Genomic DNA, 54,909 nt, shown 5'->3' with positions numbered 1-54,909 from the left:
ATCGCCGCACCCTCCCGTCGTCGCGTGCCGTGCCCGACCACCCTCGCCCGCCGACGGCGGGCGCGCAGCGCGGACCGGGGTCGGCCACCGGCTACCGGACCGGGGCCGCGGCGCCGCCGGCCGGCCGCCGGAGCAGCACGGCCCGCAGCCGGTCGCCGTCCTCGACGTACCACTGGCGGGTGCGCTCGGCCCGCTGCAGCCCGCCGCCGGAGAGGTACTCGGCGAAGCCGGCGTGGCCGCCGGCGGCCGCGGTGCCGGCGATGTCGTAGCACCAGTCGTGGTTGAGCCGGACGGCGGTGACCAGCCGGTCCCGGTCGGCGTCGGTCAGGCCGTAGCGGTCCACGAAGCGCCGGAGGCGGAACAGCCCGCGCCCGCGCCGCAGGTCGTCGACGTACCGGTCCGGTCCAGCGGCGCCCACAGGCGGACGGCGCAGGCGACGTCCCAGACCCGCGAGCCGGGGCTGGCCAGGTCGAAGTCGATGAGCGCGACCGCCCGCCCGCCGCGGAACACGACGTTGTCCAGGTTGACGTCGTTGTGGCTGACCAGCTCGCCGGCGAACGGGTCGGGCGGCGACGCGGGCCACGCGTACGGCGACGGGTCGAAGCTGCCCACCGCCCGGTGGTAGTCGCGCAGCAGCGCGGCCACGCTGTCCAGCGCCTCGTCGGTGAGCGCCCACGGCGGGTACGGCGGGGTGACCGCGGTGCCGGGCACGAACGAGAGCACCTCGCGGCCCAGGTCGTCCAGGCCCAGGAACCGGGGCGCGCCGGCGAACCCGACGTCGGCGAGGTGGCGCAGCAGGGCGTGGGTGGCCGGGCTGGTCGGGCGCAGCGGACGCCGGACGGTGTCCCCGACCCGCACGACCTCGCCGCGGTTGGCCGTGCCGCCCACCAGGGCGACCTCGGTGTCCCTGTTCTCGGGCACCGGACCTCCAGGTCCTCGTGCCCGCGCCGGCCCGGGCCCCTCAGGTCTCCTCGAGCACGGCCCGCGCGAGCGCCGTGTGGGTCACGATGCCCCCGACGAGGCCGCTGCGGAGGGCGGCGCGCACGGCCGGCGCCTTTCGCACGCCGTAGGGGACGACGACGACCTCGGGGATCGCCCGCATCTCCTCGGCGCTGATCGCGATCATCCGGTCGGCCAGCTCCGTCGGGACGGGCTCGCCCTCGGCGGAGACGAAGACGCCGGAGATGTCGGCGCAGACCCCCAGCTCGCGCAACGCCCGCCGGTCGGCGTCCGAGGCCGAGTCGTGGATGGTCGACTGGCCCGGCTCCCACAGCCCTACGCCGGCGACGGCCTTGGTGACCGACGGCAGCTGGCCGAAGGCGCGGGCGACCTCGGGCTGCTGGCGCAGGGCGCGCGCGGTGGCGGCGTCGGGCACCGTGAGCGGCGCGTAGAAGCAGTGCGCCACCCCGCCCGAGGCGGCGGCCACGTCGCGGACGACGTCGACGGAGGTGTCCGGCCCGTCGGGGAGGGAGAGCGCCCCGGTGAGCTGGACGACCGGCGTGCCCGGCAGCGGGGGGAGGGCCCGCGCCATCGCGCTGACCGACCGCGCCCAGGCCAGGCCGAGCACGTCCTGCGCCGTCACCACCTCGGCGAGCAGCTGCGCGGCGGCGCGGCCGACGTGGTCGCGCAGGGTGGGCGGGTCGTCGTCCGGCGTGTCGACGACGACCGAGTGCTGCAGCCCGTACCGGTCCCGCAGCCGCGCCGACAGGTCGACGTCGATCTCGCCGTCGTGCCGGATCTCGATGCGCACCAGGCCGCTGGCCCGCGCGGCGTCGAGCAGCCGCGCGACCTTGAACCGGCTGAGCCCGAACTCGCCGGCGATCTCCACCTTCGACCGGCCGTCGAGGTAGTAGCGGCGCGCGACGGACGCGGTGAGGACCACCTGGGCGGGGCCGGTGTCCTGCGGGGGCATGCGGGGCCCTTCTGCTCAGCCGAGCGGATCGGTCGCTCCCATTGCACCGCATCTTGACGCCGACCGGCGTCCTGACGAGACTTCCGTCACACAGATGAGGGATGAGCCGCTCAGATGAGCAGCGCTGTCCCGGTGCCTGTCCGGGGAGAGACCATGTCTGCACCCGTCCACCGAGGTCGCCGGTCCCGCCGGGCCGGGCACCGACCCCGTCTGGCACTCGCCTCGGCCACCGCCCTGGCCCTGGGGGTCAGCGGGTGCGCCGGCTGGGGCGGGGGTCCCGGCGGGGGTGGGGAGGACAGCATCAACGTGCTGATGGTCAACAACCCGCAGATGGTCGACCTGCAGCAGCTCACCGCGGAGCACTTCACCGCCGAGACCGGCATCTCGGTGAACTACACGGTGCTGCCGGAGAACGACGTCCGGGACAAGATCAGCCAGGAGTTCTCCAGCCAGGCCGGCCAGTACGACGTCGCCACACTGAGCAACTTCGAGATCCCGATCTACGCGCGCAGCGGGTGGGTGGCGCCGCTGGACGACTACATCGCGGCCGATGCCGAGTTCGACCAGGCCGACGTCCTCGGCCCGATGACCCAGTCCCTCTCCGGGGACGACGGCCGGGTCTACGGCGAGCCGTTCTACGGCGAGTCCTCGTTCCTCATGTACCGCACCGACGTCCTGGAGGCGGCCGGCCTCACGATGCCGGAGAAGCCGACCTGGCAGGAGGTCGCCGACATCGCCGCGGCCGTCGACGGCACGCAGCCGGGCATGGCCGGCATCTGCCTGCGCGGGCAGCCCGGCTGGGGCCAGATCTTCGCGCCGCTGACCACGGCGGTGAACACCTTCGGCGGCACCTGGTTCACCGAGGACTGGGAGGCGCAGGTCAACAGCCCGGAGTTCGTCGAGGCCACCCAGTTCTACGTCGACCTCGTCCGCGAGCACGGGGAGGTCGGTGCACCCCAGGCCGGCTTCACCGAGTGCCTCAACAACCTGATCCAGGGCAACGTCGCCATGTGGTACGACGCCACCTCGGCCGCCGGGTCGCTCGAGGCCGAGGGCTCCCCGGTCAAGGGCAGGATCGGCTACGTCGCCGCGCCGGTGGTGGAGACCCAGAGCTCGGGGTGGCTGTACGCCTGGGCGTGGAGCATCCAGCAGGCGAGCACCAAGAAGGACAACGCGTGGGAGTTCATCTCCTGGGCGTCCAGCCGGGAGTACGAGGAGCTGGTCGGTCAGGAGCTCGGCTGGTCGCGGGTCCCGGCGGGAAAGCGGGCGTCGACCTACGAGAACCCCGACTACCTCGCGGAGGCCGGCGCCTTCGCCCAGCCGACGGTCGAGGCGATCCGGTCGGCCGACCCGTTGAACCCCGGCGTGCAGCCTCGCCCGGCGCCCGGCATCCAGTTCGTCGGCATCCCGGAGTTCCCCGACCTGGGCACGCGGGTGTCCCAGGACGTCAGCTCGGCGATCGCCGGCCGGATGACCGTGCAGGAGGCCCTCGACCGGGGGCAGCAGCTGGCCGAGGACGTCGCCGAGCGCTACCAGGAGCGGGAGTCGTCGGGATGACCACCACCACCTCGTCGTGCGGCGCGCGGCCCGCGCTGCCCGAACCCCCACCCGACCGGGAGCGGCCATGAGCACCACCCTGGAACGCAGCCGCGAGGACGTCCGGCCGCCCGGCCCCCCGTCCGGCGGAGCACTGCGCCGGTCGGCCGACTGGGCGCGGCGGGCGCCGCTGCTGCCGGCGCTGGTCTTCATGATCATCGTGACCCAGCTGCCGTTCGTGGCCACGCTGGTCATCTCGTTCATGGACTGGAACGCCTACTACCCGGACGAGCGCGGGTTCACCGGCTTCAGCAACTACGTCGACGTCGTCACCGACGTCGCCACGCGCGACGCGATCATCGTGACCATCCAGCTCACCGTGGTGGTCGTGCTGGTCAGCCTGCTGCTCGGCATGGGCATCGCGCTGCTGCTGGACCGCAAGTTCCTGGGGCGCGGCGCGGTGCGCACGATGATGATCACGCCGTTCCTCGTCGTCCCGGTCGCCGCGGCCCTGCTGTGGAAGCACGCGCTGTTCAACCCCGAGTACGGCCTGCTCAACGGCACCCTGACCTGGCTCTGGGGGCTGTTCGGCTCGGACGACGCGCCGCAGCCGGACTGGATCACGATGGCGCCGCTGGCGTCGATCGAGATCGCCCTCATCTGGCAGTGGACGCCGTTCATGATGCTGATCCTGCTGGCGGGCCTGCAGAGCCGGCCGCTGGACGTGATCGAGGCGGCCCGGATCGACGGCGCCAGCAGCTGGCAGATCTTCCGCTACATGACCTTCCCGCACCTGCGCCGCTACCTGGAGCTGGGTGCGCTGCTCGGGGCGATCTACATCGTGCAGACCTTCGACGCAGTCTTCGTCATCACCTCGGGTGGCCTGGGCACCGCGAACCTGCCCTACACGATCTACCAGACCTTCTACACCGCCCACGACTACGGCCTGGCGTCGGCGGCAGGCGTCATCACCGTGATCGGCACGATCGTCATCGCCACCCTGGCGCTGCGGACGGTGTCGACGCTGTTCCAGGAGGAGAACGTGCGATGAGCTCGGTCACCGACGTCGCCCCGGTCCCCGCCACCCGCACGCCCGAGGGGGCGCCCCGCCGGCCGCGCAAGCCGCGGGGCGGGCTGGTCCTCGGCCTGGTGGCCTGGGTGGTCGGGCTCCTCTTCGTGACCCCCGTGCTGTGGATGGTGCTCACGTCGTTCCACAGCGAGGAGGCCGCCGCCACCAACCCACCCTCGGTCTTCGCACCGCTGACCCTGGAGGGCTACCGGACGTTCTTCGGCGTCGGCACCGGGACCAACCCCTGGCCGGCACTGCTGAACTCGCTGACCGCCAGCATCGTCTCCACGATCCTGGTGCTGCTGCTGGCGATCCCGGCGGCGTACGCGCTGTCGATCCGGCCGGTGCGCAAGTGGACCGACGTCATGTTCTTCTTCCTGTCCACCCGCATGCTGCCGGTGGTGGCCGGGATCCTGCCGATCTACCTGTTCGCCCAGTGGAGCGGGCTGCTCGACAACATCTGGCTGCTCATCGTGCTCTACACCTCGATGAACCTGCCGATCGCGGTCTGGATGATGCGCTCGTTCCTCGCCGAGGTCCCGGTGGAGATCCTCGAGGCGGCCGCGATGGACGGCGCCGGGCTGCTGCGGACGCTGCGCCAGGTCGTGGCGCCCATCGTCCTGCCGGGGATCGCGGCGACCTCGCTGATCTGCTTCATCTTCAGCTGGAACGAGCTGCTGCTGGCCCGGACCCTCACCGGGACCCGGGCCCTGACCGCGCCGGTGTACCTGACCGGGTTCGTGACCAGCCAGGGCCTGTTCCTCGCCCAGATGTGCGCGGCGGCCTTCGTGGTGTCCCTGCCGGTGCTCGTCGCCGGGTTCGCCGCCCAGGACAAGCTGGTGCAGGGCCTGTCGCTCGGCGCCGTGAAGTGAGGGCAGCCGTCCGCCCGCAGGTGGCCGTCGTCCACCCCCAGACCTGACTCGAGCGAGGAGAACCCGATGGCCTCCGTCACCTACGACAAGGCGAGCCGGATCTACCCGGGCTCGGACAAGCCCGCGGTCGACTCCCTCGACCTGCAGATCGCCGACGGCGAGTTCCTCGTCCTGGTCGGGCCCTCCGGCTGCGGCAAGTCCACGAGCCTCCGGATGCTCGCCGGCCTGGAGGACGTCGACCGCGGGAGCATCCGCATCGGGGACCGGGACGTCACGAACCTGAAGTCCAAGGACCGGGACATCGCGATGGTGTTCCAGAGCTACGCCCTGTACCCGCACATGACGGTGGGCGACAACATGGGCTTCGCCCTGAAGATCGCAGGCAGGAGCCGGGAGGAGATCGCGACCCGGGTCCGGGAGGCGGCCAGGATCCTCGACCTGGAGCAGTTCCTGGACCGCAAGCCCAAGGCGCTCTCCGGTGGCCAGCGCCAGCGCGTCGCCATGGGCCGGGCCATCGTCCGCCAGCCGCAGGTGTTCTGCATGGACGAGCCGCTGTCCAACCTCGACGCCAAGCTGCGGGTGCAGACCCGCACCCAGATCGCCGCGCTGCAGCGCCGCCTGGGGACGACGACGGTCTACGTCACCCACGACCAGGTCGAGGCGATGACGATGGGCGACCGCGTGGCGGTGCTCCGGGCGGGCGTCCTGGAGCAGTGCGACACGCCCCTGCGGCTCTACCAGGAGCCGGCCAACGTCTTCGTCGCCGGGTTCATCGGCTCCCCGGGCATGAACATCGCCGAGTTCCGCATCGAGGACGGCCACGCGGTGCTCGGGCGGGCGCGCCTGCCGCTGAGCACCGCGGCCCTGAGCGCGCTGTCCGCGGAGGGGGCCGACCGCGTCGTCGTCGGCTTCCGGCCCGAGGCCCTCGACCTCGTCTCGGCGCAGGACGCCGGCGCCTTCCCCGTGGACGTCGGGGTGGTCGAGGAACTCGGCTCCGACGCGTTCCTGCACGGGACGCTGCCGGAGCTGCGCGAGGACTCGGGCCCGCTGGGCGACAGCATCGTCGCGCGGGTCGACCCGGCCCGGCCGCCGGCGAAGGGTGAGCAGGTGCACCTGCGCATCCAGCCGGGCAAGGAGCACGTGTTCTCGCCGTCGACCGGACGGCGGCTGCCCACCTGACCCCCGAGGAGACCGTCATGGCGCCGCTCGACGCCTCGTCGCTGCCGTCGCTCGCGGGCACGGTGTCGGTGCCGACCTACGACCGGTCCCGGCTGCGGGCCGGCATCGTGCACCTGGGCGTCGGCGCGTTCCACCGGTCCCACCAGGCGATGTACCTCGACCGCCTGCTGGAGCGCGGCGAGGCGGAGGAGTGGGCCATCTGCGGCGTCGGCGTGCTGCCGTCGGACCGTCGCATGGCCGAGGTGATGGCGGCCCAGGACGGGCTGTACACGCTGGTCGTCAAGCACCCCGACGGCAGCCTCGAGGCCCGGGTGGTGGGGTCGATCGTCGAGTACCTGCTGGCCCCCGACGACCCCGACGCGGTGGTCGAGAAGATGGCCGCCGAGACCACGCGGATCGTCTCCCTGACCGTCACCGAGGGCGGCTACAACGTCGACCCGGTGACGGGGGAGTTCGACGCTTCCGACCCCGGCGTCGTGCACGACCTGCGGCCCGGGGCGGCTCCGGCGACGTCCTTCGGCCTGGTGGTGGAGGCGCTGGTCCGCCGGCGCGACCGTGGGCTGCCCCCGTTCACCGTGGTCTCCTGCGACAACATCCAGCACAACGGCGACGTCGCCCGCCGCAGCTTCGCCGCCTACGCCGCGCTGCGGGACCCGGACCTCGGCACGTGGGTCGACCGCGAGGTGCCGTTCCCCAACTCGATGGTCGACCGGATCACCCCCGCGACCACCGACGACGACCGCGCCGAGGTCGCCCGGCGCTTCGGCGTCGAGGACGGCTGGCCGGTGGTCTGTGAGCCGTTCACCCAGTGGGTCGTCGAGGACCGCTTCGGCCTCGGCCGCCCGCCCCTGGAGGACGCCGGGGTGCAGGTCGTCGAGGACGTCGACCCGTACGAGCGGATGAAGCTGCGGCTGCTCAACGCCGGCCACCAGGGGCTGGCCTACCTCGGGCGTCTCGCCGGCTACCGGCTGGTGCACGACGCGGCGCAGGACCCGCTGTTCCGGCGGTTCCTGCTCGGCTACATGGAGGAGGAGGCGACGCCGACCCTCCTGCCGGTCCCCGGGATCGACCTCGACGAGTACCGGCACAGCCTGATCGAGCGCTTCTCCAACCCGCACATCCGGGACACGCTGGCGCGGCTGGCCTTCGACGGCTCCGAGCGGCTGCCGAAGTGGCTGCTGCCCGTGGTGCGCGACAACCTCGCCGCCGGCGGGGAGGTGCGCCGGTCGGCCGCGATCGTCGCCGGCTGGGCGCGGTACTCCGAGGGCGTGGACGAGGACGGGCAGCCGATCGAGATCGCCGACCGCCGGCGGGACACCCTCGCCGCCTCCGCCCGCCGCCAGCGGCAGGACCCGCTGGCCTTCGTCGCCGACCGCGAGCTGTTCGGGGACCTGGTCGACGACGAGCGGTTCGCCTCGGCCTACCTCGCGGCGCTGACCTCGCTGCACGAGCGGGGGGCCCGGGCCACCCTCGACGCTCTGGTGGCCGAGCTGGCCGGCACCTGACCCTCCGGTCAGCCGCCGGGGGTGGTGCCCGGCTCCCGGTGCAGGCCCAGGCCCGCGATCCACAGGTCCAGCAGGACGTCGAGCACCACCTGCCGGTCGGTCTGCCAGTACCCGATCACCCAGTCGGTGACGAAGTCGGTCAGCTGGATGATCAGCAGGCTCAGCCGCAGCCGCGCCTCCTCGCGGTGGTCCTCGCCCCACCGCGCCAGGTAGCCGGACATCGCGTCCGCGCACCGGCCCAGGAACTGCGGGGTGAGCGCGGCGAGCTCCGGCTCGAGCCCGACGGCCTGGCGGTTGACGACGACGTCGTCGCGGTGCCGCTCGTAGAAGCCCAGGGCGTCGTCGAGCCAGGCCCGCAGCTGCTCGCGGGTGGGGACGCCGAGGGCGTCGAGGCGCTGGTAGTACTCGATGGTCTCGGGCATCAGCCGGCGCTCGGCGAGCGCCGCGGCGGCCTGCCACTTGCCGTCGAAGTGCAGGTAGAAGGTCGCGCGGCTGGCGCCGGCCCGCGAGGCGATCTGCTCGATCGTGGTGGCGGCGTAGCCCCGCTCCACGAACAGCTCCTCGGCCGCCTGCAGGAGCACCTCGAAGGTCGAGGCCTTCTGCGCCTCGCGGATGCTCGGGCGCGCCCTCACCTGCGCTGCGGGGGCCTCCTCGGACACCGGCTGAGTGTAGGGACGGAACGACGCCGTCCGCTCCGCCGTCCGGGCCCCGGGCGCGGCGGCTCCCCGGGGCCCGCCGGCGGGGCTCACCCCAGGCTGGCCCGGACGGCGTCGATGAGGGCGGCGGTCCGCGGCTCGCCGACCAGGGAGGCGCCCAGCTGGTTCTGCGCGTAGCCGAAGCCCACCCGGTGCTCGACGTCGGCGAAGCCCAGGGCCCCGCCGGCCCCCTGGTGGCCGAAGGAGGCGGGACCCAGCAGCGGCAGCCCGGCGTGGTCGAGCATGAAGCCGGTGCCGAACCGGCTCGGGCTCATCAGGACCCGGTCGGCGCCGAAGACCTGCTCGGCGCGGGCGGCCTCGACGGTGGCCTCGGACAGCAGGCGGACGCCGTCCACCGGTGCGACGGTCGCCGCGTACATGCGGGCCAGCGAGCGGGCGTTGGTCACGCCGTTGGCGGCCGGCTGCTGCATGCGCAGGGCACGCGGGTCGTTCCACGTCTCGGCGTGCGGGGTGGGCAGCGCGCCGTTGGTCGACAGCACCCGGGCGAACAGCGACGTGGGGTCCGTCATCGCCCCCACGATCTGCAGGACCGCGGCCTTGACCTGGGGGTCCTCGATGGCGTCGAGCGCCCCGGGGTCGGGGACGCCGTCGATCAGGGGTGCGTGGTCGACGTCGGTGCCCTCGGGGACGCCGATCCAGAGGTCCAGCTCGAGCGGCGCGGCGATCCGCTCGGCGAACTCCTCGCCGAGGGACCGGCCGGTGACCCGGGCGACCAGCTCGCCGAGCAGCCACCCGAAGGTGAGGGCGTGGTAGCCGTGCGCGGTGCCCGGCTCCCACAGCGGCTCCTGCGCGGCGAGCGCGGCGGCGGCCGGGCGGCCGGCGAACAGCTCCTCCCGGGTCAGCGGCGCGGTGGGCACCGGCAGGCCCGCCTGGTGGGTGAGCAGCATGCGCACCGGGACGCCGGCCTTGCCGCCCGCGGCGAACTCCGGCCAGTAGGTGGCGCCACCGGGGCGTCGAGGTCGAGCACGCCGGCCTCGGCGAGGGCGTGCACCAGGATCGCCGTCGCCCCCTTGGTCGCGGAGTAGACCGTCGTGGTGGTGTCCGGGCCCCACGCGCGGCCGGTGACCGGGTCGGCGACCCCGCCCCACAGGTCCACGACGGGGCTGCCGTCGACGTAGACCGCCACCGAGGCGCCGACGTCCCCGCGGACCCGGAAGTTGTCCTCGAAGGCCTCCCGCACGCCATCGAACCCGGGAGCGACGTGCCCCTCGACCGACACCTCTGCGGCCATGACCTCTCCTCGGTCTGCGCTGACGACGTCCGCCGGCAGGCCCGGCCGACCCCTTCCCACGGGTGTGAGCCGCGCCACAGTAGGGCGGCTCCGACGGTCGGGTCAACGAGTCGCTGGACCGCAGTCCAGTCAGTTGACGGCGGACCGGGGGCGCTGTCACTGTGACCCACCTCACTGCCGGGCCGGGCAGTGGTCACCCCCTCTGTCCCGATCGCCAGGAGGCACGGACATGCGCTGTGGGATCACGCTCTTCATCCAGGGCTACCAGGACTGGGACCGCTTCGAGGCGGTCGAGGCCGGGGAGCCGGTGCCCCCGCTGGACCCCGCGGAGGACGCTCGACGCTACGACGAGGAGATCGAGTCGGCGCTCAAGATCGAGGACCTCGGCTTCGACTCGCTGTGGACCGTCGAGCACCACGTCAGCCCGTACACGATGATCACCAACCCGATCCAGCTGCTGACCTACTTCGCCGGCGCCACCAGCCGGATCGACGTCGGCACGATGATCGTCGTGCTGCCCTGGCACCACCCGCTGCGCGTCGCCGAGGACATGACGATGCTCCAGTACGTCCTGCGCGGGCGGACGCCGTTCATCGGGGTCGGCCGCGGCGCCGGCCGGCGCGAGTTCCGGCAGCTGGGCTTCGACATGAACGAGTCCAAGGAGCGCTTCGCCGAGAGCATCCAGGTCATCCAGAAGGCGCTCACCGAGGAGCGGTTCAGGTTCGCCGGGGAGCACTACCGGTTCGAGGACGTGTCGATGCGGCCCCGCCCGCGCGACCCGCAGCAGCTGCTGGACGCGATGCACTTCTCGTGGGGGTCGCCGGCCTCGGCGCCCATCGGGGCCCGCTTCGGCCTGAAGCCGCTGATCATCCCGCAGAAGCCGTGGGCGGACTACCACGCCGACCTCACCGAGTTCAGCCGCGCCCGCGCAGAGTGCGGGCTGCCGCCGGTGCGGCCGCGGATCCACATGAACGTCTTCTGCGCCGAGACCGAGGCCGAGGCGGAGGCGGGTGCCCGCCAGTTCGTGCCGCAGTACGCTGACAGCGCCGTCCGGAACTACGAGCTGTTCAGCAACCACTTCGCCACGACGAAGGGCTACGAGCACTACGCGCAGATGGCGAACGCCGTGCCGTCGAAGGAGGTCGCCACCGCCGGCATGGCGCAGACCTACCTCGACAACCACGTCTGGGGCACGCCCGAGCAGTGCATCGCCAAGCTGCGGGCGATCGCCGAGGAGTTCCACCCCGAGGAGTTCATGCTGGTCATGCGCTTCGGCAACATGCCCCAGGACGTCGCCGAGAGGAGCACCGCCCTCTTCGCCCGCGAGGTGCTGCCGGCCGTGCACGAGTTCCCGACGATGGAGCCGATCGGCTACGAGCTGGAGGCCGCCGCCGTCTGACCGCCGGCCGGGGCCGGCCCGGGGTGCGCGTCCAGCCGTCTCCCAGGCGCCCCCAGCCGGCCCCCGGCCGGGCGGACGACCCTCCCTCCGGGAACCGGCCGGACGACGGGGGACAGATGGCGCACCACCAGCAGGACGACCCGGCGACGCGGTACCAGGGCCGCCTCCTGCCCCGACCCCGCGAGGAGGTCGTCGACCAGGGGCTCGGCTCCGACGTCGGCACCCTGCTCACCCGCCGCCGGCTGCTGGGCTCTCGCGCACCGTGCCGTCGCGCGGCCGGGCTGGGACCGTGGAGGCGTGCCCGCCGTGACCGCCCTGCCCGAGGCCGTGCGGTCCCGGTTCCGCGCCCGCGTGTCCGGCGACCCGGCCGGGGTGCCCGACTGGGTCCGCGACATCGGCACCGTGGGCAGCGGGCCGGGATGGTTCGAGCCGGACGGCGTCGTGTGGTGGGTGCACGGCGACCTGTCCACCCTCGTCGGCGGGATCGCCGCGCTCCTCGGCCAGGCCGCCCACCCGCTCGCGCTGGCCGGCGTGCAACGGCACTCCGCCTACCTGGCCGACCCCTGGGCGCGGCTGGCCGGCACGGCACGCTGGCTGGTGGTGACGACGTTCGGGTCGGCGGAGCTCGCCGAGCGGGAGGCCGCCCGGGTGCGCCGCATGCACACCGTCGTCCGCGGCACCGACGCCGCGGGCCGGCCCTACTCCGCCGGCGACCCGGACCTGCTGCGCTGGGTGCACCTCGCGTTCACCGACGCCTTCCTCGCCGCGCAGCAGGCCGTCGGCCGCCCGGCGCCGGCGCGCTTCGGGCGCCGCTGGCCGGACACCTACGTGGCCGAGTGGGCCCGCAGCGCCCGTGCCCTCGGCGCCGACGACCTGCCGGCGACCGCGGCCGAGCTGGCCGAGGCGCTGGCCTCCTACCGGCCGGTGCTCGAGCCGGTGCCGGGCGAGCTGCGCTCCTTCCTCACCGCCCCGCCCGGCCTCGGCGCAGGGGAGCAGGTGTTCTACCAGGGCCTCGCCGGGGCCGCCGGGCTGCTCGTGTCGCCGGTGGTCGCCGCGGCGGCCGGGGTGCCCGGCCGGGGCCGCGGCGTCGTCCGGCTGCCGGTGACGCGGGCGCAGCTGCGGGCGCTGCAGGTGGTGCTGGGGCCGCGCAGCCCCTCGGAGGAGGCAGCGCGCCGGCGGCTGCGGCTCGGCCCCGAGCCGACGTGGACCGGCCGGCGGCCGTGAGGGACCATCGGGCGCGGGTGCCGGAGGAGCGGGAGGGCGGTATGGCCACGGTCAGTCTCTCGGCCGGCGACTTCGCCGAGACGGTGGGGGCCGGCGGCATCGTCCTCGTCGACTTCCGGGCGTCCTGGTACGGCCCGAGCCGCGGGTTCGCGCCGGTGTTCGAGGCGGCCGCCGAGCGCCATCCGGACCTCCTCTTCGCCACCGTCGACGCGGAGGCCGAGCGCGGCCTGGCGGCGGCCGTCGGGGTCCGGGCGGTGCCGACGCTGATGGTGTTCCGCGACGGGGTCCCGGTCTTCGCCGAGCCCGGCGCGCTGCCGGCCGACTCGGTGGAGCTGCTCATCGCCACGATCCGGGAGCTGGACATGGCCGCGGTGCGGGAGCAGTTCCCGCACCGGTGACCGCCCGGCGTCAGCGCGCCCGCGCCCGGCTGCTCGACGGCGAGGCGGTCCGGGAGGTCGTCGTCACCGTTCCCTGACGGCACCGCGGCCGGGCCCCGGTGTCGGGACCCGGCCGCTGCGGGCGGGGGATCAGTGCAGTGGTGCCGGTGCCGGCTCGTCGTCGGCGGCACGCTGGCCGTCGGCGTCCGCCGGCTCCTCCGGCCGGTCCGCGGGTACGTGCCGTCGGGCCAGCTCGGGGTCCTCCACCGCCTCGCCGCGGGCGACCATCCCGGCGACGTCGGACAGCGGGATCTCCTTGAGCAGCAGCGCCAGCACCAGCGCGATGGCGAAGGCCGGCAGCAGGTACCCGAACACCGGGGCCAGGGCGTCGGCGTAGGAGTCGACGATGGCCGTGCGCAGCGGGTCCCCGGCCGCCTGCACCGCGGCCGGCACCAGGCTCTCCGGCGAGGTGATGCCCGCCGCGACCGCCTGCTCGCCGTTGGCCTGCAGCGCGCCGGTGAGGTTCTCGGTGAGCCGGCTGGTGAAGATCGTCCCGAAGATCGCCACGCCGAGGGTGGCGCCGACCTCGCGGAAGTAGTTGTTGGTGGCGGTGGCCGCGCCGAGGTCCGCCGGCGGGACGGCGTTCTGCGCCACCAGCACGACGATCTGCATGATCAGCCCGAGGCCCAGGCCGATGACGAACAGCATCGTGCAGATCGTCACCAGCGACGTCTCCCCCGACAGCGTGGTCATCCAGGCCATCGCGGCGGCCACGACGAGCACCCCGATGATCGGGAAGGCCTTGTACCGCCCGGTCTTCGTGGTCGCGATGCCCGAGCCGATGACGGTGATGAACAGGCCGCCCATCATCGGCAGCAGCAGCAGGCCGGAGTTGGCCGCCGAGGTCCCCGAGGCCATCTGCAGGAACGTCGGCATGAACGCGATCGCCGAGAACATGCCCAGGCCCACGGCGGCGCCGAGCGCGGTGGTGACGACGAAGGTGCGGTTGCGGAACAGGCTCAGCGGGATGATCGGCTGCGCCGCCCGCTGCTCCACCAGGACGAAGGCCAGCGCCGAGACGACGAACGCGGCCATGAGGGCCAGCGTGGCGCCGTCGGTCCAGCCGCGGTCGCCGCCGAAGTCGGTGAAGAAGATCAGCGACGTGGTGGTCGCCGACAGGGTCACGACGCCGGCATAGTCCACCGGCTCGGTGTTGCGCCGGCGCGGCAGGGTGAGGGCGAACCAGCCGATGAGCAGGGCGGCGACGCCGACCGGCACGTTGATCCAGAAGCACCACTGCCAGCCCAGGCTCGCGTGGTCGGTGAAGTAGCCGCCCACCAGCGGGCCGGCGACGGCGGAGAGCCCGAAGACGGCGCCCAGCGGGCCCATGTACTTGCCGCGCTCCCGGGCGGGCACGACGTCGGCGATGATCGCCTGCGACAGGATCATCATGCCGCCGCCGCCGAGGCCCTGGACGCCGCGCCAGATGACGAACCAGGTGAAGTCCGGCGACAGGGCGGCGCCGACGCTGGCGACGGTGAACAGGCCGATCGCGACCAGGAACAGGGTGCGCCGGCCCCACAGGTCGCCGAACTTGCCGTAGATCGGCATGACGATCGTGCTGGCCAGCAGGTAGGCCGTGGTCACCCAGGCCATGTGGGAGACGCCGCCGAGGTCGCCGACGATCGTCGGCATCGCCGTCGAGATGATCGTCTGGTCCAGGCTCGACACGAGCATGCCCGCGATGAGCGCGGAGAAGATGAGGTTGATCCGGCGTCGGGTCAGGACGATCGGCGCCGGATCGGTGGTGGCGGTGGTCAACGTGCTCCCTGGACGGGTCGTGGCGCCGAGGTCGTCGGCGCCGGGCTGAGGGTGGCGAGGAACGCGGTCCGCGTCGCCTCGAGGTAGGGGGAGAGGGGTGTGCCGTCGTCGGCCTCGAACCAGGCGCGGCAGGCCGACCGCACCAGCGCCTGGGCGGTGGCGGCGAGCGCGGTGCAGCCGGTGTCGGGGCCGGGCAGGCCGAGGCGCTGTGCGAGCAGGCCGGCGATCTCCTGCTCGTGCGAAGCGGCCCGGGCCAGGTGGACGGCGAGCAGGCGGGGCTCGCGCTCGGCCAGCGCCATCGCCGTCTGCAGGCCGGTGCGGCCGACCTCGGTGAACAGCGGGGTCGGGTCGAGCAGGCCGAGCAGGTCGGCCAGGAGGTCGCCGGTGGGGCCGCCGGCGAGGAAGGCCGCCCGGGTCTCCGGGGTGCCGACGGGGGGCTCCTCGCCGATGACGGCGAGTTCCTTCGACTCGAAGTAGTTGAAGAAGGTGCGCAGGGAGACCCCCGCGCGGCTGCAGATCTGCTCGACCGTGACGCCGTCGAGCCCGGCGGCCAGGACGAGTTCCTGGGCCGCCTCGGTGAGCCGCCGCCGGGTGTCGGACTTCTTGCGCTCCCGGAGCCCGCTTTCTTGCACGCCGTGCATCGTTGCACGGTGTGCACTCATTTCCCAGGACGTGTGGCGGAGCGCCCGGGCGGGTCGCACCCGGGGGCCGGCCCGCCGCACCCGGCGGCGGGCCGGACGCCGTCAGGCCCGGGCGAGCACCTCGAGCGCGGCCTCGGCGCAGGCGGTGTCCTCCTCCGGGGTCGCGCCGCTCACGCCGACACCGCCGACGACCTCGCCGTCCCGGAGCACCGGGAGGCCGCCACCGAGGGTCGTGGGGCGGAAGCCGAGCTGGGCACCGGCCACGACCAGCACCTCCGGGCGGCGTTCCTCCACGTCGCGGAGCTCCCCGGAGGGACGGCGGAACGCCGTGGCCGTGGCCGCCTTGGTGCGCGCGATGCCCGCGGTGAACCCGGGGGCGCCGTCCGCGCGGGAGACGACGACCTCCATCCCGGCACCGTCGACCACCGCGACGCTCACCCGCACGCCCAGCCCCTCCGCGTGGGCGAGGGCGGCGTCCACCGCCGCGCGTGCCTGCTCGTTCCCGATGCCGTGGCTCATGCCCGTTCCTCCCGGTCGTCGTCGGGCCGCGGGAGCTCGCGACCCCCGGCACACCGTGCCAACGGGGAGCGGAACGGGCGAAGCCGGGTCAGGCGAGTGGGAGGGCGGGTCAGCGGGGGAGGGTGATCCGGTACTGGGCCATCTTCCGGTACAGCGTGGCCCGGCCGATGCCCAGCTCCTCGGCGGCGCGGGTGATCGTCGTCCCCGGTTCGGTGAGGCAGCGGACGATCTCGTCGCGCTCGAGGCGCTCCAGCCGGCTGAGCGGGCGGCCGCCGCCGTCGAGCACCTCCGGCGGCAGGTGGTGGACGTCGACGAGGTCGGCGCGGGCCGCCGCGTCGCGGACCGCGCGCCGCAGCTGGCGCACGTTGCCCGGCCAGGCGCAGGTGGTCAGGGCGCGCGCGGCGCGGGGGGTGAAGGCGACCGGGCGGTGCCGCTCCTGCCGGGCGAACCAGGCGGCCAGCGGCAGCACGTCGTCGGTGCGGTGCCGCAGCGCGGGCGCCTCGACGACGGTGTCGACGAGGGTGGCCAGGCGGCCGGGCACCGCGGTGAAGTCGGGTGCGGTGAGCACGAACGGCTGGGGCCGGCCGCTGCGGCGCACCGCGGCGAGGGTCTGCGCCAGCTCGTCGGCGGCCCAGGCGGGCAGGTGCGCCAGGCCGGAGACGATGACGAGGGTGTCGGGGTCGCGCAGCTCCGGTGTCCACAGCTCCAGCCAGGGCGCGACGTCCCCGCCCTCGGGCGCCCGCGCGTGCAGCACCCGCTGGCGGGGGGCGACCCGGCGGCGGGCCGCGGCGGCCAGCGTCGCCTTGCCGCTGCCCGGTTCCCCGACGACCGCGGTCACCCGGTCCGCCGCCGCGGCGGCGCCGGCCACCGCGGCGCGCCACCCGGCCGACACGCACGGGTCGCCCGCCTCCGCCGCGAGGTGCCCGCCGACGACGTGGAAGACCTCGCCCCGCGGGGCCGGTCGGACCGTGCGACCGCCGGCGCGGACCAGCATCAGCGCGCTCGTGGCGCTGGCCGCGGCCTGGGCCAGGCCGAGCAGCAGCTCCGAGGACGAGTCCGACCAGGTGGTGAGGTTGATGCTGCCCGCGAGGTCGCCGCTCACCGGGTCGACGACGGGCACCGCGGCGCAGGTGAACCCGCGCAGCTCGGCGCACCAGTGGTCGGCGGCCCGGACCAGCGACGGTGCGCGGTCGGCGAGGGACAGGCCCAGCCCGTTGGTGCCGGCGTTGCGCTCGGCGTAGGAGAAGCCCGGCGCCAGGTGGACCCGGTCGAGGGAGCGGAGGATGCCGGCGTCGCGGCACAGCCGGGCCAGCACCAGGCCCTCGGCGTCGGCGACCATGAGGCTGACCGGCTCGTTCGGGATCGCCGCCTGCAGGTCGGTGAGCACCCGGTGCGCGCACTCGTACAGCAGCGACCCGGTGTCCAGGGAGCCGGTGAAGACGGGGACGACCTCGTCGGGGGTGACGCCGTAGTCCTGGCTGCGGCGCCACGAGGCCCGCAGCCGGGGCGGCGCCGGCCGGGCGGCCAGCGCGGGGTCGGTGAGGGGGTCGGGGGTGGCCCGGGGCACGTCCACGGGACACCTCCTGGGCGGGGCGGGCCGGGTGGCTGTGGCCCGCGCCACACGAATGTAACCCCGCAGGACGCCGTCCAGGGGGCGTTCCAAAGTGAGACAACGAGCGGCTTCTGCCGCCGTCCGGCCCTGCCTAGCGTCTGCTCCACGAGCGTGACAGGCGTCACAGGAGAGCCGACGGAGGCCGCACATGTACACCAAGGACGGCGAGAAGTACTACGTGGTGGACGCCCACATCGCGCTGTGGGACGCCCGCCCGGAGAACCAGCGCAACGTCCACGGCAAGCAGTTCATCGACTGCTTCTACGACTACCACCGCAACCTCAGCCCGGAGTCGGAGGTCTGGGGGTACGAGGAGTACCTGTACCAGGGCGGCGAGCGGCTGATGCGCGACGTGTTCGTCGACGGGATCGTCGACCACGCGATCTTCCAGCCGGCCCGGCTGGCGGAGTTCTACCACCGGGGCTTCGGCCAGACCGACGAGGCGTTCGCGCTGGCCCAGGCCCACCCGGACAAGCTGACCTACAACCACTACTGGGACCCCCGCGACGGGGAGAACGGCCTGGACCGGCTGCGCGCCGACGCCGAGCGGTTCGGCCTCAAGGGCGTGAAGCTCTACACCGCCGACTGGCACGGCGAGTCCCGCGGCTGGAAGCTCACCGACCCCATGGCCTACCGGTACTTCGAGGTCTGCCGCGAGCTGGGCATCACGAACATCCACATCCACAAGGGCCCGACCATCCGCCCGCTGGACCGGGACGCCTTCGACGTCGCCGACGTCGACCACGTGGCCAGCGACTTCACCGACCTGACCTTCGTCGTCGAGCACTGCGGGCTGCCCCGGCTGGAGGACTTCTGCTGGATCGCCACCCAGGAGCCCAACGTGCACGCGGGCCTGGCCGTGGCGATGCCGTTCATCCACACCCGGCCGCGCTACTTCGCGCAGATCATCGGCGAGCTCGTCTACTGGATCGGCGAGGACCGCATCCTCTTCTCCAGCGACTACGCCCTCTGGACGCCGAAGTGGCTGGTCGAGCGGTTCGTGGACTTCCAGATCCCGGAGGACATGACCGAGTACGCGCCGCTCTCCACCACCGTGAAGAAGAAGGTGCTCGGCCTCAACGCCGCGCGGCTCTACGACCTCCCCGTTCCGGAGGAGTGCCGGCTGCCCGAGGCCGCCGAGACCGAGACCGGCCCGCGCGAGCCGGGGGCCGCCGACCTGGCGATGGCCGGGGGGAGCAGCCGGTGACCCAGGTCCTCACCGGGGAGGTCACCGAGGCCGCCGTCCGCGCCGCGCTGGACGCCGTCGTCGACCCCGAGCTGGACGAGCCGATCACCGACCTCGGCTTCGTCCGCTCGGTGGCCGTGGACGGCGCGACCGTCGAGGTGCACCTGCGCCTGCCGACGTCGTTCTGCGCGCCCAACTTCGCCTGGCTGATGGCCTCCGACGCCCGCGAGGCGGTGGCCGCCGTCCGGGGGGTCGGGCGGGTCGTGGTGGCCCTCGACGACCACTCCGACTCCGACCTGATCAACCGCGGGCTCGCCGCGGGCACGGACTACCGGGCCACCTTCGCCCACGAGGCGGAGGAGTCCCTCGACGAGCTGCGGGCCACCTTCACCCGCAAGGCGCACACCGCGGCGATGGAGCGGGCGCTGACCGCGCTGCTGCGCGCCGACCGGTCGCTGACCGAGGCCGACGTCGCCGGCCTGACCCTCGCCGACCTGCCGGCCGGTGCCCCCACCACCGTGGCGCTGCTGCGGCGGCGGGCGGCGCTGGGGCTGTCCACCGACCCCGGCGCGCCGGTGCTGGTCGGCGACGACGGGAGCCGCCCGAGCCCCGAGCAGGCCCCGCTGGTCCTGCGCCGGGCCCGGTCGGTGCGGATCTCCGTCGACGGCAACGCGCACTTCTGCCGCGGGCTGCTCGCCACCCGCTACCCGGGGGCGGAGGCCGACCAGGTGCCCCGCCCCGAGGACCGTCCCCTGATCCCGCTCACCGTCTCGAAGGGAACGCACCCGTGAAGGCCGTCCGTGTGCACGAGTACCACTCCGACCCGAGGATCGACGACATCCCCGAACCGCAGATCCAGGGTCCGCTCGACGTCATCGTCAAGATCGGCGGCGCCGGGGTGTGCCGGACCGACCTGCACATCCTCGAGGGGCAGTGGGCCGAGCTGCAGAACCCGGAGCTGCCCTACGTGATCGGGCACGAGAACGCCGGGTGGGTGCACGCGGTGGGGGAGGGTGTCACCAACGTCGCCGTCGGTGACACCGTGATCCTGCACCCCCAGCCCAGCTGCGGCCTGTGCGCGGCCTGTCGCGCCGGCCACGACATGCAGTGTGCGAACGCCTTCTTCCCCGGGCTGTCGAACGACGACGGCGGCATGGCCGAGTACCTGCGCACCACCGCCCGGGCCTGCGTGAAGCTCGACCCGTCCACCAACCCGGCCGACGTCGCCGCACTCGCCGACGCCGGCATCACCGCCTACCACGCGGTGCGCAAGGCCCTGCCGCTGCTGCACCCGGGCACGACGACGGTCGTGCAGGGCGCGGGCGGCCTCGGCCACATCGGCGTCCAGTGCCTGGCCGCGCTGTCGGGCACCCGGATCATCGTCGTCGACCGCAACCCCGACGCCCTGGAGCTCGCCCGGCAGATCGGCGCGGACGAGACCGTGCTCGCCGACGGCGACCAGGTGCAGGCGGTCCAGGACCTGACCGGCGGGGGCGCGAACGTCGTCCTCGACTTCGTCGCCGAGCAGGGCGCGGAGATGGACGGCTGGCACATGACCGGCCCGGCCGGCTCGTACTACGTCATCGGCTACGGCGGCGAGCTGCGCATCCCGACGCTGGACTTCGTCGCCGGCGAGAAGAACATCGTCGGCAACATCGTCGGCACGTACACCGACCTGGCCGAGCTGATGGTGCTCGCGCAGGCCGGGAAGGTCACCCTGCACACCCAGCAGTACCCGCTCGACCGGGCCGTGGACGCGCTGCGCGACCTCGACGCCGGGAAGGTCCGGGGGCGCGCGATCCTCGTCCCCTGACGAATGGCCGCCACGGCTCGCCGGCTCGCCCGGCCCGCTCCAGGCCCGGGCGAGCACGGCCACGGCGGCCTCAGTCGCGCCGGGCCAGGGCGGCGGACTGTTCCGCGCAGAGCTCGGACAGCGCCTGCGGCGCGGCGCGGCAGATCCGCGGGAAGCTCAGGTAGCCGTGCGGCATCGCCACGTACCCGGTCAGGCGGACCGGGACGCCGGCCCGGCGCAGCGCGGCGGCGTAGCGCAGGCCGTCGTCGCGGATCGGGTCGTGCTCGGCCACCTGGACCAGTGCCGGCGGCAGCCCGGCGAGGTCGTCGGCGAACAGCGGTGAGGCGTAGGGGTGGGTCGGGTCCTGGCCGCCGAGGTAGTGGTCGCGGAACGACAGGCAGTCGGCCTTCGTGAGGATCGGCGCGTGCGCGTTCTCCTCGATCGAGGGGCTGCTCATGGTGAGGTCGACCGCCGGGTAGACCAGCCCCTGGTGGGCGATCCGCGGACCGGAGCGGTCACGGGCCATCAGGCTGACCACGGCGGCCAGGTTGCCCCCCGCGCTGTCACCCATGACCGCGACGCGGCCGGGGTCGGCGCCGAGGTCCGCCGCCCGGTCCACCACGTCGACGAGGGCGCCGTAGCAGTCCTCGGCCGCCGCGGGCCAGCGGTGCCCGGGCGCCAGCCGGTAGTCCACCGAGACCACCACGGCGCCGGTGGTCATCGACACGTGGCTGCACAGCCAGTCCGCGGTGTCGAGCGACCCGATCGTCCAGCCTCCGCCGTGGAAGTTGACGACGAGCGGCAGTCGTCGGTCGGCGGCACGGGCGGGCCGGTAGACCCGGATCGGCACGGACGCCACCTCGCCTTTCGCGGTGCCGTCCGCGAGCGTCACGCCACCGGCGACCGCGCCGAACAGCAGGTCCGTCAGCGGGTTGTGGCCGATCCGCTGCTGCTGCGCCCGCTGCAGCCGGGCGTCGTCCATCGAGGCGACCGAGGCCAGGCCGGCCAGCCGGCCGAGCAGCCGCACGCGCAGGTCCATCCGTGTCATGCCGCCATCCTGCCCCGAGGGTGGCCCGTGCCCGGTCCTACGCCGTGCTCGTGGCCAGCTCTGCCGCCGCGGCCTCCGCGCGGCGCCACGGGCGGACGACGGTCAGGACCAGCACGGCCATGAGCGCGCTCGCGGCCAGCATCGTCGCGGCCATGACGGCGCCGGTGGTGCCGGTCAGCGAAGCGAGCGGCGGCAGGGCCGCGCCGGCACCGAACACCACCATGCCGAGCAGGGCCGAGGCGGCCCCGGCCGCGGACCCGTGCGGCGTGAGCGCCAGCGCGGTGCTGTTGGCGCCCACGCCGCTGAGGCAGGCGACGACGACGAACAGCGGCACGAGTACCGCGACCAGTTCCTCGCTGAGCGCGCCGGCGAGCAGCGCAGCCGACGCGGCGACGACCAGCAGCACCGACGCGACGAGCAGCCGCGCCGGGCCCAGGCGCATGACCAGGGCCCCGTTGACCTGGCCGCCCAGCACCAGCCCGACTGCGTTGGCCGCGAACACCAGGGAGAAGGCCTGTGCGTCCAGGCCGTGCTCCTCCTGCAGCACGAACGAGCTCATCGAGATGTAGGTGAACAGGACACTGCCCTGCAGTGCGTTGACCGCCAGGTACCCGGCGAAGGCCCGGTCCGTGACCAGGCCGCCCATCTGGCGCAGCTGCGCCCGGACGCCGGCGGTGTGCCGTCCCTCCTCCGGGAGGGTCTCGGGCAGCGCCGCGCGTGAGCCGAGCAGGATGACCGCCCCGATCCCCGCCAGGGCCAGGAACAACCCGCGCCAGTCGGCGAACCGCAGGATCTGCGCGCCCAGCACGGGCGCGATCACCGGCGCCAGGCCGAAGACGAGCACCAGGTGCGAGAACACGCGCGCGGCCCGCCGTCCCTCGAACAGGTCCCGGACGACGGCCCGAGCGATGACGATGCCCGCGCCGCCGGCCAGCCCCTGCACGAAGCGCAGCGCCAGCAGGAGCCAGATCGAGGACGCCAGGGCGCACAGCGCCGAGGTCAGCACGAAGAGCGCCACCCCGACCAGCAGCGGGTGGCGGCGCCCCACCCGGTCGCTGAGCGGGCCGGTGACCAACTGTCCGAAGGCGAGGCCGACCAGACAGGTGGCCATGGTGGCCTGCGCCAGCGACGGCGTGGTGTCCAGCGCTCCTGCCATGTCCGGCAGGCCCGGCAGGTAGAGGTCGGTCGCCAGCGGCCCGAAGGCGGTCAGCGCGCCGAGGACCAGGTAGGTGCTGCGGGGGTCCGCGGCTGCGCCATCGGGCTCCTGTCGTCGGGCGGTCGTCGTCCCGGCCAACGTCTCTCCTCCGGACGGCCCCGGCGAGGACGTCGTCCCGGAGTGCGGAACGAGCGCGCCACGACCTCATCGGGCGAACGGGGGCGCCCTGGCAGGCACGGACCGGTCCACGGAACGGCACGCGGGTGTTGTCCAGATCACTCCGGTGGCGCTGTCCTGGCGCCCCCCACACGCCCCGGAGGTGCAGCAGTGGAACTCAGACGATCGGCCGGCGACCCGCAGGAACGCCGTGACCGGTCGGGTCGGTGCACTCGTCCTGCGTCCGCCCCGCCGAGCCGCCGCTGATCATGCGTGACACGGTGTTCTGCCTGATCGGCGACGCCGACCACGACGCCATCCGGGCGTCCGTGGCGGAGATGGCCGAGACGGTGGCCGAGTACGTGCCGGGCTACCGGCTCAAGCAGGACGTCCAGTTCACCCCGATCCCCGACGGGGAGCCGGTGCACACCCTCCTGCCCGAGGGCGCCGGTCCGGTCACCACCAAGGTGACGGTCTTCCTCGAGGTGGAGGGCGCCGCCCACTACCTGCCGGCCTACGCCGGCAACCTCGACATCATGACCTCGGCGGCCCTGCGGGTCGGCGAGCGTCTGGCCACCCGGACCCCTGCGCAGGTGACCGCATGACCGCACGGAAGCTCTACGTCCAGGACGTCACGCTGCGGGACGGCATGCACGCCGTCCGGCACCGGATCTCACCCGCCGACGTCGCTCGCATCGTCGCCGCGCTCGACGCTGCCGGGGTCGACGCGATCGAGGTCGCCCACGGCGACGGGCTGGCCGGCGGGAGTCTCAACTACGGCCCCGGCTCGAACAGCGACTGGGAGTGGATCGAGGCCGCCGCCGAGCACTGCGACCGAGCGGTGCTGACCACGCTGCTGCTGCCGGGCATCGGCACCATCGCCGAGCTCGAGCACGCCTACTCCCTCGGCGTGCGGTCCATCCGCATCGCCACCCACTGCACCGAGGCCGACGTCGCCGCCCAGCACATCGCCACCGCCCGCGACCTGGGCATGGACGTGTCCGGGTTCCTCATGCTCAGCCACATGGCCCCCGCCGCCGAGCTCGCGCGGCAGGCCGAGCTCATGGAGTCCTACGGCGCACACTGCGTCTACGTCACCGACTCCGGCGGCCGGCTGACCATGGACGGCGTGCGCGAGCGGGTGCGCGCCTACCGCGACGTGCTCGACCCGGGCACGCAGATCGGCATCCACGCCCACCAGAACCTGTCGCTGGCGGTGGCCAACTCCGTCGTCGCCGTGGAAGAGGGCGTCACCCGGGTGGACGCCTCCTTGGCCGGGCACGGTGCCGGCGCGGGCAACTGCCCCATCGAGCCGTTCATCGCCGTGGCGAACCTCCAGGAGTGGCAGCACGGCTGCGACCTGTTCGCCCTGCAGGACGCCGCCGACGACCTCGTCCGCCCGCTGCAGGACCGCCCCGTCCAGGTCGACCGGGAGACCCTCACGCTCGGCTACGCCGGCGTCTACTCGAGCTTCCTCCGGCACGCCGAGGCCGCCGCGACGCAGTACGGCATCGACGTCCGCAGCATCCTGATCGAGGTCGGGAGGCGCCGCCTCGTGGGTGGCCAGGAGGACATGATCGTCGACATCGCCCTCGACCTGCTCGCCGAGCGCGCGGCCGAGGTCGCGTAGCCGCTCGTCGTCCGTACCTGCCCGCGCCCCCTTGTCGACCGGGGGGCGCGGGCGGTCTCCTGTTTGCGGCCCTACCCTGCCCGCAGCCGCGTCGTCTTCCCGAGGAGCCCCATGTTCTCGAAGGTCCTGGTCGCCAACCGCGGGGAGATCGCCGTCCGGGCGTTCCGTGCCGCCTACGAGCTGGGTGCGGGCACGGTCGCGGTGTTCCCCTGGGAGGACCGCAACTCCGTCCACCGGCTCAAGGCCGACGAGAGCTACCAGATCGGTGAGGAGGGCCACCCGGTCCGCGCCTACCTGTCGGTGGACGAGATCGTCGGCGCCGCGCGGCGGGCCGGCGCGGACGCCGTATACCCCGGCTACGGGTTCCTGTCGGAGAACCCGGACCTGTCGGCGGCCTGCGCCCGGGAGGGCATCACCTTCGTCGGCCCGTCGGCCGAGGTGCTGGAGCTGACCGGCAACAAGGCCCGGGCGATCGCCGCCGCCCGGGAGGCCGGCCTGCCGGTCCTCGCGAGCACCGAGCCCAGCGACGACGTCGACGCGGTGCTGACCGCCGCGCGGGACATGCCGTTCCCGGTGTTCGTGAAGGCCGTCGCCGGCGGCGGCGGGCGCGGCATGCGCCGGGTGGAGGACCCCGCAGAGCTGGCCGGCGCGGTGCAGGCGGCGATGCGGGAGGCCGAGGCAGCCTTCGGCGACGCCACCGTCTTCGTCGAGCAGGCGGTCGTCGACCCGCGGCACATCGAGGTGCAGATCCTCGCCGACGGGCAGGGGAACGTCGTCCACCTCTTCGAGCGGGACTGCTCGGTGCAGCGCCGGCACCAGAAGGTGGTCGAGCTGGCCCCGGCCCCCAACCTGGACCCCGCGCTGCGGGAGCGCATCTGCACCGACGCGGTCGCCTTCGCCCGCGCCATCGGCTACGTCAACGCCGGCACCGTCGAGTTCCTGCTCGACGCCCAGGGCCGGCACGTGTTCATCGAGATGAACCCGCGCATCCAGGTCGAGCACACGGTCACCGAGGAGGTCACCGACGTCGACCTGGTGCAGTCCCAGCTGCGGATCGCCTCGGGGGAGACCCTCGCCGACCTCGGTCTGTCGCAGGACACCATCCGGCTGCGGGGCGCGGCGCTGCAGTGCCGCATCACCACCGAGGACCCCGCCAACGGCTTCCGTCCGGACACCGGCCGGATCACCGCCTACCGCTCGCCGGGCGGCGCGGGCATCCGGCTGGACGGCGGCGCCTCGCTGGGCGCGGAGGTGGAGGCGCACTTCGACTCGCTGCTGGTCAAGCTGACCTGCCGCGGCCGGGACTTCGCCACCGCGGTCGCCCGGGCCCGGCGCGCGGTGGCCGAGTTCCGCATCCGCGGGGTGGCCACGAACATCCCGTTCCTGGCCGCCCTGCTCGACGACCCCGACTTCGCCGCCGGGCGGGTGACGACGTCGTTCATCGAGCAGCGCCCGGACCTGCTCACCGCGCGCAGCAGCGCCGACCGCGGCACCCGGCTGCTGACCTACCTGGCCGACGTGACGGTCAACCAGCCCCACGGGGAGCGCCCGCACCTGGTCGACCCGCTGGAGAAGCTGCCCCGGGTGGACCTGCGCGCCACGCCCCCCGACGGCTCGCGGCAGCGGCTGGCCGAGCTCGGGCCGGAGGCGTTCGCCGCGGACCTGCGCGCACAGACCGCGCTGGCGGTCACCGACACCACCTTCCGCGACGCGCACCAGTCGCTGCTGGCCACCCGGGTGCGCACCAAGGACCTGCTCGGCGTCGCCGGGCACGTCGCCCGGACCACCCCGCAGCTGCTGTCCCTGGAGGCGTGGGGCGGGGCCACCTACGACGTGGCGCTGCGCTTCCTGCACGAGGACCCGTGGGAGCGGCTGGCCGCGCTGCGGGAGGCGGTGCCCAACATCTGCCTGCAGATGCTGCTGCGCGGCCGCAACACCGTCGGCTACACGCCCTACCCGGAGCAGGTGACCACGGCGTTCGTGGCCGAGGCGGCGCGCACCGGCATCGACGTCTTCCGCATCTTCGACGCGCTCAACGACGTCGCCCAGATGCGCCCGGCCATCGACGCGGTCCGCGAGACCGGGACGGCGGTGGCCGAGGTGGCGCTGTGCTACACCGGCGACCTCTCCGACCCCGGCGAGACGCTGTACACGCTGGACTACTTCCTGCGGCTGGCCGAGCAGATCGTCGACGCCGGCGCGCACGTGCTCGCGATCAAGGACATGGCCGGGCTGCTCCGGCCGCCGGCCGCCGCGACGCTGGTGACCGCGCTGCGGGAGCGGTTCGACCTCCCCGTCCACCTGCACACCCACGACACCGCCGGCGGCCAACTGGCCACGCTCATGGCGGCCTGGCAGGCCGGCGTGGACGCGGTCGACGGCGCGGTCGCGTCCATGGCCGGCACCACGAGTCAGCCGCCGCTGTCGGCGATCGTGGCCGGCACCGACGCCACCGAGCGGGCCACCGGCCTGGACCTGCGGGCGGTCAACGACCTGGAGCCGTACTGGGAGGCGGTGCGCCGCATCTACGCGCCGTTCGAGTCCGGCCTGCCGTCACCGACCGGGCGGGTCTACACCCACGAGATCCCCGGGGGACAGCTGTCCAACCTGCGCCAGCAGGCGATCGCGCTCGGGCTGGGGCAGCGGTTCGAGGAGGTCGAGGACGCCTACGCCGCCGCCGACCGGCTGCTCGGCCGACTGGTCAAGGTCACGCCGAGCTCGAAGGTGGTCGGCGACCTCGCGCTGCAGCTGGTCGGGTCCGGCGTCGCGGTGGAGGACTTCGCCACGGAGCCCGGGAAGTACGACCTGCCCGACTCGGTGATCGGCTTCCTCCGCGGCGAGCTGGGCGACCCGCCCGGCGGCTGGCCCGAGCCGTTCCGCAGCCGCGCGCTGGAGGGCCGCCGTCCCGCCGAGCCGCCGGCCGAGCTGTCCGAGGACGACCGCGACGGTCTGGCGAAGGAGCCGCGGGCGACGCTCAACCGGCTGCTGTTCCCGGGCCCGACGCGGGAGTTCCTGGCCCACTCGGAGGCCTACGGCGACGTCTCGGTGCTGCCCACCAAGGAGTTCCTCTACGGCCTGCGGCCCGGCGACGAGCACGCCGTCGACCTCGAGCCGGGTGTCACGCTGCTGATGGGCGTGGAGGCCGTCTCCGACCCCGACGAGCGCGGCATGCGGACCGTGATGTGCACCCTCAACGGGCAGCTGCGGCCGGTGTCGGTGCGCGACCGCTCCGTGGAGGCCGCGGTCAAGGCCGCGGAGAAGGCCGACCGCAGCGACCCGAAGCAGGTCGCCGCGCCGTTCGCCGGCGTGGTCACCCTCCAGGTCGCCGAGGGCGACAGCGTCGCCGCGGGCCAGCCGGTGGCCACCATCGAGGCGATGAAGATGGAGGCCGCGATCACCGCACCCGCGGCCGGCACGGTGCAGCGCCTGGCCATCGGGTCCGTGCAGCAGGTGGAGGGCGGTGACCTGCTCGTCGTCCTCGGGTGAGGCGGTCAGTAGGAGATGACGCCGCGGGAGCCGCCGCCCACGGCGACGGCGTCCCCGGTGATCGCCGCGCTGCGGGGTGAGGCGAGGAAGGTGACCACGTCGGCCACCTCCCGGGCGGTGACCAGCCGGCCGATGCTGGTGCCGGCGGCCATCGCCCGCTCCGCCTCCGCGGGCGTGCCGCCCTGCTCGGCCGCCCGGTCGGCGAGCAGCTGGGCGGTGCGCTCGGTCACCGTGATGCCGGGGTGGACGACGGTGACGGTGATGCCGGCCGGCCCCAGCTCGTCGGCGAGGTTCGCCGTCATCGCGGCCACCGCGACGTTGCGCACCGAGCCGACGAGGGAGCCGGTCCGGCGGGCGTTGAGGCCGCTGATGTTGATGATCCGGCCCCAGCCGGCCGCGGCCATGTGCGGCGCCACCGCCCGGGCGCAGCGCAGGTAACCCAGCACCTTGGTCTCCACCTCCTCGCGCAGCGCGTCGTCGGAGAGCTCGGCCAGCGGCGGCACGGGCCCCGAGGACGCCGGCCGGGCGGCGGCGTTGACGAGGACGTCCACCCCGCCCAGCTCGGCCACGACGCGCTCGACCGCGGCCCGCACCGCGGCGTCGTCCCGGGTGTCGGCGGGGCAGGCCAGGACGGTCGTGCCGTGCCGCCGGACGCGGCCGGCGGCGGCGTCGAGGGCCTCGGCGCCCCGGGCGACCAGCGCCACGTGCACGCCCTCGGCCGCCAGGCCGTCGGCGATCTCCAGGCCGATGCCGCGGCTCGCGCCGGTGACGATCGCCCGCTTGCCGGTGAGCTGCAGGTCCATGCCCCCTGCCTACCGGGCCGGCCGGCCGGCGGCGAGCGGACCGGCGGCGGCCTCAGCCGCCCGCCGCGGCCCAGATGCCGGTGATCGGCTCGGCGTCGGCGGCCTCCCCGAGGGGCTCGAGGCCGTACATGTCCTCGATGGTGCGCAGCAGGTCGTAGTGGTCGATGCGCTGGTCGCTGCGGGTGGGGACGACACCGGCGCCGGCCACGACGGTGGCGATGTGGTTGTCGTCGGTGCCGCTGTCCTCGTCGAAGGTCACCACCAGCAGGCTGTCGTGCGCCGTCGCCCACTCGACGTAGGGCCCGAGGTTGTCCTCGGCCCAGGCGTCGCCCACGTCGACGCCGCAGTCGTGCATGTCGTTGCACAGGTCCGGGACGACGAAGGCGACGGTGGGCAGCTGCGCGTGGTCGGTGGGCCAGGCGCTGAAGGGCTGGTTCACCGAGTCGGGCAGGTCGGTCCAGTTCACCCAGGGGTTGTGCTTGCGGGCGTAGTCGCCGCTCTCGCAGCCGGTGTACCCGGGGCGGGGGAGGCCCTCGGCGTACCCGACGAAGGTCTCCCCGGCGGCCAGCAGCTGGCTGGCGAGGTTGTCCCCGGTCAGCTCCACCGGGCAGTCGTTGTCCTCGACGCCCTGGGTGGACCCGGAGAACAGCGCCAGGTAGTTCGGCTGGCTCGGGTGCACCTCGCCGTGGGCGTCGGTGAAGTCGGCGCCGGACCGGGCCAGCGACGTCAGGTAGGGCGCGTCCGAGCTGCCGACGACGTCCGTGGCGTCCTCGTTCTCGAACACCACCACCACGACGTGGTCCGGGCGCGGCAGCTCGCCGGACGCCGCCGGGCCCTGCTCGGCCGTCCCGCCCCGGGATGGCGCGGCGGCGTCGTCCGAGCCGGACGTGCCCGCCGGTCCGGACGTGCAGGCGGCCAGGAGCAGCGCCAGGGCCAGCACGGCCGCCGGGCGCCCGCGCGGCGTCCGGGTGCGGCCGGTCGCGGACGCGCGGGGCTGGTGCACGGCGGGCATCGCGGCTCCCGGGGGCGACGACCGGCGGCGGGCCACCCCCGCTGCCACGGAACGGAACTGCAGCGTCCGCAGCCTCGACCCGCCCCGGGGGCGGCGCAAGGGGTGGCGCGTGACTCACAGGGACCTGACAGGTGGTGTGGCCGGTCACAGGCGCAGAGTCGGGGGATGGACGCGCTCCCGGCCGACCAGGGGTACCGCGCCGGCGAGCCGGGCTTCCGCCGCGCCACGCTCGCGATCTTCCTGGCCGGGGTGGCGGTGTTCGCGATGCTCTACCTGCCGCAGGTGCTGCTGCCCGAGCTCACCCGCGTCTTCGCGGTCTCCCCGGCGGCCTCGACGCTGTCGGTCTCCGTGGCCACCGCGGGCCTCGCCCTGGGACTGCTGGTCCTCGGCCCGGTGTCCGACCGGCGCGGGCGCACGGCGATCCTGCACGGCAGTCTCGCCACCTCGGCGTTCCTCGCGGTGCTGGTCGCGGTGGCCCCGACCTGGCCGGTGCTCCTCGTCCTGCGCGGCCTGCAGGGCTTCGCGCTCGCCGGCCTGCCCGCGGTGGCCGCGGCCTACCTGCGGGAGGAGCTGGACGCGTCGGTCTCCGCCCGGGCGATCGGCCTGTTCGTCAGCGGCAACGCGATCGGCGGGCTGACCGGCCGGCTGCTCGGCGGCGTGCTGGTCGACCTCGGCGGCTGGCGGACGGCGACCGGCGGGGTCGCGCTGCTGGGGGTGGGGTGCGCGGTCGCGGTGCGGCTGCTGCTGCCGCCGTCGCGCCGGTTCGTGCGGGTGCCGCGGGAGGTGCCGGTGCTGCGGCAGCTCGCCGCCGGCGTCACCGACCCCGTGCTGCTCGGCCTGTACGGCTGCGCGGCGCTGCTGATGGGGGCGTTCGTCGCGGCCTACAACGCCGCGACGTTCCGGCTGGAGTCCGCGCCCTACGCGCTCGCGCCGGCGGTGGCGGGGCTGGTGTTCCTGGCCTACCTGCTCGGCTCGGTCAGCTCGGCGGTCGGCGGGGAGCTGGCCGGGCGGTTCGGCCGGCGGCCCGTGGTGCCGGTCGCGGTGGCGGTGATGGCCGGCGGGGTCGCGCTGACCCTCGCCGCGCCCCTGGCCCTGTTCGTCACCGGGTTGTGCGTGCTCACCATCGGCTTCTTCGCCGCCCACGGCGTGGCCAGCGGGTGGGTGGCGCTGCGGGCGGCCTCGGGCGGGCGTGCCGTCGGGCAGGCCGCCTCGCTGTACTCGTTCTGGTACTACGTCGGCTCGTCGGTCGGGGGCACCCTCGCCGGCGTGGCCTGGGACGGCGGCGGCTGGACGGCGGTCGTGCTGCTCACCGGGGGACTCACGCTGGCCGCGCTCGTCCTCTCGCTGGTGCTGGGGCGCAGCACCGCCCTGCAGCCCGGCTGAGCGGAGGGCGCCCGGCCGGCGCCACCTGGGAGGAGTCCCGGCCCGGCCGGTGGGGGCCCGCGTCAGTGCTCGAGCAGCCAGACGGCGCTGTTGGGCGGCAGGGCCACGGTCCCGACCGCGGCGTGCACCCGCGTGCTGGAGCTGAGCAGCACCGTGCCGGAGCAGCCGACCAGCGCCGTCTCGGTGCCCATGTTGACCACGCAGCGCACCGTCTCGTCCTCGCCCGCGCAGCGCACCGTGAGGACGTCGCCGTGCGTGGTCACCGTCGCCGTGCCGGTGGCGAACGCGGGGTGCGCCCTGCGCACCGCGAGGGCCCGGCGGTAGAGCTGCAGCGTCGAGTTGCTGCGCCCGGCCTGCCGCGACACCGCGTACCGGCCCCAGTCGGCCGGGATCGGCAGCCACGGCTCCGCGGCGCCGTCGGGGGAGAAGCCGACCCCGTCGGTGGCGTTCCACGGCATGGGGATGCGGCAGCCGTCGCGGCCGGCGCGGGCGCCGCCGCTGCGCAGGAAGATCGGGTCCCGCTTGGCCTCGTCGGCGACGACGGCCTGCGGCAGGCCCAGCTCCTCGCCGGCGTAGAGGTACGCCGAGCCGGGCAGCGCGAGCATCAGCAGCGCCGCGGCGCGGGCGCGGGCGCGGCCCAGCGCGCCGCCGCCGAAGCGGGTGACCTGACGCTCCTTGTCGTGGTTGCCCAGCACCCACGACACCGGGGCGCCGACGGTGCCGAACGCGTCCAGCGCGCTGGAGATCGCCTCGGCGAAGGCGTCGGTGTCCCACGCCGACTTGAGCAGCCGGAACGACAGGGCCTGGTGCATCTCGTCGGGCCGCGAGTACAGCGCGACCTGCTCGAGGTCGGCCAGGCAGACCTCGCCGACCAGCATGGTGTCGGGGTACTCGTCGCAGATCGACCGCCAGCGGCGCCACACGTCGTGCACCTCGGGCTGGTTCCACGTCATCGCCTGCTCCGGACCGTGCCCGAACAGGGTCGGCGCGTAGAACCCGGGGTTGTCCCGCAGGGCGGCGTCCTTGTACAGGCCGTAGGCGACGTCGACCCGGAAGCCGCTGACCCCGCGGTCCAGCCAGAACCGCAGCGTCCGCTCGAAGTCGGCGGCGACCTCGGGGTCGCGCCAGTTCAGGTCGGGCTGCTCGGGGGCGAACAGGTGCAGGTACCAGCGGCCGTCGGGCGTGCGCGACCAGGCCGGCCCGCCGAACAGGGACTGCCAGTTGTTCGGCGGCTCCTCCGACGGCGGGGCGAAGTGGTAGCGGCCGGCCTCGGGGCAGTCCGGGTCGGCCAGCGCGGCCTGGAACCACCGGTGCTGGTCGGAGGTGTGGTTGGGGACGACGTCCAGCACGACCCGCAGGCCCACCCGGCGGGCGTCGTCCACCAGGGCCTCGAGGTCGGCGACGTCGCCGTACTCAGGGTCGACGGCGCGGTAGTCCACGACGTCGTAGCCGCCGTCGGCCCCGCCCGAGGGGTAGTGCGGGTTGATCCACAGCGCGTCCACGCCGAGCCAGGCCAGGTAGGGCAGGCGCGAGCGCAGGCCGGCCAGGTCGCCGATGCCGTCGCCGTTGCTGTCGGCGAACGAGCGCAGGTACACCTGGTAGACCACGGCGCTGCGCCACCAGGGCGACGGAGCGGACGCGGAGGCGGTGCGGGGGTCGGTCGAGAGCCCCGCGAGGGAGAGCCGACGTGCCATGTGGCCTCTATCGGCAGTCCGCCCCCGGGTGTGGTGTGGCTCGGATCACAAAACCGCCCGCCCCGGTTGGCAGGTTCCGCCCGGGCTCAGCCGTCGGTGCTGTTCCCGGGCGCCGCCGCCAGGTCGCGCTCGAGGGCCAGCGCCGTCGCGCCGAGTGCGGCGACCCACTCGGGCACCCGGACCCGGCTGAAGCGCACCGTGGGCATCGACAGCGTCAGGGCCGCCACGGCCTCGCCGTCCTCGCGGTGGACGGGGTGGCCGATCGCGGTGACGCCCCGCTCGGTGGCCTGGTTGTTGATCGCGAAGCCCTGGCGGCGCACGCGGGCCAGCGTCCGGGTGAGCGCCGGCAGGTCGACGGGCCCGGCGTCCGGCCCCGACCAGATCTCCGCCAGCGCCTGCGGCGACAGCGCGGCCAGCAGCACCAGGCCGCCCGAGGCCGCCTGCGCCGGCAGCAGGCGGCCCTCGCGGTCGCCCACCCGAAGCAGCTGGTCGCACTCGACGGTGGCCACGAAGCGCACACGGTCGCCGGTCCGCACCACGAGGTTCACCGTCTCCGCGCACTGGTCGACCAGGCTGCGCATGTGCGGCAGCGCCACCCGGCGCAGCACGCTCGCCGGCTCGGCGGCGGGCATGGGCCGCAGGACGTGGCCGGCGTGGTAGCGGCGGTCCTCGTCCTGCCAGGCGAAGTCCCGGTACACCAGCATCGACAGGATCCGGTGCGCCGTCGACCGGGCCACCCCCAGCCGCTCCGCGGCCTCGAACACCCGCAGCGGCCCCTCGTGCTGCAGCAGGACGGCGAGCCGGAGGGCGGAGTCGACGGACTCGATGCGGTACACCGGCTCGTTGTCCACCGCTGCCCCTTCCTGAGTTCCGGAGCGGTCGATTCCGCAGTCCAGAATGCCGCACGGTCCTCCGCGTGGTGCGGGTCACGATCCCAGCGCGGGTGACCGTCACCCGCGAGGAGCTGAGGAGGGCCGGCGTGCCGGAACGAGCCGCGGGAGCCGACCGAGCGGACCCAGGAGCGCAGCGCAGCGAGCTGGCCGAGGCCAACCACGTCCTCGTCGACCAGGGCATCCTGGACGGCTTCGGGCACGTGAGCGTCCGGTCGGCCGAGGACCCGGGTGCCTTCCTGCTCTCGCGCAACCTCGCGCCCGGCCTGGTCCGGCCCGACGACGTCCAGCTGATCACCCTCGACGGGCACACCGACGACCCCCGCCCGTCCTACCTCGAGCTGTACATCCACGCCGAGATCTACCGGGCGCGTCCGGACGTGCAGGCGGTGGTGCACAGCCACTCGCCGGCCCTCATCCCCTTCGGGGTCTCCCGGACGCCGCTGCGGCCGATCCTGCACATGGCCGGCTTCCTCGCCCCGCGGGTGCCCGTCTTCGAGGCCCGCGACTCCCTGGGCGCGGCGTCGGACCTCCTCGTGCGGGACGCCGCCGCCGGGGCCGCGCTGGCGGGGTCGCTCGGCGAGGCCTCCGTGGTCCTCATGCGCGGCCACGGCTCGACGTCGGTCGGCGCCTCGCTGCAGGAGGCCGTGTACCGGGCCGTGTACGCGGAGGTCAACGCCCGCGTGCAGAGCGAGGCGCTGCGCCTCGGCGAGTGCGTCTTCCTCACCGACGAGGAGGCGGCGGCGACCGTGGCGACCATCACCGCCCAGATCCCCCGCGCCTGGGGCTTCTGGCGGGACCGCGCCCGGGTGCCGGCGTGACCGACCGCCCCCGCACCACCCCGACCGCACCCCTCCCGGCCCGAAGGAGTTCCACCTTGACCCGAACCACGTCCCGCGCCGCCGCCGTCGGCGCCGCGGCGCTGCTCGCCCTCACCGCGTGCGGGAGCTCCGACGGCTCCGGGAGCGCGGCGCCGGGGGAGGAGGGCCCGACCCCCGTCACCATCGGCACCCAGCCCATCGTGGACTCCGCGCCGCTCTACCTCGGGGTCGACCAGGGCTTCTTCGAGGAGGAGGGGCTCGACCTCACCATCGAGAGCGCGGTCGGCGGCGCGGCCGTCGTCCCGAGCGTCGTCTCCGGGGACTTCGAGTTCGGGCGCGGCAACGTGCTGTCGACCATGATCGCCGTCGACCAGGGGCTGCCCCTGCAGTGCATCACCAACGCCAACTCCACGGCCGGCAACCCCGACTTCGGTGCCGTCGTCGTGCCGGGGGACTCGCCCATCCAGTCCATGGCCGACCTCGCCGGCCGTACGGTGTCGGTCAACACCCTGAACAACATCGGGGACACCACCATCCGCTCGGTGGTCGAAAAGGCCGGGGGCGACCCGGGCGCCGTCCAGTTCGTCGAGATCCCGTTCCCCGACGCCCCGGCCGCGCTGCAGAGCGGCCAGGTCGACGCCGCGTGGATCCTCGACCCCTTCCTCACCGAGGCCGTCGACGCCGGCGCGCGGGTGCTGTCGTACAACTTCTCCGACTTCCACCCCGAGCTCGACATCTCCTGCGTCTTCACCTCCCAGCAGCTGCTCCAGGAGCAGCCGGAGGTGGTGGAGGCCTTCCAGCGGGCCATGAACCGGTCCCTGGAGTTCGCCCAGGAGAACCCCGACGAGGTCCGGCGGATCACCGGCACCTACACCGAGATCGACCCGGCGGTGCTGGAGCGGATCACCATCCCCACCTTCCGGACGGAGTTCAGCGAGGAGGCCATGGCGCTGCTCGGGGCCAAGGCCACGGAGTACGGCACCCTCTCGCAGGAGCCGGACCTCGACCAGCTGCTGCCCTGACCCCCACGGCCCGGGGGACGACGACCGGTCGTCCCCCGGGCCGCGCGCGTCGGGCCTCCGGAGCGGCCTAGCATCGGCGCCCGTGCGCCCGTTCCTGTTGCTGGCCTCGCGGGCCGAGGACGAGGCCGCGGACGACGAGTACGCGGCGTTCCTCCGGCTGACCGGGCTCGACGAGGCACAGCTGCGCCGGGTGCGCATGGAGGCCGGCCCGCTGCCGGACCTGGACCTCGACGACTTCTCCGGCGTCTTCCTCGGCGGGGGACCGTTCAACTCCAGCGACCCGCCCGAGGAGAAGTCGCCGGACCAGCACCGCGTGGAGGCCGAGCTGCGCCCGCTGCTGGACGAGGTGGTCGCGCGCGACCTCCCCTTCTTCGGAGCCTGCTACGGCATCGGCACGCTGGGGGTGCACCAGGGCGGGGTGGTCGACCGCACCTTCGGCGAGCCGGTGTCCTGCGTGGCGATCGAGCTCACCGAGGCCGGCCGGGAGGACCCGGTGCTGGCCGGGCTGCCGGAGGTGTTCGACGCGCTGGTCGGCCACAAGGAGGCCTGCCGGGTGCTGCCGCCCTCGGCCGTGCTGCTGGCCACCTCCGCCGCCTGCCCCGTGCAGATGTTCCGGGTCGGGCGCAACGTGTACGCCACCCAGTTCCACCCCGAGCTCGACGTCCCGGGGGTGGTCACGCGGGCGCGGGTCTACCAGCACGCCGGCTACTTCCCTCCCGCCGAGCTCGAGGAGTTGATCGCGCGGCTGCGCACCGCGGTGGTCTCCGACCCCGGCCGCATGCTGGCCAACTTCGTCGCCCGGTACGCCTGAGGGCCCACGGGGCGGCTTCACCGGGCGGCCCGCGGGCGGGAGACTGCCACCGCACGCCCGGTCGTCCACCGCCCGGGCCCTGGAGGGGCGGGAGACCTGGATGACCCCGGCGACGGGAGCCCGATGGGCGCGGGTGTGGTGACCGGCACGCAGTCCTCCCCGGGCGGGGGCTCCGGCCTGCTGGCCCGCGTCGCGCCGCTGCGCCGCAGGCTGCGCACCGAGGCCGGGAGCGCCGGCCTGCTGCTGCTGGCCACCGTGGCCGCGCTGCTGTGGGCCAACTCCCCGGTGGGCGACTCCTACGACGCCTTCTGGCACACCGAGTTCGCCGTCCGGGTGGGGGGCACGGAGCTCGCCCTGGACCTGCAGCACTGGGTCAACGACGGCCTGATGGTGTTCTTCTTCTTCGTCGTCGGGCTGGAGATCAAGCGCGAGCTGGTCATGGGCGAGCTCACCGACCGGCGCCGGGCGGCGGTCCCGGCGCTGGCCGCCGTCACCGGCCTCGCGGTGCCGGCGCTGGTCTACGTGCTGTTCAACCTCGGCGGCCCGGCGGTGTCGGCCTGGGGCGTGGTCATCTCCACCGACACCGCGTTCCTGCTCGGCGTGCTGGCGCTGGTCGGCCCGGCCTGCCCGGCGCAGCTGCGGCTGTTCCTGCTCACCCTCGCCATCGCCGACGACGTCGGCGCGCTCAGCGTGATCGCGCTCTTCTACACCGAGGACCTCGCGGTCGTCCCGCTCGCCCTGGCGGTGCTCGGCCTCGCGCTGATGCTGGGCCTGCGGTACCTCAACGTCTGGCGCGGCCCGGCGTACCTGGTGCTCGGCGTCGCGGTGTGGATCGCGATGTACGCCTCGGGCGTCCACCCCACCCTCGCCGGCGTGGTGATCGCGCTGTTCACCCCCGCCTACCCGGCGCGGGTCGCCGAGGTGGAGGACGCCGCCCGGCTGACGCGGGCCTACCGGCAGTCGCCCAACCCCGAGTTCGCCCGGGCCGCTCGGCTGAGCATCGACCGCTCGGTGTCGGCCAGCGAGCGGCTGCAGCAGCTGTGGCAGCCGTGGACCAGCTTCGTCATCGTCCCGGTGTTCGCCCTCGCCAACGCCGGGGTCGTCCTCAGCGGGGACACCCTGCGGGCGGCGCTCACCTCACCGGTCACGCTCGGCGTGGTGGGCGGGCTCGTCGCCGGCAAGCTCCTCGGCATCCTGCTCGGCACCCTCCTGGCGGTGCGCGGCGGGCTCGGCGAGTTGGCGCCCGGGCTCACCGGCTGGCAGCTGGCCGGGGGAGCGGCGCTGTCGGGCATCGGCTTCACGATCTCGCTGTTCATCGTCGACCTGGCCCTGGACGACGAGCGGCTGGCCGACCAGGCCCGGGTCGGCGTCCTCATCGCCTCGCTGCTGGCCGCGCTGCTCGGCTGGGGGCTGTTCCGGCTCGCCGACCGCCGCCGTCCCCCCGGCGCCACCGGGCGGCCGGTGCTGCTCGACCCGCCGGTCGACCCCGCGCGCGACCACGTCCGCGGCCGGGTGGACGCGCCACTGACCCTCGTCGAGTACGGCGACTTCGAGTGCCCCTTCTGCGGCCGGGCCACCGGCGCGGTGGAGGAGCTGCGCGAGCGGTTCGGGGAGCGGCTGCGCTACGTGTTCCGGCACGTCCCGCTGGTCGACGTCCACCCGCACGCGCGGCTGGCCGCGGAGGCGGCCGAGGCCGCCGCCGCCCAGGGCCGGTTCTGGGAGATGCACGACGAGATGTTCGCCGCGCAGGACCGGCTCACCCCCGGCGACCTGCTCGACCACGCCGCGGCGATCGGCCTGGACGTGCAGCGCTTCGCCCGCGACCTCGGCGCCGGCCGCCACGCCCGCCGGGTCGAGGAGGACGTCGAGTCGGCGGAGGCCAGCGGCGTCGAGGGCACGCCCACCTTTTTCGTCAACGGACGCCGGCACGCCGGCCCCTACGACGCCGACACCCTCGCCGCCGCGCTCCTGGCCACCGCCGGAGCCGGAGTCGCCGCCGACGTCCCACCCGCCGCGGCCGGCGACGACCCGGCCGGCCTCGTCCTGCCGGCCCTGGGCCCCCGGCGGGAGGAGCGCCCGCCGGCCGACGCGGTCGCGGAGCCCGTGCCGGCCGACCTGCCGGAGACCCCCGACCGGGACGGCGCGGACCCGCGGCTGACCGACGAGCACCTGGCGGTGCTGGACCGGTTCGGCGTCCGGCGCCGGTACGAGGCCGGCGACGCCGTCTTCCGCGAGGGCGACCCGGGCTACGACTTCGCCGTCGTGCTCTCCGGCGCGGTCGCGATGGTGGAGGACCTCGGCCGCCCGGGGCAGCGGGTGCTCGCCGTCCACGGCCCGCGCCGCTTCCTCGGCGAGCTCGACCTGTTCAGCGACGCCCCGGTGTCCCTGACGGCGCACGTGCTGCGGGCGGGCGAGGTGCTGTGCGTGCCCGACGACCGGATGCGGGAGGTGTTCGCCGCCGACCACGACCTCAAGGAGACGGTGCTGCGCTCGTTCCTCCTGCGCCGCTCGATGCTGCTCGAGCTCGCCGCGGACCTGCGCATCGTCGGCCGGGCCGGCGCACCCGACAGCCGCCGGCTGCAGGACTTCGCCCGGAGCAACCGGTTGGCGGCGGTCTTCGTCGACCTCGACAGCACCGCCGACGGCGCGGCGCTGCTCGGCGAGCTGGGGGTCTCCGAGGCCGACCTGCCGGTGGTGGTGTGGCGGCGCGGGGAGGTGCTGCGCAACCCGACCGACGCGGAGGTCGCCGCGGCCGTCGGCGCCGGCGGCTGAGCCGGCCAGGACGTCCACGGCGTGGCGGGAACCCCTGGGGGTACCCGCCACGCCGGGCCGTCCGCGCGGGACTCAGCGCTGGGCGAGGTAGGCCGCGGCGGTCTCCCGCAGCCGGTCGTGCACCCCGTCGACCGCGACGGCGCCGCCCAGGTACCGCTTGGCCAGCTTCGCCACCATCGTGTAGTTGGTGTCCACGACGTTGCCCGCCGGCGCCAGGCCGGCCTGGCTGACCAGCTGGTAGGCGTCCAGCTGGTCCCACCCGGTCAGCTGCGCCGCCCACGTCACCAGGTCGTGCTGGCTGATCCGGAACGCGTCCTCCAGCGGCCGCACCGAGCCGGTCGACATGAGGAACTCGTCGCTCTCCAGCCGCGGCCAGGCCGGTGCCCCGCCCTTGACCAGGTCGACGACGACCACGGTGCGCATCGCCGCCTCGACGGCGGTGCCGCACACCTCGCCCTCGCCCTGCCGGCAGTGCCCGTCGCCGAGGGAGAGCAGCCCGCCCGGGACGTTGACGCCTAGGTACAGCGTCGTCCCGGCCCGGACCTCGGGGGTGTCCATGTTCCCGCCGTGCGCCCCGGGGGTGATGCTGGCGAAGACCTCACCGCCGGCCGGCGCGACGCCGATCGTGCCGTGCATCGGGTCCAGCGGGAGCTCGACCTCGGGGCCGCCGCGGCGGGGACGGAAGAGGCAGGTGCCCCGCTCCCGGTCGACCTCGTAGACCCAGACCAGCTCCTCCAGCGCCTCGTGCAGCATCGCCGTCGAGTGCGTGGTGGTGAGCGCCCCGAAGTGCGGGAACGTCGTCGACACGGCCCAGTCGCGGACCGGCGCGATGTCCACCACGTGCACCGCCAGCGTGTCGCCGGGCTCGGCGCCCTCGACGGCGATCGGCCCGGTGACCGGGTTGAGGTAGGGGAACTCGCAGACCTGGCTGGGCAGGTCGCCGACGCCCCGGACCCGGCCGCCGAAGCAGTCCTCGGTGGTCAGCTCGACCACCGTGCCCGGGGCGACGGTCACCAGCGGCTCGCCGCCGCCGAAGGTGTAGCGGAGCTGGTCGGCCGTCGGCTCGACGGTCACGACCTCCAGCGAGATCGTCACAGGCCCTCCTCCGCGCGGAGCTCCGCCTCGCGGCCGGTGGCGAGCAGGACGACCAGCAGGACGACACCGATGCCGAGCCACACGAAGCCGAGCGTCTGCGCGGCCACCTGCGCGTTGATCACGACGTACACGAGGATCGCGAACCCGATCACCGGGACGGCCAGGTGCAGCCACCAGTTCCGGCTCTTCTGCCGCACCACGTAGTGCACGACGACCGAGACGTGCAGCAGCAGGAACGCCGACAGCGCGCCGAAGTTCACCAGCGTGGACAGCAGCGAGATGCCGTCGTCCCGGCTGCTCATGTAGAGGCCCAGCACGAGGGAGACCGCGGCGACCAGGAGCGTGGCGTTGACCGGCACGCGGCGGGTCGGGTGCACCTTGCGGAGGAAGCCGGGCAGCTGGCGGTCACGCGCCATGGCGAACAGCAGCCGCGAGGTGGCGGCCTGCGCGACCAGGGAGTTGGCGAAGCCCCACGCGATGGCGGTGGCGATGGCGGTCAGCGTCGACAGCCAGGCCCCGCCGGCGACCGCGGCGGCGTCGTAGAAGGCCGTCCCGGCGGCGTCGCCCTCGGCGATGAGCGTGTCGGGGTCGGGCACGAGCAGGGCGGCGACCCAGGTCTGGACGATGAACAGGGTCCCGGCCAGCGCCAGCGCGGCGATCATCGCCTTGCCGATCGAGCGCGCCGACTCGCGGTTCTCCTCGGCGAGGGTCGAGATGCCGTCGAAGCCGAGGAAGCTCAGCACCGCGATGGACACCGCGCCGAACACGAGCTCGAGGGAGAACGTGTCGCTGTTGTAGATCGGCGAGAAGTCGAACCCGCGCCCCTCACCGGAGGCCAGCGCGACGATGCCGATCACCAGGAAGATCGCCAGCACGATCAGTTCGGCGACCAGCATGATCTTGTTGACCCGGGCCGTGAACTCGATGCCGAAGTAGTTGACGACGGTGTTCAGGACGACGAAGCCGACCAGCCACACCCAGATCGGCACCGAGGCCCAGATCGAGTTCATCGCCACGGCGGCGATGAGGTAGAGCAGGCCCGGGACCAGCACGTAGTCGAGCAGGATCATCCAGCCGGCGATGAACCCGACCGGCTGGGCGATGCCGCGCCCGGCGTAGGTGTAGACCGAGCCGGCCATCGGGAAGGCGCGCGACATCTGCGAGTAGGACGCGGCGGTGAAGGCCATGGCCAGGCCGCCGATGGCGTAGGCGAGCGCGATCATCCCGCCGGAGGCCTGGAAGACGCTGCCGAAGATGCCGAAGGGTGCGATCGGCACCATGAAGATCAGGCCGTAGACCAGCAGGTCGGTGAAGCTGAGCGAGCGCTTGAGCTCCTGGCGGTAGCCGAACGCCTCGACGCCCGGGTCGCCGGTCGCGGGGATCGGTCCCCGTGCGGCGCCCGGGAGCGGACCGGCCGGGTCGCCGGTCCGGTGGTGGGTGGTACGGGGGTCGCTCACGGCCACTCCTCTTCCTCCGGCTCGGGGCCGGGCGGGGAGAGACTAGGCCGCACTGCTTCCAGATGGAAGCAGATGCCGGTCAGGCGATCCGGACCTCGCGGAAGGCCAGCCCCTCGGCCCGGGCCAGCCGGGGGACGGCGCGCACCGGGCGCGGGGCCGGCCGGGGCCCGGCCGGCGTGACGGCCAGGCGCACCCCGTCGTACACGCCGCGGGCGTACGCGCACACCACCGGCGCGGCGGGGCCCGCCCGGCGCAGGTGCCGCTCCTGCAGGTCGAGCTGCCCCTCGTCGGCGGCGCCGTCCACGGCGGCGAAGGACGGCATGCAGGCGAACAGCTCGCCCGTGTCGTCCCCGCCGACCGCGTAGAGGCCGTTCTCCTCCAGCGCACCGGACAGTCGCACCACCCGCCGGTCCAGCCCGGCCCGGCCGAACTCCCGGTTGAACGCGACCAGGTCCCGCCCGACGAGGCTCAGCAGGACGGCGTCCGCGCGGGTGCGCCGGACGAGGTCGACCATCGGGCCCGGGTCGGCCGGCCCGAACGGCACCAGCAGCTCGCCGACGACGTCCGCGCCCAGCCCGCGCAGCACCGCGGCCGCGGCGCGGTGCACGGCCTGCGGCCAGACGTAGTCGTTGCCCACGAGCGCCCAGCGGCGGGCCCGGCGGTGGCGGACCAGCCAGGCCAGCGCCGCGGCGTGCTGGTCGCGCGGGGAGGAGCCGATCCGCAGCACGCCCGCCCGGTGCCGGCCGCCCTCGTGCGGCGGGGTGAACACGTACGGCGCCCGGCCGCCGAGGGCGGTCTCCAGCGCGCGGTGCACGTCGCTGGTGTGGAACCCGACGAGGACGTCGAACGCGCCGGCCTCGTGCAGCGCGGTCGCCTCGGCGGCCACCACGAGGGGCGGCCGCCCGGAGTCGACGGTCACCAGCTCCACCGCCCGGCCCCGCACGCCGCCGTCGGCGTTCGTCTCGTCCGCGGCGAGGCCGGCCAGGTCCAGCGCGGACGGGGCGGTCATCGCCAGCGGCCCGGTCAGCGGGACGGCCAGCCCGACGCGGACGACGTCCGGAGGGCGGGGGAGGAGCAGTGCCTCCCACGCGTCCACGGGACCGGTCGGTTCGGGCACCTGATGAGTATGGTGCGGCCATGGTCGTCGAGCAGCAGGCGAACCCGGTGACGGCGGGTCCCGGCACCTCGCTGGTGGAGCTGCTCACCGTCGCGCAACGCCGGGTGGCCCGCGGCGTGACCGCCGCGCTGGCAGACGACGGCGCCACGCTCGACGTCTTCCGCGTGATGCGCTGCCTCGCCGCGGAGCCGGGGCGGTCGATGGGGGAGCTCGTCGCGGCGCTGTCCCTGCCGGCGCCCACCCTGACCCGGCTGGTCGACGGCCTGGTCGACGCCGCGGAGGCCTACCGGCTGCCGGACCCGGACGACGGCCGGCGCGTGCGCGTGCACCTGTCGGCCCGCGGGCGCACCCGGCTGGCCCGGCTCGAGGGTCTGGTCCGGGCGCACGAGGACGCGCTGGCGGCCACCCTCGGCGCGGACCGGGTCGAGACGCTGGCCCGCGCGCTGGCCGGGTTCGCGCCCGCCTGAGTCAGTCGGTGCTCGGCGGCAGCAGCCGCGGCATGAAGACCTCGTCGATCGGCCGTGGCCCGACGTACTGCCGGCAGGTGCAGGCCACCCACTGGTGCCCCGACCAGCGCCCCCGCTTGTCGTAGGTGTCGCGCCGCAGCTCGGCGTAGCAGGTGTTGGTCCCGGTGTCGTGCTGGCTGAGCGTGTGGCCGCACCCGCACAGCGGGGTGGTCGGGGCCGGCGGCGCGGCGGGCCTGCGGCGGCTCAGCCGGCCGCCGAGGAAGCCCATGGCGAGCAGGGCTGCGCCGACGATCAGGCTGACTGGTTCCACCGTTCCGGCTCCTCCCGCGTGGTGCCTGTCGACGGTAACGCGGGAGGAGGGCCGGCGGTGCCGCTCAGTCGGTCTTCTTCCCCCGGCCGCTGACGGCGTCGCGCAGGTGGTCCAGCAGGCTGGCGACCGGGCCGAGCACGGTGCGGACGCCGGCCTCGTTCGGCGTCATCGGGTGGGCGCGCGTGGGCGCGATGGCCTTGACCCGCTCCACCTGCTCCGCCATCCGCACCAGCTCGTCGCGGTCGAACGTCGCCCGCAGCTCGGTGAACATCCGGCTCTCCTCGTGCTCGACGTGGTGCCGGATCTCCCGGATCAGCGTCTGCACCTCGGCGTCGAACTGCGGGTCGTCGGCGTCCATGCGCTCGAGCCGCTTCATGGTCTCCTCGGCCTCGGCGTGCTCGTGCTTGGAGTGCTCGGCCTCCTCCTTGTCCACCTGCTTCTCGACGCGCGGGTAGACCTGGGTCTCCTCGGCCACCGAGTGCTTGACCAGGCCGATGGTGACCTCGTCGACCAGCTCCCGCTTGCGCCGCAGGGCGTCGGGCCCGGTCTGCCCGACCAGCCCCTCGAGCTGGGTGAAGATGCGGTCGAACTCGCGGTGGTCCGCGCTCAGCAGGTCGACGACGTCCCGCTGGCCCTCTGTCTGTGTCACGGTGTGCTCCTCCCGGTCGACTGGCTCCTGGGTTCCCCGCAGGACGCGGCGACACACCGGTCCCACCTGGTCCGTCCCACCCGCCCGGGTTGTTTCGACCATGTGAACAGGGGCACAGGGGACGCGTGGAGTCCTATGCCGTGGGGTTCGCCCGTCCCGACCGCTGGTCGCCGGGGCGACCGACCGAACAGAGTCACCCCTGGCACGCCGTGGAGGCCCATCGGCCTCCGGCCGAGCTGGACGGTGAGGTGGAACTCGCCGTCTGCGGGGCCATCGTGCAGGTCTGGGGTTCGCAGCAGTGGGCGCGCGTCGGCGCGGGCCGCACCGCCTGCCCGCAGTGCCAGCAGATGACCGCGGTGGGCACGCCGCTCAGCGCCGTCGGCTGAGGGGAGGCCGCCCCGTCACCGCGCCGGGCGTCGGCCGCTGATCGCCGAGAGGCCGGTGATCTCCCGGCCCACGATCAGCGACTGCACCGAGTCGGTGCCCTCGAAGGTGAAGACGGCCTCCATGTCGGCGTGGTGGCGGGCGACGTGGTGCTCGAGCAGGATCCCGTCCCCGCCCAGGATGTCGCGGGCGTCGGCGACGATCGCCCGGGCCTTCGCGGCGTGGTTCATCTTCGCCAGCGACGCCATCGCCGCCGTCATCCGCCCGGCGTCGGCCAGGGTGGACAGCCGCCAGCACATGAGCTGCATGGCGGTGATCTCGGCCAGCATCCGGGCGAGCTTGTCCTGCACCAGCTGGTAGCCGGCGATCGGCTGGCCGAACTGCTCCCGCCGCAGCGCGTGCGCGAGCGCGAGCTCGTAGGCGGCGGTGGCCAGCCCGAGGGCGCGCCAGGCCACGGTGTACCGGGTGCGGTCGACACCGCGGACACGTCCCGGAACGACGAGCAGTGGGCGAGCCTGTTCTCCAGCGGCACGCGGACGCCGTCGAGGGTGATCTCGGCCTGCCACACCGCCCGCAGCGCGGTCTTCCCGGTCATGACGGTGGCCCGGTAGCCCGGCGTCCCCTTGTCGACGACGTAGCCGCCGACCGCGCCGTCCTCGCCGCGGGCCCACACCAGCACGTGGTCGGCGATGGTGCCGTTGCCGATCCACTTCTTCTGACCGTCGAGCACGTAGCAGTCGCCGTCCCGGCGCGCGGAGGTCTCCAGGGCGACGGCGTCCGAGCCGTGCCGGGGCTCGGTGAGCGCGAAGGCGCCGATCCGCTCCATGCGCGCCATCGCCGGCAGCCAGCGCTGACGCTGCTCCTCCGAGCCGAGCAGGGCGATCGACTGCATGGCCAGGAAGCTGTGCACCCCGTTGAAGGTGCCGACGCTGCCGTCGGCGCGGGCCAGCTCCGCGGCGACGATGCCGGCCGACACCGCGCTCATCCCCGGGCAGCCGTACCCCTGGATGGTGCCGCCGGCGATGCCGAGCGCGGCGATCCCCGGGACGAGCTCGAACGGGAACTCCGCGCGCTCCCAGTAGTCGTTGATCCGCGGCGTGACCTCCCGGTCGCAGAAGGCGCGCACCCGGTCGCGCAGCTCGATCTCCTCCGGGGCGAGGAGCTCCTCGAGGGCGTAGAAGTCGGGGCTGGTCCCACTCACCCGGCGGACGCTACGGCGGGGGCGACCGGGCCGCGCGCCGGACGGCGCCGTACCCGCAGGGGTCGGTTAGGTTGCCCCGGGTCGCCGTCGGGAGGTCGGGTGCCGTTCTTCATCACGCGGGTCGCGCGGCTGCTGCACCTGCGGCTGCGTGGCTGGCGGTTGCCGCTCGCCGTCGCCGTGTTCGTGTTCCTCAGCAGCTGGCTGGCGATGGCGCTGGTCGAGCCGGCGGGCAGCGGCATCGCCGACCCCGGGACCTACTGGTGGTACTTCGCCGTCACCTCGGCGACGGTCGGGTACGGCGATGTCTTCCCGGAGACGCTCGGCGGCCGGCTGGTCGGGGCCTACGTCATCGTCGGCGGCATCGTCACGCTCACCCTGCTCTTCACCTCGCTGGCCGCCGCGCTGCAGTCGGGGAAGGGCAAGAGACTGAGGGGGCTGGTCACGCTGGACCTCGCCGACCACGTCGTCCTGCTCGGGTACACGCCCGGCCGCTCCGCGCGGATCATCGGCGAGCTCGTCGCCGAGCGCGACGTGCAGGTGGTGCTCTGCGCCTGGGACGAGGTGACCGAGGACCCGCTGCCGGAGCTGCCCGACGTCCACTTCGTCCGGGGCGATCTGACGTCGGAGGACGTGATGTCCCGCGCCGCCGTCGCCCGCGCCGGGACGGCGGTCGTGGACGTCCGCGACGACAACGAGGCGCTGGCCGTGGCGCTCTCCGTCGCGCACGCCAACCCGCGGATCCACCTGGTCGTCGCCCTGCGCGACCTCGGCCGGCTCGACACGCTGCGCTACGTCCACCCCGAGGTGCAGGCGGTGCAGTGGCACATGCCGTTCCTGCTCACCGAGGAGGCCAACGACCCCGGGATCGCGCAGGTCTACAACGACCTGATGACCAGCGGAGGACACGGCAACACCTACTCGACCCGCGTCCCGGCCGGCTTCGCGCACGCCACGTTCGGCGACTGCCAGACCTGGTTCGGCCGCACCTTCGGGGCCACCGTGCTCGCGCTGCGCACCGAGGGCCGCCTGGTCGTCAGCCCGGCCTGGGACGCGCCCGTGACCGAGGGGGCGACGATCTACTACGTCGCCGGACGCCGGATCGAGCCCGCGCGGCTGCTGGCGACCCGCTGAGGCTCACGCTCCGAGCAGCCCGCGCAGGTAGGCGGCCTGCCCCAGGTGCTGCAGGTCGTCGGAGAGCACGCTGACCAGCCGGACGCCGAGGGTGACCGGCGGGTCCCAGCGCTCGTCGACCACGCGGTCGAGGTCGTCGTCGGACAGGTCGCGCAGGAACTCCGCCGTCCGCTCGTGCACGGCCGCGGAGTACCCCAGCAGCAGCTCGGCCGACGGCACCCGCACCGCGTCGACCTCCTCGCGGCTCATCCCGTAGCCGGTGGCCGCCTCGTCGACGGGCAGGCCGAAGCGGCCGGCCCAGCCGTCCGACGTCCAGACCTGCTCGGTGCCCGCCACGTCGGCGACGTGGTCGTCCTGGACCCGGAGCAGGTGCCAGACCAGCCAGCCGACGGGGTTGGCGTCGGGGCCGACCCGCCGGGCGAGGTCGTCGGCGTCGAGCCCCTCGACGGTGCCCCGGAGGGTCTCGGCGATCTGCTCGTAGGCGTAGAGCAGGAGGTCGCGGCTGCGCATCAGTCGTCGTCCCCGTCCCGCGGCTCGCTCTGCGCCTCCAGGTCGGCGGCCTGCTCGGGCGTCTCCAGCTCCAGGGCGATGTCTCGGGGCTGCGGCTGCTGAGGGTCCGGCGTCGTCATGCCGCGAGCGTGCCGCAGATCGGCCGCGCCCGCGTCTCCTAGAACCAGCCGAGCAGGTACCCCGCCAGGGCGGTCAGCCCGGCGAGGACGGCCAGGGTCAGCAGCAGCAGGGCCACGACGGGGACGACCACCCACCGGCGCTTGAACCGGCGGCGACGCGTCCGGGCGGGGGCGGCGGGCGGGGGCTGCTCGGGCGGCCCGGGCGGCTGGGGGGGCTGGGGCGGCGCTCCCGCCGTCCGGCGCTCCCGCCGCCGGTCGACGAGGTGGCGAGCCTGGTCGCGGGCGTCGCGGGCCACGGCGCCGAGGACGGTCGCCGAGGCCGCGGCGAGCCCCTTCAGGTCGGCGGCGTCGAACCGCTCCAGGCGGCTGCCGTCGCGGGCGGCCCCGGAGGGCCGGTCGGGCGCCGGGCCGCGCGCCGGCGGCGACCACGTGGGTGGGACGCCGGCACCGGCCAGCGCCTCCTCCAGCTGCCGGCGCGCCTGCTCGGCCGTGGTGCGCGCGGCGGGGTCCTTGGTCAGCAGCCCGCGCAGGACCGGCGCCAGCGGGCCGGCGTGCTCCATAGGGCCGGGCGGCTCGGTCACCACCGCCATGAGCGTGGCCATCGGCTCGCCGCGGGAGAAGGCGAGCCGGCCCTCGACCGCGGTGAACAGGGTCGCGCCCAGGGACCACAGGTCCGCCGCCGGGCCCGGCGGCTCCCCGTTGGCCCGCTCGGGCGCCATGTAGGACGGCGAGCCGATGATCGCGCCGGTGGTGGTGATCGTCGGATCGCCGGTGGCGGTCGCGATGCCGAAGTCGGTGAGACAGGCCCGGCCGTCGGGGGCGACCAGCACGTTGGCCGGCTTGACGTCGCGGTGCACGATGCCGGCGTCGTGCGCCGCCGAGAGGCCTGCCAGCACGTCCAGCCCGATCCGCGCGACCGCCGTCCACGGCAGCGGGCCATCCCCGTCGACGACCTGCTGCAGGCTGCAGGACTCGACGTGCTCCATGACCAGCCAGGGCCGGCCGTCCTCCTCCACCACGTCGTAGACGGCGGTGACGCAGGGGTGGTCGAGCCGGGCGGCGGTGCGGGCCTCGCGGAGGGTGCGCTCGCGCAGGACCCGGCGCTCGTGGTCGGACAGGTGCACCGCGAAGGTGACCTCCTTGACCGCGACCGGGCGTTGCAGCTTCTCGTCGGTCGCCAGCCACACGACGCCCATGCCGCCGCGGCCCAGCACCTCGCGCAGCGCGTACCGGCCCCCGACCAGACGCTCTGCAGCAGCGGGTTCCGCGGCCATGGGCGGACGGTACGCCGCAGGGCCGCGCGGCGCGGGCCGGAGTGCGCCGCGAGTCCGAGCGCACCGCGGGACGGTCGGCGGCAGGGCGGCGACGAAGGACCCTGGGCGGCGGCGCCGCGGCGGCCGACGCTGGGGTCGTGCCGGCCGGCCGCCGGGCACCCGGTCCGGCGGGGACGGAGGCCGGGGGAGGGCGTCATGACCCAGCGGGCCGAGGAGGCGGAGGAGCGCAGCCGGGGGCCGCGCGTCGTGGTCGGCGTGGACGGCTCCACCGGGGCGCGGGCGGCCCTGCGCTTCGCGCTGGAGGACGCCGCCCGTCGCGGGGTGCCCGTCGAGGCGGTGACCGCGTACCGGCCGCCGGAGGTCTGGATGGACTTCTACGGGGTGGAGGACCAGGACGCCGACCGGGCCCGGGCGGTCGCCGTCGAGCGGGCCGAGGCGTTCGTCGCCGAGGTCCTGCGCGACGTGCCGCAGCCGGTGCCGGAGGTGCGGGTGCGGGCGGTCATGGGCGTGGCCGCCGAGGGGCTGATCCGCGAGTCGGCGGGCGCGGACCTGCTGGTGGTGGGCAGCCGCGGCCACGGCGGCTTCTCCAGCATGCTGCTGGGCTCGGTGAGCATGCAGTGCGCGCTGCACGCGGCCTGCCCGGTGACCGTCGTCCACTCACCGGAGGCACACCGGCACCGGCTGGGCCTGCGCCGGGAGCACGCCGCCCGGGGCGCGCGGACGGCGGTCGGGTGACCCGACGCGTGGTGCTGCGGCCGGCCACGACCGACGACGCGGAACCGGTCGCCGGCGTGCACGCGCGAGCCGGACGGGCCGCCTGGTCGTCGTTCCTGGGCGACGTCCTCGCGGAACCGGAGGTCGGGACGTGGCGCGCGCGATTGGACGAGCCCGGCTTCATCGTCGCCGAGCGGAACGGGCGTGTCGTCGGTTTCGCCCGGGCCGACGACGCAACGGGGGAGGTCGCCTACCTCTACGTGGAGCCCGGCGAGCAGGGCCGGGGGACCGGGCGGCAGTTGCTCGCGGAGGTGCTGGCGGAGCTCCGGGCGACGGGTCACCGGCGGGCCCGGCTGCGGACCGAGGAGCGCAACACCGGGCCCCGGCGGTTCTACGAGTCCGGCGGGTGGCGCCCGACCGGCGAGGTGCTGGAGCGGGACTGGCGCGGGCGCCGGTTGCGCGAGGTCTGGTACGAGCGCTGCCTGGACTAGGCCGGCTCGCCCAGCCAGCGCCGCAGCACCTCGTCCTCGCGGCGGAGCACGACCAGCGCGAGCTCGCGGACGGCGGCCTCCACCTGCCGGCCGACGATCGGCGCGTCCACCTCCGCCTCCGCGGTGACCGTCGACCGGGTGCCGCCGTCGACCGGGGTCAGTCGCCGCTCGCCCCGGACCACCGCGGTGCGCCCGAAGACCTCGGCGCTCACGTGGACGACGCCGTGGTGCCCGGCATCGCCGTCGGTGCCCCACGTGCGCCGGTCCACCACGGCGACCTCCCGGCCGACGAACCGGGTGAACACCGGCGGGATGCCCACGGTGGGCACCAGCAGCCGCATCGTCGTGCGCGGGCCGCCGTCGGCCTCCCCGGTCTCCACGCCCTCCAGCCGGGCACCGAGCGCGTCGACGTAGTCGCGCAGGAAGGCCTCGTCGCTGAGGACGGCGAGGACGTCGTCCGGAGCCGCGGGGAAGGTGGCGGTGTGGTCGATGGGCACGCCGCATCCTCCTCCGTCCGTGACCGCCGCGCCCGCCGGACCACCCGCACGGATGACGGAGAGCCGGGCACGCGTCCACGGAGCGTGTCGACGCGGCCGGGGTCCGCACGGAGGTCGGGCCGTGGCCTCCCGGCGCGGGATTACGGAACCGTACGGTCATGTCGCTCGCCGGTAGGAGCGCCGGCACCGGCCGCTGGAGCAACCGCATGCGCAGGATCACGGTAGGGGCAGTCGTCGGGGCGGCGGCGGTGACACTGGCCGTCCCCAGCGTGGCGGCGGCGGCCCCGGCGGAGGCGCGCTACCTGGTGGTGCTCGCCGACGGCGTCGCCGACCCCGTCCGCGCCGCCACCGACCTCGACCAGCAGTACGGCGGTGAGACGGAGTCGGTGTACGACGCGGTCAACGGGTACGCGGCGGAGATGACGCAGGCCGAGGCCGCGGCCCTGGAGGGCGATCCCGCCGTCGCCTACGTCGTCTCCGACGGGACGTTCGCCCAGCTGGACAGCGAGCCCTTCGCGGTCTCCTGCCAGCAGGGGCCGAGCCCCGCATCCGCGCAGTGCCTGCCCGAGGACGTCGACCGGATCGACGGCGAGCAGAGCAGCACCGCCTCCGGGGACGGCGCCGGCGCGGTGGGCACGAACATCGCCGTCATCGACACCGGGGTGGACCGCAGCCACCCCGACCTGAACGTCGTCGGCGGCGTCGACTGCTCGACCGGCACGCCCGTGGACGCGCCGTCGGCGTTCACCGACGCCATCGGGCACGGCACGTTCGTGGCCGGCGTCGCGGCGGCCCGGGACGACGGCGCCGGCGTGGTCGGTGTCGCGCCGGGCGCGCCCGTCTACAGCGTCAAGATCTTCAACGACACCACCGGGACGGCCACCAACGCGGCGGTCGTCTGCGCGGCGGACTGGGTCACCCAGACCCGGCTCGACGACGACCCCGCCAACGACATCGCGGTGGCGAACATGAGCATCGGCGGGGCGGGCACCGACGACGGGCAGTGCGGTGCGACCGACCAGGACGCCATGCACACGGCGATCTGCCGGTCGGTGGAGGCCGGGACGCTGTACGTCGCCGCCGCCGGCAACTCCACGGTGGACTTCGGTGCCATCGCGCCGGCCACGTACGACGAGGTGCTCACGGTGACCGCGGCCAGCGACTTCGACGGCCGGCCCGGCGGGCAGGCGTCGCCGACGTGCTACGGCACCGACTTCGGACAGCTGGGGGACCGGGACGACGCCGCGGCGTCCTACAGCAACTACGCGACCACCGAGCAGGACCGGTCGCACACCGTGGCCGCGCCGGGGACGTGCGTGACCGGTCCGATGCCCGGCAGCGCCTACGGTGCCGCGGCCGGCACGAGCTTCAGCGCCCCGCTGGTCTCGGGGACGGCGGCGCTGTGCATCGACGCCGGGATCTGCTCCGCGGGCGACCCGGTGGCGACCGCCGACCGGATCCGGGCCGACGCCACCGACCACAACACGGCCGACCGGGCCTACGGCTTCGAGGGCGACCCGGTGCGGATGGCCGGCGAGCGCTACTACGGCTTCCTGGTGCGCGCCGCGGCGTACTGACTCACGGCGAGGAGCCCTCGATCCAGGCGCGCACGGTCGCGGAGAACAGGTCGGGGGCCTCGACGTTCCAGTCGTGGCCCACCCCGGGCACGACCCGGCCCGCGGCGACGGGCAGGACGGCCGGGATGGTCTCCACCGCCCGCCGGATCAGCGCCGACTCCCGGCCGCCCGCGAGCGCGAGCGTCGGCGTCGGCACCGCGGCCAGGGAGCCAGGGAGGGTGTAGCCGGCGACCTCGGCCGTGATGCGGCGGCGGGTCCGCGGGCTCATCGCCGGCACGTCCGCGGTGAAGGCCGCGCGGATCCGCGGCGGCAGGCCGAGGGCGCGGGCCCGGGCGTCGACGAGGCGCCGGCTGCGCACCTGCGCCGTCGTCAGCCAGGCCTGCGGGGCGAGCAGCCAGCGGTGCGGCCACGGTTCGGTGGTCACCCCGCTGACGACCGCCCGCTCCAGGACGTCGGGATGACGCTCCAGGAGGGTCAGGACGACCTGGCCGCCGAGGGAGAGCCCGACGACGTGAGCCCGCCTGCCCGGCGCCCGGGCCCGGACCAGCGCGGCGACCCGGTCGGCGGTGTCGGCCAGCGAGGTCCACGGCACGTCGCGGCTGCGGCCGTGCCCCGGCAGGTCCACGCCCAGGCAGAGGTGGTCGGCGAACGCCGGCACCTGCTGCCACCACATCCAGCTCGCCACCCCGAGGCCGTGCAGGAACACGATCGCCGGCGCGCCGGGCGGGCCGGCGGCCTCGGCGTGCAGCGACACGACCTCAGCTCCGGCGGCTGACCACCGCGAACGCGGTCGCGCCCACGGCCACCTCCGCGAACAGCAACAGGGCCAGCACCACCTCCACGCGGGCGCCGAGCCCGATCGCGAGCGCCGCGACCCCGGTCAGCGGCAGGGCGAGCAGGCCGAGCACGGCCAGGGCCCGGGTGAGCAGGGCGTCGTCCCGCTCGTCACCGGTCTGCGTCCACGCCCGCTCGAAGCTCGTGGCCGAACCCGGACGCCGGCGCACCCGCCACGCCATCACCGCGACGGCGACCAGCGCCACCGCCGCGCCTTGGAGGAAGCCCAGCCCCGTGTTGCCCGGCCCGTACTCCTGCAGCAGCAGGCCGACGGCGATGAGCAGCGCGACCGCCGCGAGGACGGCGCCGAGCGCCAGCGCCGTCTGGGTGCCGGTGCGTCGGTCAGTCGACATGGAAGATCTCCTCGACGGTGCGCTGGAAGTGGCGGGCGATCGCGATGGCCAGGGGGAGGGAGGGGTCGTAGCGGCCGGTCTCGATGGAGTTGACCGTCTGCCGGGAGACCTCCAGCGCCTCGGCCAGCTCGCGCTGCGAGAGCCCGCAGGCCAGCCGCAGCGCACGGACGTCGTTCTCCAACGGACACCTCGAGGTGGTCAAGGGGGCTTGTCGCGACAAGCGTGCTTGACACCCTCGGCGGGTGTCAAGCCTCCTTGTCTCCGGCCCGGTGCGCGGCCCTCAGTCGGGAGCGCTGGATGCGGGTGGACCGGACATGGAGGCATGGACGTCCACGAGGGGGGTCGCCGGGACCCGGATGAGGCCCCTGGCCGGGCGGTCGAGGTCGAAGGTCACCACGAGCAGGACCGTGACGAGCAGGGCCGCGACCACCGTCGTGGCCAGACCGCGCCGGATGGAGGACAGGTGCAGGGCGAGGTGCAGGGCCAGCGCGCCGAGAGCCACGGCAGCCCCGACGACCTCCACGACGAGCACGGCCGTCGGCACACGGTTCGTCAGTGCGTACACACGGGTGGACTGCGCGTCGAACATCTCGTTGAGCGACTCGACGTACAGACGGGGGGCACTGGCGACCGGTTCTCGCTCGAGAGCGTCTCCGGCCAGCGACCAGAGCCGGCGCTGGTCGCGCTCACTCGCTGACAGTGCCGCCTGCTGGGCGGGGCTTCCCGGCACCGAGTCGGCGATCTCGATGCTGGTCCGGGTGTACCGCCGCAGCACGTCGAGCGTCTCGGTGCGCATCGGCTCGGGAAGGGTCTGCGCGCGCAGGTAGGTCGTACCGATGGCGTTGGCCTCGTCGACGGTGTCGGCCCTGCGGGTCTCGTACCGTCCCAGGGCGAGGCTGAGGCCGAAGGCGAGGAGCAGGCCCATGAAGCCGATGAGCGCCCCTTGCAGCACCCCGAGCGGCTCTCGGAACCTGTCCGAGGAACGGCCCATCCGCTGGCCGATGAACAGCCCGCCGAGCGTCGTGCCGATCATGACCAGACCGAGCAGAGCCGCCAGCACCCAGGTGTTCAGCCCGAAGAACAGCATGCTGCCCCCTCCGGGCCACGTGGCCTCCGCAGGAGAGTGCTCGGGGCGACCCGAGGCGCCTCCGACGCGGCGCAGCACCCGGCCGGACCGGAGGGCGCATCTGTCGCGGCTGAGGCGGGGTGCGCTGCCGGCGAAGCGGTCAGCGACGTCGGTAGCGTCGGTCCTCTCGCCGGTCCTCTCGCCGGTCCTCCCGGCGGTCGGTGCGCCGCGCCACTCCGTGGGCGACGACCGCGGCGGTCCCGACGGTCACAGCGGTGCGGGCGACCGGGGCGGGGCCGATGACCGCGGCCCGGCGCATCCTCCTGGCTGCCAGTGGCATGTCAGTCCTCCTGTCTCGCGTCGTCCTCGTCGAGCGCGGCGAGCATGG

56 protein-coding genes and 1 pseudogene (2 of these 57 running past the window's edge) are annotated in these 54,909 nt (G+C 74.6%); 25 read left to right on the top strand and 32 right to left on the bottom strand.

Translation table 11 applies throughout. From position 1 onward, the window contains the following. From mftD to ACI784_RS09975, 4 genes are all read right to left on the bottom strand, one after another. Positions 1 to 2: a 2-nt sliver of a pre-mycofactocin synthase MftD gene (gene mftD / locus ACI784_RS09990; protein ID WP_456923622.1), read on the bottom strand. It extends 1,228 nt beyond the left edge of the window; a 2-nt sliver of its 1,230-nt coding sequence is all that appears in the window; its start codon straddles the left edge of the window (only 2 of its three bases are visible, at positions 1 to 2); the stop codon falls past the left edge of the window. 89 nt (positions 3 to 91) lie between these two features. Then, a complete protein-coding gene (locus tag ACI784_RS09985) occupies positions 92 to 343 on the bottom strand; it encodes a hypothetical protein (protein ID WP_457013349.1) in 252 nt (83 codons plus the stop codon). After that, the gene (locus ACI784_RS09980; RefSeq protein WP_457013348.1) at positions 325 to 921 is read right to left on the bottom strand and encodes an aminoglycoside phosphotransferase family protein; all 597 of its coding nucleotides are present in this window, start codon (positions 919 to 921) and stop codon (positions 325 to 327) included. The genes ACI784_RS09985 and ACI784_RS09980 overlap by 19 nt, the downstream gene beginning before the upstream one ends. A gap of 40 nt (positions 922 to 961) precedes the next feature. Beyond that, positions 962 to 1,912, bottom strand: a complete 951-nt coding sequence (locus ACI784_RS09975) for a sugar-binding transcriptional regulator (RefSeq protein WP_457013347.1) — start codon at positions 1,910 to 1,912, stop codon at positions 962 to 964. Positions 1,913 to 2,065: 153 nt separating this feature from the next. On the opposite strand from ACI784_RS09975, the gene ACI784_RS09970 reads away from it, so the two are divergent. From ACI784_RS09970 to ACI784_RS09950, 5 genes are all read left to right on the top strand, one after another. After that, complete coding sequence (locus ACI784_RS09970; RefSeq protein ID WP_457013346.1) at positions 2,066 to 3,469, top strand: ABC transporter substrate-binding protein; 1,404 nt, start codon at positions 2,066 to 2,068, stop codon at positions 3,467 to 3,469. A gap of 67 nt (positions 3,470 to 3,536) precedes the next feature. Continuing rightward, positions 3,537 to 4,499 (top strand): carbohydrate ABC transporter permease, encoded by a 963-nt coding sequence (locus tag ACI784_RS09965; RefSeq protein WP_456923618.1) that lies wholly within the window; start codon positions 3,537 to 3,539, stop codon positions 4,497 to 4,499. Beyond that, positions 4,496 to 5,389: a carbohydrate ABC transporter permease gene (locus tag ACI784_RS09960; RefSeq protein ID WP_457013345.1), complete on the top strand. Its 894-nt coding sequence runs from the start codon at positions 4,496 to 4,498 to the stop codon at positions 5,387 to 5,389. The genes ACI784_RS09965 and ACI784_RS09960 overlap by 4 nt, the downstream gene beginning before the upstream one ends. A gap of 66 nt (positions 5,390 to 5,455) precedes the next feature. Next, entirely contained in the window at positions 5,456 to 6,568 is a 1,113-nt protein-coding gene (locus ACI784_RS09955) for an ABC transporter ATP-binding protein (protein ID WP_457013344.1), read from the top strand. A 17-nt stretch (positions 6,569 to 6,585) separates the two neighbouring features. After that, the gene (locus ACI784_RS09950) at positions 6,586 to 8,073 is read left to right on the top strand and encodes a mannitol dehydrogenase family protein (protein WP_457013343.1); all 1,488 of its coding nucleotides are present in this window, start codon (positions 6,586 to 6,588) and stop codon (positions 8,071 to 8,073) included. 8 nt (positions 8,074 to 8,081) lie between these two features. Here the strand turns inward: ACI784_RS09950 and ACI784_RS09945 are convergent, their stop codons facing one another. From ACI784_RS09945 to ACI784_RS09935, 3 genes are all read right to left on the bottom strand, one after another. Further along, on the bottom strand, positions 8,082 to 8,732 hold the full coding sequence (locus ACI784_RS09945) for a TetR/AcrR family transcriptional regulator (protein ID WP_457013342.1): 651 nt from the start codon (positions 8,730 to 8,732) through the stop codon (positions 8,082 to 8,084). Between the two features lie 86 nt (positions 8,733 to 8,818). Continuing rightward, a complete protein-coding gene (locus ACI784_RS09940; protein ID WP_457013341.1) occupies positions 8,819 to 9,676 on the bottom strand; it encodes a serine hydrolase domain-containing protein in 858 nt (285 codons plus the stop codon). Next, on the bottom strand, positions 9,628 to 10,020 hold the full coding sequence (locus ACI784_RS09935; RefSeq protein WP_457013340.1) for a serine hydrolase: 393 nt from the start codon (positions 10,018 to 10,020) through the stop codon (positions 9,628 to 9,630). The genes ACI784_RS09940 and ACI784_RS09935 overlap by 49 nt, the downstream gene beginning before the upstream one ends. 229 nt (positions 10,021 to 10,249) lie before the next feature. On the opposite strand from ACI784_RS09935, the gene ACI784_RS09930 reads away from it, so the two are divergent. The 3 genes from ACI784_RS09930 (at position 10,250) to ACI784_RS09920 (ending at position 13,041) form a co-directional block, all read left to right on the top strand. Continuing rightward, positions 10,250 to 11,419, top strand: a complete 1,170-nt coding sequence (locus ACI784_RS09930) for an LLM class flavin-dependent oxidoreductase (RefSeq protein ID WP_457013339.1) — start codon at positions 10,250 to 10,252, stop codon at positions 11,417 to 11,419. Positions 11,420 to 11,716: 297 nt separating this feature from the next. Then, positions 11,717 to 12,643 (top strand): oxygenase MpaB family protein, encoded by a 927-nt coding sequence (locus ACI784_RS09925; RefSeq protein ID WP_457013338.1) that lies wholly within the window; start codon positions 11,717 to 11,719, stop codon positions 12,641 to 12,643. A gap of 41 nt (positions 12,644 to 12,684) precedes the next feature. Continuing rightward, positions 12,685 to 13,041, top strand: coding sequence for a thioredoxin family protein (locus tag ACI784_RS09920; RefSeq protein WP_456923610.1), 357 nt, complete (start codon positions 12,685 to 12,687; stop codon positions 13,039 to 13,041). Between the two features lie 129 nt (positions 13,042 to 13,170). On the opposite strand, the gene ACI784_RS09915 is transcribed toward ACI784_RS09920, so the two are convergent. The 4 genes from ACI784_RS09915 to ACI784_RS09900 form a co-directional block, all read right to left on the bottom strand. Continuing rightward, positions 13,171 to 14,841 (bottom strand): MDR family MFS transporter, encoded by a 1,671-nt coding sequence (locus tag ACI784_RS09915; RefSeq protein ID WP_457013337.1) that lies wholly within the window; start codon positions 14,839 to 14,841, stop codon positions 13,171 to 13,173. Continuing rightward, positions 14,838 to 15,482, bottom strand: coding sequence for a TetR/AcrR family transcriptional regulator (locus tag ACI784_RS09910; protein WP_457013336.1), 645 nt, complete (start codon positions 15,480 to 15,482; stop codon positions 14,838 to 14,840). Before ACI784_RS09910 ends, ACI784_RS09915 begins: the two co-directional genes overlap by 4 nt. 102 nt (positions 15,483 to 15,584) lie before the next feature. Next, entirely contained in the window at positions 15,585 to 16,001 is a 417-nt protein-coding gene (locus ACI784_RS09905) for a heme-binding protein (protein WP_456923607.1), read from the bottom strand. Positions 16,002 to 16,110: 109 nt separating this feature from the next. Then, the gene (locus ACI784_RS09900; protein ID WP_457013335.1) at positions 16,111 to 17,574 is read right to left on the bottom strand and encodes an AAA-type ATPase lid domain-containing protein; all 1,464 of its coding nucleotides are present in this window, start codon (positions 17,572 to 17,574) and stop codon (positions 16,111 to 16,113) included. Between the two features lie 187 nt (positions 17,575 to 17,761). On the opposite strand from ACI784_RS09900, the gene ACI784_RS09895 reads away from it, so the two are divergent. Genes ACI784_RS09895 through ACI784_RS09885 form a run of 3 tightly spaced genes read left to right on the top strand, consistent with a single transcriptional unit; the run spans position 17,762 to position 20,612 of the window. After that, positions 17,762 to 18,820 (top strand): amidohydrolase family protein, encoded by a 1,059-nt coding sequence (locus ACI784_RS09895; RefSeq protein ID WP_456923605.1) that lies wholly within the window; start codon positions 17,762 to 17,764, stop codon positions 18,818 to 18,820. After that, on the top strand, positions 18,817 to 19,590 hold the full coding sequence (locus ACI784_RS09890; protein WP_456923604.1) for an iron-sulfur cluster assembly protein: 774 nt from the start codon (positions 18,817 to 18,819) through the stop codon (positions 19,588 to 19,590). The genes ACI784_RS09895 and ACI784_RS09890 overlap by 4 nt, the downstream gene beginning before the upstream one ends. Next, a complete protein-coding gene (locus ACI784_RS09885) occupies positions 19,587 to 20,612 on the top strand; it encodes an NAD(P)-dependent alcohol dehydrogenase (RefSeq protein ID WP_456923603.1) in 1,026 nt (341 codons plus the stop codon). Before ACI784_RS09890 ends, ACI784_RS09885 begins: the two co-directional genes overlap by 4 nt. A gap of 70 nt (positions 20,613 to 20,682) precedes the next feature. On the opposite strand, the gene ACI784_RS09880 is transcribed toward ACI784_RS09885, so the two are convergent. Further along, the gene (locus tag ACI784_RS09880) at positions 20,683 to 21,639 is read right to left on the bottom strand and encodes an alpha/beta hydrolase (RefSeq protein WP_457013334.1); all 957 of its coding nucleotides are present in this window, start codon (positions 21,637 to 21,639) and stop codon (positions 20,683 to 20,685) included. 37 nt (positions 21,640 to 21,676) lie between these two features. Continuing rightward, the gene (locus ACI784_RS09875) at positions 21,677 to 22,933 is read right to left on the bottom strand and encodes a multidrug effflux MFS transporter (protein ID WP_457013333.1); all 1,257 of its coding nucleotides are present in this window, start codon (positions 22,931 to 22,933) and stop codon (positions 21,677 to 21,679) included. A 245-nt stretch (positions 22,934 to 23,178) separates the two neighbouring features. Here ACI784_RS09875 and ACI784_RS09870 point away from each other — a divergent pair, with 245 nt between their 5' ends. The 3 genes from ACI784_RS09870 (at position 23,179) to ACI784_RS09860 (ending at position 28,067) form a co-directional block, all read left to right on the top strand. Continuing rightward, positions 23,179 to 23,556, top strand: a complete 378-nt coding sequence (locus tag ACI784_RS09870) for a hypothetical protein (protein WP_457013332.1) — start codon at positions 23,179 to 23,181, stop codon at positions 23,554 to 23,556. Then, positions 23,553 to 24,581, top strand: a complete 1,029-nt coding sequence (dmpG, locus tag ACI784_RS09865) for a 4-hydroxy-2-oxovalerate aldolase (RefSeq protein WP_457013331.1) — start codon at positions 23,553 to 23,555, stop codon at positions 24,579 to 24,581. The genes ACI784_RS09870 and dmpG overlap by 4 nt, the downstream gene beginning before the upstream one ends. Positions 24,582 to 24,692: 111 nt before the next feature. Then, the gene (locus tag ACI784_RS09860) at positions 24,693 to 28,067 is read left to right on the top strand and encodes a pyruvate carboxylase (protein ID WP_457013330.1); all 3,375 of its coding nucleotides are present in this window, start codon (positions 24,693 to 24,695) and stop codon (positions 28,065 to 28,067) included. A gap of 5 nt (positions 28,068 to 28,072) precedes the next feature. Here the strand turns inward: ACI784_RS09860 and ACI784_RS09855 are convergent, their stop codons facing one another. Together ACI784_RS09855 and ACI784_RS09850 are read right to left on the bottom strand one after the other, a co-directional pair. After that, positions 28,073 to 28,870, bottom strand: coding sequence for an SDR family NAD(P)-dependent oxidoreductase (locus ACI784_RS09855; RefSeq protein WP_456923596.1), 798 nt, complete (start codon positions 28,868 to 28,870; stop codon positions 28,073 to 28,075). 52 nt (positions 28,871 to 28,922) lie between these two features. Next, complete coding sequence (locus ACI784_RS09850; protein WP_457013329.1) at positions 28,923 to 29,882, bottom strand: alkaline phosphatase family protein; 960 nt, start codon at positions 29,880 to 29,882, stop codon at positions 28,923 to 28,925. Positions 29,883 to 30,047: 165 nt separating this feature from the next. Here ACI784_RS09850 and ACI784_RS09845 point away from each other — a divergent pair, with 165 nt between their 5' ends. Continuing rightward, a complete protein-coding gene (locus ACI784_RS09845) occupies positions 30,048 to 31,265 on the top strand; it encodes an MFS transporter (RefSeq protein WP_457013328.1) in 1,218 nt (405 codons plus the stop codon). A gap of 62 nt (positions 31,266 to 31,327) precedes the next feature. Here ACI784_RS09845 and ACI784_RS09840 read toward each other — a convergent pair whose 3' ends face one another. Next, positions 31,328 to 32,959, bottom strand: a complete 1,632-nt coding sequence (locus tag ACI784_RS09840; RefSeq protein ID WP_456923593.1) for a glycoside hydrolase family 13 protein — start codon at positions 32,957 to 32,959, stop codon at positions 31,328 to 31,330. A gap of 86 nt (positions 32,960 to 33,045) precedes the next feature. Then, complete coding sequence (locus tag ACI784_RS09835; RefSeq protein ID WP_456923592.1) at positions 33,046 to 33,810, bottom strand: IclR family transcriptional regulator; 765 nt, start codon at positions 33,808 to 33,810, stop codon at positions 33,046 to 33,048. A 128-nt stretch (positions 33,811 to 33,938) separates the two neighbouring features. On the opposite strand from ACI784_RS09835, the gene ACI784_RS09830 reads away from it, so the two are divergent. The 4 genes from ACI784_RS09830 to nhaA all read left to right on the top strand — a co-directional run bounded on the left by ACI784_RS09830 (position 33,939) and on the right by nhaA (position 39,275). Then, entirely contained in the window at positions 33,939 to 34,670 is a 732-nt protein-coding gene (locus ACI784_RS09830; protein ID WP_457013327.1) for a class II aldolase/adducin family protein, read from the top strand. A gap of 56 nt (positions 34,671 to 34,726) precedes the next feature. Beyond that, positions 34,727 to 35,692 carry an ABC transporter substrate-binding protein gene (locus tag ACI784_RS09825; protein WP_457013326.1) on the top strand — a complete coding sequence of 322 codons (966 nt, stop codon included), beginning with the start codon at positions 34,727 to 34,729 and terminating at the stop codon, positions 35,690 to 35,692. Between the two features lie 82 nt (positions 35,693 to 35,774). Then, on the top strand, positions 35,775 to 36,503 hold the full coding sequence (locus ACI784_RS09820; RefSeq protein WP_457013325.1) for a glutamine amidotransferase: 729 nt from the start codon (positions 35,775 to 35,777) through the stop codon (positions 36,501 to 36,503). A gap of 123 nt (positions 36,504 to 36,626) precedes the next feature. Further along, entirely contained in the window at positions 36,627 to 39,275 is a 2,649-nt protein-coding gene (gene nhaA / locus ACI784_RS09815) for a Na+/H+ antiporter NhaA (RefSeq protein WP_457013324.1), read from the top strand. A 72-nt stretch (positions 39,276 to 39,347) separates the two neighbouring features. Here the strand turns inward: nhaA and ACI784_RS09810 are convergent, their stop codons facing one another. From ACI784_RS09810 to ACI784_RS09800, 3 genes are all read right to left on the bottom strand, one after another. Next, positions 39,348 to 40,370, bottom strand: a complete 1,023-nt coding sequence (locus tag ACI784_RS09810) for an acetamidase/formamidase family protein (protein WP_457013323.1) — start codon at positions 40,368 to 40,370, stop codon at positions 39,348 to 39,350. Continuing rightward, on the bottom strand, positions 40,367 to 41,827 hold the full coding sequence (locus tag ACI784_RS09805; RefSeq protein WP_457013322.1) for an APC family permease: 1,461 nt from the start codon (positions 41,825 to 41,827) through the stop codon (positions 40,367 to 40,369). The genes ACI784_RS09810 and ACI784_RS09805 overlap by 4 nt, the downstream gene beginning before the upstream one ends. 79 nt (positions 41,828 to 41,906) lie before the next feature. Beyond that, positions 41,907 to 42,944: an ABC transporter substrate-binding protein gene (locus ACI784_RS09800; RefSeq protein ID WP_457013321.1), complete on the bottom strand. Its 1,038-nt coding sequence runs from the start codon at positions 42,942 to 42,944 to the stop codon at positions 41,907 to 41,909. A 20-nt stretch (positions 42,945 to 42,964) separates the two neighbouring features. On the opposite strand from ACI784_RS09800, the gene ACI784_RS09795 reads away from it, so the two are divergent. Further along, on the top strand, positions 42,965 to 43,411 hold the full coding sequence (locus ACI784_RS09795) for a MarR family winged helix-turn-helix transcriptional regulator (RefSeq protein ID WP_456923584.1): 447 nt from the start codon (positions 42,965 to 42,967) through the stop codon (positions 43,409 to 43,411). A 1-nt stretch (position 43,412) separates the two neighbouring features. Here ACI784_RS09795 and ACI784_RS09790 read toward each other — a convergent pair whose 3' ends face one another. Together ACI784_RS09790 and ACI784_RS09785 are read right to left on the bottom strand one after the other, a co-directional pair. Beyond that, positions 43,413 to 43,721: a hypothetical protein gene (locus tag ACI784_RS09790; RefSeq protein WP_456923583.1), complete on the bottom strand. Its 309-nt coding sequence runs from the start codon at positions 43,719 to 43,721 to the stop codon at positions 43,413 to 43,415. Between the two features lie 64 nt (positions 43,722 to 43,785). Next, on the bottom strand, positions 43,786 to 44,370 hold the full coding sequence (locus tag ACI784_RS09785) for a hemerythrin domain-containing protein (RefSeq protein ID WP_457013320.1): 585 nt from the start codon (positions 44,368 to 44,370) through the stop codon (positions 43,786 to 43,788). 248 nt (positions 44,371 to 44,618) lie between these two features. On the opposite strand from ACI784_RS09785, the gene ACI784_RS09780 reads away from it, so the two are divergent. Then, entirely contained in the window at positions 44,619 to 44,756 is a 138-nt protein-coding gene (locus tag ACI784_RS09780) for a hypothetical protein (RefSeq protein ID WP_456923581.1), read from the top strand. A 15-nt stretch (positions 44,757 to 44,771) separates the two neighbouring features. Here ACI784_RS09780 and ACI784_RS09775 read toward each other — a convergent pair whose 3' ends face one another. Both ACI784_RS09775 and ACI784_RS09770 read right to left on the bottom strand, forming a co-directional pair. Beyond that, positions 44,772 to 45,209, bottom strand: a complete 438-nt coding sequence (locus ACI784_RS09775) for an acyl-CoA dehydrogenase family protein (protein WP_457013319.1) — start codon at positions 45,207 to 45,209, stop codon at positions 44,772 to 44,774. 140 nt (positions 45,210 to 45,349) lie between these two features. Continuing rightward, positions 45,350 to 45,880: pseudogene (locus tag ACI784_RS09770) on the bottom strand (acyl-CoA dehydrogenase family protein); the annotation flags it as partial. 174 nt (positions 45,881 to 46,054) lie between these two features. Between ACI784_RS09770 and ACI784_RS09765 the strand changes: the two are divergent. Then, a complete protein-coding gene (locus ACI784_RS09765) occupies positions 46,055 to 47,086 on the top strand; it encodes an ion channel (RefSeq protein ID WP_457013318.1) in 1,032 nt (343 codons plus the stop codon). A gap of 3 nt (positions 47,087 to 47,089) precedes the next feature. Here the strand turns inward: ACI784_RS09765 and ACI784_RS09760 are convergent, their stop codons facing one another. Together ACI784_RS09760 and ACI784_RS09755 are read right to left on the bottom strand one after the other, a co-directional pair. Next, the gene (locus ACI784_RS09760; protein ID WP_456923578.1) at positions 47,090 to 47,596 is read right to left on the bottom strand and encodes a mycothiol transferase; all 507 of its coding nucleotides are present in this window, start codon (positions 47,594 to 47,596) and stop codon (positions 47,090 to 47,092) included. Positions 47,597 to 47,753: 157 nt separating this feature from the next. Then, complete coding sequence (locus ACI784_RS09755; protein ID WP_457013317.1) at positions 47,754 to 48,989, bottom strand: serine/threonine-protein kinase; 1,236 nt, start codon at positions 48,987 to 48,989, stop codon at positions 47,754 to 47,756. Positions 48,990 to 49,184: 195 nt separating this feature from the next. On the opposite strand from ACI784_RS09755, the gene ACI784_RS09750 reads away from it, so the two are divergent. Together ACI784_RS09750 and ACI784_RS09745 are read left to right on the top strand one after the other, a co-directional pair. Then, positions 49,185 to 49,724: a universal stress protein gene (locus ACI784_RS09750; RefSeq protein WP_456923576.1), complete on the top strand. Its 540-nt coding sequence runs from the start codon at positions 49,185 to 49,187 to the stop codon at positions 49,722 to 49,724. After that, entirely contained in the window at positions 49,721 to 50,194 is a 474-nt protein-coding gene (locus tag ACI784_RS09745) for an N-acetyltransferase family protein (protein ID WP_457013316.1), read from the top strand. The genes ACI784_RS09750 and ACI784_RS09745 overlap by 4 nt, the downstream gene beginning before the upstream one ends. On the opposite strand, the gene ACI784_RS09740 is transcribed toward ACI784_RS09745, so the two are convergent. Then, positions 50,191 to 50,691 carry a DUF2505 domain-containing protein gene (locus ACI784_RS09740; RefSeq protein WP_456923574.1) on the bottom strand — a complete coding sequence of 167 codons (501 nt, stop codon included), beginning with the start codon at positions 50,689 to 50,691 and terminating at the stop codon, positions 50,191 to 50,193. The two genes, ACI784_RS09745 and ACI784_RS09740, sit on opposite strands and share 4 nt — an antisense overlap. A gap of 206 nt (positions 50,692 to 50,897) precedes the next feature. Here ACI784_RS09740 and ACI784_RS09735 point away from each other — a divergent pair, with 206 nt between their 5' ends. Further along, complete coding sequence (locus ACI784_RS09735) at positions 50,898 to 52,268, top strand: S8 family serine peptidase (protein ID WP_457013315.1); 1,371 nt, start codon at positions 50,898 to 50,900, stop codon at positions 52,266 to 52,268. 1 nt (position 52,269) lies between these two features. Here the strand turns inward: ACI784_RS09735 and ACI784_RS09730 are convergent, their stop codons facing one another. The 5 genes from ACI784_RS09730 to ACI784_RS09710 all read right to left on the bottom strand — a co-directional run. After that, a complete protein-coding gene (locus ACI784_RS09730; protein ID WP_457013314.1) occupies positions 52,270 to 53,022 on the bottom strand; it encodes an alpha/beta fold hydrolase in 753 nt (250 codons plus the stop codon). 4 nt (positions 53,023 to 53,026) lie between these two features. Further along, complete coding sequence (locus ACI784_RS09725; RefSeq protein WP_456923571.1) at positions 53,027 to 53,455, bottom strand: hypothetical protein; 429 nt, start codon at positions 53,453 to 53,455, stop codon at positions 53,027 to 53,029. Then, a complete protein-coding gene (locus tag ACI784_RS09720) occupies positions 53,445 to 53,636 on the bottom strand; it encodes a helix-turn-helix transcriptional regulator (RefSeq protein ID WP_456923570.1) in 192 nt (63 codons plus the stop codon). Before ACI784_RS09720 ends, ACI784_RS09725 begins: the two co-directional genes overlap by 11 nt. 99 nt (positions 53,637 to 53,735) lie before the next feature. Then, complete coding sequence (locus ACI784_RS09715; RefSeq protein ID WP_456923569.1) at positions 53,736 to 54,542, bottom strand: bestrophin-like domain; 807 nt, start codon at positions 54,540 to 54,542, stop codon at positions 53,736 to 53,738. A 320-nt stretch (positions 54,543 to 54,862) separates the two neighbouring features. Further along, positions 54,863 to 54,909, bottom strand: the 3' portion of a protein-coding gene (locus ACI784_RS09710; protein ID WP_457013313.1) for a DUF6325 family protein. Its footprint extends 427 nt past the window's final position; only the last 47 of its 474 coding nucleotides appear in the window; its start codon lies beyond the right edge, outside the window — the gene reads right to left on this strand; its stop codon occupies positions 54,863 to 54,865.

Source organism: Geodermatophilus sp. SYSU D01186 (genome assembly GCF_054050215.1).
The sequence above is the reverse complement of the archived record's forward strand: the minus strand, read 5'-3'. Positions and strand labels throughout refer to the sequence as shown.

Bases quoted from the DNA above. Each gene is read 5' to 3' on its own strand.
- ACI784_RS09975 (WP_457013347.1), bottom strand. From the start codon at position 1,912: ATGCCCCCGCAGGACACCGGCCCCGCCCAGGTGGTCCTCACCGCGTCC.
- ACI784_RS09715 (WP_456923569.1), bottom strand. From the start codon at position 54,542: ATGCTGTTCTTCGGGCTGAACACCTGGGTGCTGGCGGCTCTGCTCGGT.
- ACI784_RS09845 (WP_457013328.1), top strand. From the start codon at position 30,048: ATGGACGCGCTCCCGGCCGACCAGGGGTACCGCGCCGGCGAGCCGGGC.
- ACI784_RS09910 (WP_457013336.1), bottom strand. From the start codon at position 15,482: ATGCACGGCGTGCAAGAAAGCGGGCTCCGGGAGCGCAAGAAGTCCGAC.
- ACI784_RS09750 (WP_456923576.1), top strand. From the start codon at position 49,185: ATGACCCAGCGGGCCGAGGAGGCGGAGGAGCGCAGCCGGGGGCCGCGC.
- ACI784_RS09850 (WP_457013329.1), bottom strand. From the start codon at position 29,882: ATGCCCGCCGTGCACCAGCCCCGCGCGTCCGCGACCGGCCGCACCCGG.
- ACI784_RS09940 (WP_457013341.1), bottom strand. From the start codon at position 9,676: ATGCTGCTCACCCACCAGGCGGGCCTGCCGGTGCCCACCGCGCCGCTG.
- ACI784_RS09905 (WP_456923607.1), bottom strand. From the start codon at position 16,001: ATGAGCCACGGCATCGGGAACGAGCAGGCACGCGCGGCGGTGGACGCC.
- ACI784_RS09755 (WP_457013317.1), bottom strand. From the start codon at position 48,989: ATGGCCGCGGAACCCGCTGCTGCAGAGCGTCTGGTCGGGGGCCGGTAC.
- ACI784_RS09855 (WP_456923596.1), bottom strand. From the start codon at position 28,870: ATGGACCTGCAGCTCACCGGCAAGCGGGCGATCGTCACCGGCGCGAGC.
- ACI784_RS09970 (WP_457013346.1), top strand. From the start codon at position 2,066: ATGTCTGCACCCGTCCACCGAGGTCGCCGGTCCCGCCGGGCCGGGCAC.
- dmpG (WP_457013331.1), top strand. From the start codon at position 23,553: ATGACCGCACGGAAGCTCTACGTCCAGGACGTCACGCTGCGGGACGGC.
- ACI784_RS09935 (WP_457013340.1), bottom strand. From the start codon at position 10,020: ATGGCCGCAGAGGTGTCGGTCGAGGGGCACGTCGCTCCCGGGTTCGAT.
- nhaA (WP_457013324.1), top strand. From the start codon at position 36,627: ATGGGCGCGGGTGTGGTGACCGGCACGCAGTCCTCCCCGGGCGGGGGC.
- ACI784_RS09760 (WP_456923578.1), bottom strand. From the start codon at position 47,596: ATGCGCAGCCGCGACCTCCTGCTCTACGCCTACGAGCAGATCGCCGAG.
- ACI784_RS09725 (WP_456923571.1), bottom strand. From the start codon at position 53,455: ATGTCGACTGACCGACGCACCGGCACCCAGACGGCGCTGGCGCTCGGC.
- ACI784_RS09895 (WP_456923605.1), top strand. From the start codon at position 17,762: ATGTACACCAAGGACGGCGAGAAGTACTACGTGGTGGACGCCCACATC.
- ACI784_RS09950 (WP_457013343.1), top strand. From the start codon at position 6,586: ATGGCGCCGCTCGACGCCTCGTCGCTGCCGTCGCTCGCGGGCACGGTG.
- ACI784_RS09840 (WP_456923593.1), bottom strand. From the start codon at position 32,959: ATGGCACGTCGGCTCTCCCTCGCGGGGCTCTCGACCGACCCCCGCACC.
- ACI784_RS09930 (WP_457013339.1), top strand. From the start codon at position 10,250: ATGCGCTGTGGGATCACGCTCTTCATCCAGGGCTACCAGGACTGGGAC.
- ACI784_RS09735 (WP_457013315.1), top strand. From the start codon at position 50,898: ATGCGCAGGATCACGGTAGGGGCAGTCGTCGGGGCGGCGGCGGTGACA.
- ACI784_RS09960 (WP_457013345.1), top strand. From the start codon at position 4,496: ATGAGCTCGGTCACCGACGTCGCCCCGGTCCCCGCCACCCGCACGCCC.
- ACI784_RS09860 (WP_457013330.1), top strand. From the start codon at position 24,693: ATGTTCTCGAAGGTCCTGGTCGCCAACCGCGGGGAGATCGCCGTCCGG.
- ACI784_RS09965 (WP_456923618.1), top strand. From the start codon at position 3,537: ATGAGCACCACCCTGGAACGCAGCCGCGAGGACGTCCGGCCGCCCGGC.
- ACI784_RS09795 (WP_456923584.1), top strand. From the start codon at position 42,965: ATGGTCGTCGAGCAGCAGGCGAACCCGGTGACGGCGGGTCCCGGCACC.
- ACI784_RS09955 (WP_457013344.1), top strand. From the start codon at position 5,456: ATGGCCTCCGTCACCTACGACAAGGCGAGCCGGATCTACCCGGGCTCG.
- ACI784_RS09920 (WP_456923610.1), top strand. From the start codon at position 12,685: ATGGCCACGGTCAGTCTCTCGGCCGGCGACTTCGCCGAGACGGTGGGG.
- ACI784_RS09880 (WP_457013334.1), bottom strand. From the start codon at position 21,639: ATGACACGGATGGACCTGCGCGTGCGGCTGCTCGGCCGGCTGGCCGGC.